Origin of the sequence: Acinetobacter nectaris CIP 110549 (assembly GCF_000488215.1) — a bacterium.
In the GTDB taxonomy this organism is placed as follows: Bacteria; Pseudomonadota; Gammaproteobacteria; order Pseudomonadales; family Moraxellaceae; genus Acinetobacter; species Acinetobacter nectaris.
The window spans coordinates 171,322-228,992 of sequence record NZ_KI530734.1 but is presented as its reverse complement, the minus strand read 5'-3'; the positions used below and the strand labels follow the sequence as shown (position 1 = coordinate 228,992).

At 38.3% G+C, this 57,671-nt stretch carries 48 protein-coding genes, 5 tRNA genes, 1 pseudogene and 1 riboswitch (2 of these 55 only partly in view); of the genes and pseudogenes, 35 read left to right on the top strand and 19 right to left on the bottom strand.

The features are described from left to right. Window positions 1–27, bottom strand: partial view of a leucyl aminopeptidase gene (locus tag P256_RS10035; RefSeq protein ID WP_023273569.1) — the 5' end (the start) only. Its footprint begins 1,395 nt before the window's first position; 27 of the gene's 1,422 nt are visible here — the first part of the coding sequence; the start codon lies at window positions 25–27; the stop codon falls past the left edge of the window. A gap of 268 nt (window positions 28–295) precedes the next feature. Here P256_RS10035 and lptF point away from each other — a divergent pair, with 268 nt between their 5' ends. From lptF to P256_RS10015, 4 genes are all read left to right on the top strand, one after another. After that, complete coding sequence (lptF, locus tag P256_RS10030) at window positions 296–1,387, top strand: LPS export ABC transporter permease LptF (RefSeq protein WP_023273568.1); 1,092 nt, start codon at window positions 296–298, stop codon at window positions 1,385–1,387. Between the two features lie 9 nt (window positions 1,388–1,396). Next, window positions 1,397–2,467: an LPS export ABC transporter permease LptG gene (lptG, locus tag P256_RS10025; protein ID WP_023273567.1), complete on the top strand. Its 1,071-nt coding sequence runs from the start codon at window positions 1,397–1,399 to the stop codon at window positions 2,465–2,467. A gap of 110 nt (window positions 2,468–2,577) precedes the next feature. Continuing rightward, the gene (gene gpmI, locus P256_RS10020; protein WP_023273566.1) at window positions 2,578–4,125 is read left to right on the top strand and encodes a 2,3-bisphosphoglycerate-independent phosphoglycerate mutase; all 1,548 of its coding nucleotides are present in this window, start codon (window positions 2,578–2,580) and stop codon (window positions 4,123–4,125) included. 14 nt (window positions 4,126–4,139) lie between these two features. Beyond that, window positions 4,140–5,318 (top strand): S41 family peptidase, encoded by a 1,179-nt coding sequence (locus P256_RS10015; protein ID WP_023273565.1) that lies wholly within the window; start codon window positions 4,140–4,142, stop codon window positions 5,316–5,318. On the opposite strand, the gene P256_RS10010 is transcribed toward P256_RS10015, so the two are convergent. Genes P256_RS10010 through gacA form a run of 3 tightly spaced genes read right to left on the bottom strand, consistent with a single transcriptional unit; the run spans window position 5,315 to window position 8,963 of the window. After that, a complete protein-coding gene (locus P256_RS10010) occupies window positions 5,315–6,742 on the bottom strand; it encodes a sigma-54-dependent transcriptional regulator (RefSeq protein ID WP_023273564.1) in 1,428 nt (475 codons plus the stop codon). The genes P256_RS10015 and P256_RS10010 overlap by 4 nt on opposite strands. A 6-nt stretch (window positions 6,743–6,748) precedes the next feature. Beyond that, a complete protein-coding gene (locus P256_RS10005) occupies window positions 6,749–8,323 on the bottom strand; it encodes a sensor histidine kinase (RefSeq protein ID WP_023273563.1) in 1,575 nt (524 codons plus the stop codon). Window positions 8,324–8,327: 4 nt separating this feature from the next. Next, window positions 8,328–8,963, bottom strand: a complete 636-nt coding sequence (gene gacA / locus P256_RS10000; protein ID WP_023273562.1) for a response regulator transcription factor GacA — start codon at window positions 8,961–8,963, stop codon at window positions 8,328–8,330. Window positions 8,964–9,176: 213 nt separating this feature from the next. Here gacA and P256_RS09995 point away from each other — a divergent pair, with 213 nt between their 5' ends. Then, entirely contained in the window at window positions 9,177–10,199 is a 1,023-nt protein-coding gene (locus P256_RS09995) for a serine hydrolase (protein ID WP_023273561.1), read from the top strand. Window positions 10,200–10,276: 77 nt separating this feature from the next. Here the strand turns inward: P256_RS09995 and thrC are convergent, their stop codons facing one another. The 4 genes from thrC to xerD all read right to left on the bottom strand — a co-directional run bounded on the left by thrC (window position 10,277) and on the right by xerD (window position 14,738). Beyond that, the gene (thrC, locus tag P256_RS09990) at window positions 10,277–11,422 is read right to left on the bottom strand and encodes a threonine synthase (RefSeq protein ID WP_023273560.1); all 1,146 of its coding nucleotides are present in this window, start codon (window positions 11,420–11,422) and stop codon (window positions 10,277–10,279) included. 65 nt (window positions 11,423–11,487) lie between these two features. After that, window positions 11,488–12,789, bottom strand: coding sequence for a homoserine dehydrogenase (locus P256_RS09985; protein WP_023273559.1), 1,302 nt, complete (start codon window positions 12,787–12,789; stop codon window positions 11,488–11,490). Window positions 12,790–12,889: 100 nt separating this feature from the next. Further along, the gene (locus P256_RS09980; protein WP_023273558.1) at window positions 12,890–13,705 is read right to left on the bottom strand and encodes a DsbC family protein; all 816 of its coding nucleotides are present in this window, start codon (window positions 13,703–13,705) and stop codon (window positions 12,890–12,892) included. Between the two features lie 112 nt (window positions 13,706–13,817). Next, on the bottom strand, window positions 13,818–14,738 hold the full coding sequence (gene xerD / locus P256_RS09975; RefSeq protein ID WP_023273557.1) for a site-specific tyrosine recombinase XerD: 921 nt from the start codon (window positions 14,736–14,738) through the stop codon (window positions 13,818–13,820). A 138-nt stretch (window positions 14,739–14,876) separates the two neighbouring features. On the opposite strand from xerD, the gene P256_RS09970 reads away from it, so the two are divergent. From P256_RS09970 to ftsW, 5 genes are all read left to right on the top strand, one after another. Further along, a complete protein-coding gene (locus P256_RS09970) occupies window positions 14,877–15,137 on the top strand; it encodes a FeoA family protein (RefSeq protein ID WP_023273556.1) in 261 nt (86 codons plus the stop codon). After that, window positions 15,134–16,987: a ferrous iron transport protein B gene (gene feoB, locus P256_RS09965; RefSeq protein ID WP_023273555.1), complete on the top strand. Its 1,854-nt coding sequence runs from the start codon at window positions 15,134–15,136 to the stop codon at window positions 16,985–16,987. The genes P256_RS09970 and feoB overlap by 4 nt, the downstream gene beginning before the upstream one ends. A gap of 12 nt (window positions 16,988–16,999) precedes the next feature. Next, window positions 17,000–17,248, top strand: a complete 249-nt coding sequence (locus P256_RS09960) for a DUF6587 family protein (protein WP_023273554.1) — start codon at window positions 17,000–17,002, stop codon at window positions 17,246–17,248. A 152-nt stretch (window positions 17,249–17,400) separates the two neighbouring features. Then, window positions 17,401–18,753, top strand: a complete 1,353-nt coding sequence (gene murD, locus P256_RS09955) for a UDP-N-acetylmuramoyl-L-alanine--D-glutamate ligase (protein WP_023273553.1) — start codon at window positions 17,401–17,403, stop codon at window positions 18,751–18,753. Beyond that, window positions 18,750–19,967: a putative lipid II flippase FtsW gene (gene ftsW, locus P256_RS09950; protein ID WP_023273552.1), complete on the top strand. Its 1,218-nt coding sequence runs from the start codon at window positions 18,750–18,752 to the stop codon at window positions 19,965–19,967. Before murD ends, ftsW begins: the two co-directional genes overlap by 4 nt. 58 nt (window positions 19,968–20,025) lie before the next feature. Here ftsW and gluQRS read toward each other — a convergent pair whose 3' ends face one another. The 6 genes and pseudogenes from gluQRS to P256_RS09920 form a co-directional block, all read right to left on the bottom strand. Next, window positions 20,026–20,913 (bottom strand): tRNA glutamyl-Q(34) synthetase GluQRS, encoded by an 888-nt coding sequence (gluQRS, locus tag P256_RS09945; protein ID WP_023273551.1) that lies wholly within the window; start codon window positions 20,911–20,913, stop codon window positions 20,026–20,028. 3 nt (window positions 20,914–20,916) lie between these two features. Beyond that, the gene (gene dksA / locus P256_RS09940; RefSeq protein WP_023273550.1) at window positions 20,917–21,441 is read right to left on the bottom strand and encodes an RNA polymerase-binding protein DksA; all 525 of its coding nucleotides are present in this window, start codon (window positions 21,439–21,441) and stop codon (window positions 20,917–20,919) included. Window positions 21,442–21,653: 212 nt separating this feature from the next. After that, window positions 21,654–22,427, bottom strand: coding sequence for a 3',5'-cyclic-AMP phosphodiesterase (gene cpdA / locus P256_RS09935; RefSeq protein ID WP_023273549.1), 774 nt, complete (start codon window positions 22,425–22,427; stop codon window positions 21,654–21,656). Between the two features lie 35 nt (window positions 22,428–22,462). Next, complete coding sequence (locus P256_RS09930; protein ID WP_040332146.1) at window positions 22,463–23,074, bottom strand: NUDIX domain-containing protein; 612 nt, start codon at window positions 23,072–23,074, stop codon at window positions 22,463–22,465. A gap of 241 nt (window positions 23,075–23,315) precedes the next feature. After that, window positions 23,316–25,088: pseudogene (thiC, locus tag P256_RS09925) on the bottom strand (phosphomethylpyrimidine synthase ThiC); the annotation flags it as partial. An 89-nt stretch (window positions 25,089–25,177) separates the two neighbouring features. Further along, window positions 25,178–25,295, bottom strand: a riboswitch (TPP riboswitch). Window positions 25,296–25,332: 37 nt separating this feature from the next. After that, window positions 25,333–26,406: a hypothetical protein gene (locus tag P256_RS09920; RefSeq protein WP_155756759.1), complete on the bottom strand. Its 1,074-nt coding sequence runs from the start codon at window positions 26,404–26,406 to the stop codon at window positions 25,333–25,335. Between the two features lie 350 nt (window positions 26,407–26,756). On the opposite strand from P256_RS09920, the gene phoU reads away from it, so the two are divergent. Continuing rightward, complete coding sequence (gene phoU / locus P256_RS09915) at window positions 26,757–27,494, top strand: phosphate signaling complex protein PhoU (RefSeq protein ID WP_023273545.1); 738 nt, start codon at window positions 26,757–26,759, stop codon at window positions 27,492–27,494. Window positions 27,495–27,729: 235 nt separating this feature from the next. Here the strand turns inward: phoU and P256_RS09910 are convergent, their stop codons facing one another. After that, window positions 27,730–27,999, bottom strand: coding sequence for an oxidative damage protection protein (locus P256_RS09910; RefSeq protein ID WP_023273544.1), 270 nt, complete (start codon window positions 27,997–27,999; stop codon window positions 27,730–27,732). A 13-nt stretch (window positions 28,000–28,012) separates the two neighbouring features. Continuing rightward, window positions 28,013–29,449, bottom strand: coding sequence for an argininosuccinate lyase (gene argH / locus P256_RS09905; protein WP_023273543.1), 1,437 nt, complete (start codon window positions 29,447–29,449; stop codon window positions 28,013–28,015). Window positions 29,450–29,850: 401 nt separating this feature from the next. Between argH and hemC the strand changes: the two genes are divergently transcribed. The 22 genes from hemC to rpoC all read left to right on the top strand — a co-directional run bounded on the left by hemC (window position 29,851) and on the right by rpoC (window position 51,423). Continuing rightward, entirely contained in the window at window positions 29,851–30,771 is a 921-nt protein-coding gene (gene hemC / locus P256_RS09900) for a hydroxymethylbilane synthase (protein WP_023273542.1), read from the top strand. Between the two features lie 6 nt (window positions 30,772–30,777). After that, the gene (locus tag P256_RS09895; RefSeq protein WP_023273541.1) at window positions 30,778–31,530 is read left to right on the top strand and encodes a uroporphyrinogen-III synthase; all 753 of its coding nucleotides are present in this window, start codon (window positions 30,778–30,780) and stop codon (window positions 31,528–31,530) included. 11 nt (window positions 31,531–31,541) lie between these two features. Next, the gene (locus P256_RS09890; protein WP_023273540.1) at window positions 31,542–32,399 is read left to right on the top strand and encodes a hypothetical protein; all 858 of its coding nucleotides are present in this window, start codon (window positions 31,542–31,544) and stop codon (window positions 32,397–32,399) included. A 9-nt stretch (window positions 32,400–32,408) separates the two neighbouring features. After that, window positions 32,409–33,608, top strand: a complete 1,200-nt coding sequence (locus tag P256_RS09885) for a tetratricopeptide repeat protein (RefSeq protein WP_023273539.1) — start codon at window positions 32,409–32,411, stop codon at window positions 33,606–33,608. A 286-nt stretch (window positions 33,609–33,894) separates the two neighbouring features. Continuing rightward, on the top strand, window positions 33,895–34,218 hold the full coding sequence (locus P256_RS09880; protein WP_023273538.1) for an H-NS histone family protein: 324 nt from the start codon (window positions 33,895–33,897) through the stop codon (window positions 34,216–34,218). 198 nt (window positions 34,219–34,416) lie between these two features. Continuing rightward, window positions 34,417–35,022 carry an FHA domain-containing protein gene (locus P256_RS09875; protein WP_023273537.1) on the top strand — a complete coding sequence of 202 codons (606 nt, stop codon included), beginning with the start codon at window positions 34,417–34,419 and terminating at the stop codon, window positions 35,020–35,022. A gap of 54 nt (window positions 35,023–35,076) precedes the next feature. Beyond that, complete coding sequence (locus P256_RS09870) at window positions 35,077–35,745, top strand: phosphoglycolate phosphatase (RefSeq protein WP_023273536.1); 669 nt, start codon at window positions 35,077–35,079, stop codon at window positions 35,743–35,745. Window positions 35,746–35,841: 96 nt separating this feature from the next. After that, complete coding sequence (trpE, locus tag P256_RS09865) at window positions 35,842–37,335, top strand: anthranilate synthase component I (protein ID WP_023273535.1); 1,494 nt, start codon at window positions 35,842–35,844, stop codon at window positions 37,333–37,335. Window positions 37,336–37,433: 98 nt separating this feature from the next. Continuing rightward, window positions 37,434–37,509, top strand: a tRNA-Thr gene (locus P256_RS09860). Between the two features lie 57 nt (window positions 37,510–37,566). Next, window positions 37,567–37,650: transfer RNA gene (locus tag P256_RS09855), tRNA-Tyr, on the top strand. A gap of 34 nt (window positions 37,651–37,684) precedes the next feature. Further along, window positions 37,685–37,760, top strand: a tRNA-Gly gene (locus tag P256_RS09850). Between the two features lie 16 nt (window positions 37,761–37,776). After that, window positions 37,777–37,851, top strand: a tRNA-Thr gene (locus tag P256_RS09845). Window positions 37,852–38,000: 149 nt separating this feature from the next. Further along, entirely contained in the window at window positions 38,001–39,191 is a 1,191-nt protein-coding gene (gene tuf, locus P256_RS09840; protein ID WP_023273534.1) for an elongation factor Tu, read from the top strand. Window positions 39,192–39,237: 46 nt separating this feature from the next. Further along, window positions 39,238–39,313 (top strand) — tRNA-Trp (locus P256_RS09835). Window positions 39,314–39,388: 75 nt separating this feature from the next. Then, window positions 39,389–39,829, top strand: coding sequence for a preprotein translocase subunit SecE (gene secE, locus P256_RS09830; RefSeq protein WP_023273533.1), 441 nt, complete (start codon window positions 39,389–39,391; stop codon window positions 39,827–39,829). A 6-nt stretch (window positions 39,830–39,835) separates the two neighbouring features. Then, window positions 39,836–40,369 carry a transcription termination/antitermination protein NusG gene (gene nusG / locus P256_RS09825; RefSeq protein ID WP_023273532.1) on the top strand — a complete coding sequence of 178 codons (534 nt, stop codon included), beginning with the start codon at window positions 39,836–39,838 and terminating at the stop codon, window positions 40,367–40,369. Window positions 40,370–40,456: 87 nt separating this feature from the next. Next, entirely contained in the window at window positions 40,457–40,885 is a 429-nt protein-coding gene (gene rplK, locus P256_RS09820; RefSeq protein ID WP_023273531.1) for a 50S ribosomal protein L11, read from the top strand. Between the two features lie 4 nt (window positions 40,886–40,889). Then, window positions 40,890–41,582, top strand: coding sequence for a 50S ribosomal protein L1 (rplA, locus tag P256_RS09815; RefSeq protein ID WP_023273530.1), 693 nt, complete (start codon window positions 40,890–40,892; stop codon window positions 41,580–41,582). A 244-nt stretch (window positions 41,583–41,826) separates the two neighbouring features. Continuing rightward, on the top strand, window positions 41,827–42,333 hold the full coding sequence (rplJ, locus tag P256_RS09810) for a 50S ribosomal protein L10 (RefSeq protein ID WP_023273529.1): 507 nt from the start codon (window positions 41,827–41,829) through the stop codon (window positions 42,331–42,333). A gap of 42 nt (window positions 42,334–42,375) precedes the next feature. Further along, entirely contained in the window at window positions 42,376–42,744 is a 369-nt protein-coding gene (rplL, locus tag P256_RS09805) for a 50S ribosomal protein L7/L12 (protein ID WP_023273528.1), read from the top strand. A 309-nt stretch (window positions 42,745–43,053) separates the two neighbouring features. After that, on the top strand, window positions 43,054–47,139 hold the full coding sequence (gene rpoB, locus P256_RS09800; RefSeq protein WP_023273527.1) for a DNA-directed RNA polymerase subunit beta: 4,086 nt from the start codon (window positions 43,054–43,056) through the stop codon (window positions 47,137–47,139). 90 nt (window positions 47,140–47,229) lie between these two features. Continuing rightward, window positions 47,230–51,423 carry a DNA-directed RNA polymerase subunit beta' gene (gene rpoC, locus P256_RS09795; protein WP_040332117.1) on the top strand — a complete coding sequence of 1,398 codons (4,194 nt, stop codon included), beginning with the start codon at window positions 47,230–47,232 and terminating at the stop codon, window positions 51,421–51,423. 33 nt (window positions 51,424–51,456) lie between these two features. Here rpoC and P256_RS09790 read toward each other — a convergent pair whose 3' ends face one another. Beyond that, entirely contained in the window at window positions 51,457–52,641 is a 1,185-nt protein-coding gene (locus P256_RS09790; protein ID WP_040332115.1) for an MFS transporter, read from the bottom strand. A 107-nt stretch (window positions 52,642–52,748) separates the two neighbouring features. Continuing rightward, a complete protein-coding gene (locus P256_RS09785; RefSeq protein ID WP_023273524.1) occupies window positions 52,749–54,116 on the bottom strand; it encodes an amino acid permease in 1,368 nt (455 codons plus the stop codon). A gap of 399 nt (window positions 54,117–54,515) precedes the next feature. On the opposite strand from P256_RS09785, the gene P256_RS09780 reads away from it, so the two are divergent. Both P256_RS09780 and htpG read left to right on the top strand, forming a co-directional pair. Further along, window positions 54,516–55,121, top strand: coding sequence for an OmpW/AlkL family protein (locus tag P256_RS09780; protein WP_023273523.1), 606 nt, complete (start codon window positions 54,516–54,518; stop codon window positions 55,119–55,121). Between the two features lie 299 nt (window positions 55,122–55,420). Then, window positions 55,421–57,343 carry a molecular chaperone HtpG gene (gene htpG, locus P256_RS09775; RefSeq protein ID WP_023273522.1) on the top strand — a complete coding sequence of 641 codons (1,923 nt, stop codon included), beginning with the start codon at window positions 55,421–55,423 and terminating at the stop codon, window positions 57,341–57,343. Window positions 57,344–57,411: 68 nt separating this feature from the next. Here htpG and P256_RS09770 read toward each other — a convergent pair whose 3' ends face one another. After that, a protein-coding gene (locus P256_RS09770; RefSeq protein ID WP_023273521.1) for a hypothetical protein crosses the window boundary here: on the bottom strand, window positions 57,412–57,671 show its 3' portion. The gene runs 682 nt beyond the window's last position; 260 of the gene's 942 nt are visible here — the last part of the coding sequence; the start codon falls outside the window, past its right edge — the gene reads right to left on this strand; its stop codon occupies window positions 57,412–57,414.

The following is a 57,671-nucleotide window of genomic DNA, read 5'->3' as shown; positions in this document are numbered from 1 at the left end:
TTGAGATTGTTTTAAAGTAAGTTTCATACGCTTGCAAAACCTTGTTATAGAGGGTTAATTGTTGGAACGACTTCTATCATCATACTAAGCCAATTCGCCCTATGCGGTATATAGGCTTTTACTAAAAGTCAAAAGATTGATTTAAAACAATGTCAAACAGCACTTATTTCAGAAAATCTTTGTTTTATTATAGATGAAACCAAGGTGAAGACATCTGATGAGAGGTTATTTATTCTGTGTATTCGGTTAAACTAACAACATATTTAATTTTTAATGTAAAAATGGAAGTGTCCTTTTGATTATTCGACGTTATCTTGTGAAGCAAGTCGTGTCGACTTCCGTCGTTGTCGTGGCTTTATTAACCTTAATTATGATGGGTGGTCGACTCATTAAATATTTTGGGGTGGCGGCACAAGGTCGTTTAGATGCCAGTGTATTGTTTAGTATTATTGGTTATCGACTTCCTGAGTTCTTAACACTTATTTTACCGTTAGGCTTTTTTATTGGCTTAATGTTGGTGTTTGGACGTTTATATACAGACAATGAAATGGCTGTACTGAATAGTAGTGGTCTGAGCCGTAATCATTTGGCGCGATTACTTATTCCCATGACAGCAGGTGTTATGGCCATACAAATTGCGCTGATGGTATGGATTGCACCTTGGGGTGTTCATAAATTTGAACAGTTAACCAGTGCTCAAGCGGTAAGAACGGGGTTTGACCTTGTTCGGCCCAAAGAGTTTGTGTCATCGGGGCCATATACCATTTATGCAAGTGATTTATCTGAAGATCGTAAGAATCTGAAAGATGTCATTTTTTATCAGCGTTCAGAGCAAGACAATAAGCCTGATTTAATTATTCTTGCGCGTGAAGCAAAACGTGTTGATATTCCAAATGATACAGCAAATGTTGTGGATTTATTAGATGGTCGCCGTTATGAAATTTATCAGGGGCAACCGCGTTATTCACAAGCTGAATTTAAAAGTTATCGTCTACGTATAGAAAATGATAAAGAATCATCTATTACTAATAGTGCGATTAATGCAGTCACCATTGGTAAACTTTGGGCGAAGCGAGATGATTCAGTTGTACAAAGTGAGTTAGGTTGGCGAGTTTTTGGCCCATGGGTCATTGTTATTGCACTGATGTTAGCAACAGCTTTATCTGAGGTGAATCCACGTCAAGGGCGTTACTATAAATTACTTCCTGCAATTCTTATTTTTGCAAGTTTAATTGTATTGATGATGGCGGTTCGAACACGTGTATCGCGTGGTGATTTAACGGTTTGGTTATATCCTATTGTTCTGATGGTTTATGGCGTGGTTACGTTTATTTTCTTACGTAATCCGAATTTAACACCACGACTTAAACAAAAATTGAGTAAATGAGGTCTATGAATGTTCGCACGTAGTCTAATCGCTAAACATGTGACCTCTACAACAGTGCTTGCCATGCTTGGTGCAACCGCTGTGTTAACACTGTTACAAGGCTTATTTACGTATCTTGCAGAATTGAGTGCATTGAAACATGGCTATAATGCTTTACAAGCGCTGCAATATGTTCTTTGGAACACACCAGCTTTCCTTTATAAAATATTACCTATTTCAGCATTAATCGGTGCAGTTATTGGCTTGGGGACACTTGCATCGAACAGTGAACTCGTAGTCATGCGCTCGATAGGTGTCAGTTTATGGCGTATTGTAGGTTGGGTTGTTCGCTCTGCACTTATCTTAATTATTTTGGCATTTGCTTTGAGTGAATGGGTGATACCGTATACCAATGAAAGAGCAGATAGCCTTAAGAAACATCAGAGTATATCTTCGCTTGGAGAGGTACGTGGTTATTGGACAAGGGAAGAACAGCGTTTTATTTATATAAATTATGCAAACTCAGACGGCGATCTAAAAGGGATACAAATTCTAGATTTTGACGACAACTATCATTTAAGATATACATTGAATGCAGAAAATGGTCATTTTCAAAAAAATGGTCAGTGGCAACTGAATAATGTAACGCAAATGACGGTACAGGAAGATGGGCATGCTATTGAGGAAAAGCTTCCTCAGACAGATATTGCTTTAGCACTACAGCCTAAATATGTACATATGGTGACCATTGATCCTGAAGATTTATCACCAAGTCAGTTGGTTTCCTTTATTCGCTATTTATCTGATTATAGCCAAGTACCAAAGTCTTATCAGCTCGCATTTTGGCAAAAAGCAGGTATGCCTTTTTCTTTGATTGCTTTGGTAATTATTGCATGCTCATTTATTTTTGGCCCATTGCGTCAACAGTCTATGGGCTTTCGTTTGGTTATTGCGTTGTTTACTGGGTTAGGCTTTTATTACATTCAAGATTTCTTTGGCTATGCAAGTTTGGTTTATAACGCATCGCCTGCATGGTTTGTATTTACACCGATTGTCTTAATCTTTATAGCAGGCGGGTACTTGTTGAACCGAGCGAAATAAACTGAAAAAAAGGTTGTATGTGCTTTGTAGCATACAACCTTGGTAACATAGTCTCCTGTTTAAAAAGTATGTAAGATGGAAATTTCAATAAACAACAAAGAGAATATACTATGACGGACGTGAAGGCTGGCAAGATCCCACATATCTTAGTCATTATGGATGGTATAGGTCACCGCGAAGCAAAACAAGACAACGCTTTTCTTGCAGCAAAGACCCCAAATTTGACCGCAATGGAAGCGAACCATCCGCATAGTTTAATTTCTGGCTCGGGTGAAGATGTTGGCTTACCTGATGGTCAAATGGGAAATTCTGAAGTAGGACATATGAACCTTGGTGCAGGGCGTGTGCTATATCAAGATTTTACGCGTATTACTAAAGATATCCGCACAGGTGACTTCTTTAAAAACCAAGTACTGGTCGATGCTGTAGAAAAAGCTAAAGCAAAAGATGGCGCTGTTCATATTATTGGTTTACTTTCAGACGGCGGTGTACATGCACATGAAGACCACATTGTGGCAATGTGTGAGCTTGCATTAAAACGCAATGCAAAAGTGTATTTACATGCTTTTACTGATGGTCGTGATACACCACCAAAAAGCGCAGAATCTGCATTAAAGAAATTAGATGCACTGTTTGCACAGTACCCAAATCAAGGTCGTATTGTTTCCATGATTGGTCGTTATTTTGCAATGGATCGTGATAACCGTTGGGATCGTGTAGAACAGGCTTATCGTTTACTTACTGAAGGTGAAGCTGTACGTGTGGCTGCCACTGCTGAAGAAGGTTTACAACAAGCATATGCAGCTGAAGAAACTGATGAGTTTGTGAAAGCGACGCGTATTGGTGAAAAAACACCAATTCAAGATGGTGACAGTGTTGTATTTATGAACTTCCGTGCAGACCGTGCACGTGAGTTAACGCGTGCATTTGTAGAAACCGATTTTGCAGGTTTTGAGCGTAAAGTGCAGCCTAAACTTGCTGAATTTGTCATGCTTACACGTTATCAAGCAAGTATTCAAGCGCCTGTAGCGTATATGCCAGAAGCACTACATAATACTTTAGGTGAGTACCTTTCTAATTTAGGAAAGACTCAACTTCGTATTGCTGAAACTGAAAAGTATGCACATGTGACATTCTTCTTTAGTGGTGGTCGTGAAGATGAATATGAAGGTGAAAAACGTATTCTGATTCCATCGCCAAGTGTGGCAACTTACGACTTAAAGCCTGAAATGAGTGCTTATGAAGTCACGGATAAAGTGGTTGAGGCAATTAACTCTCAAGCATATGATCTGATTGTAATTAACTATGCCAATGGCGATATGGTTGGGCATACAGGCGTATTCGATGCGGCGGTAAAAGCGGTGGAAGCAGTAGACACCTGTTTAGGTCGTGTCTATGAAGCTGTCATGGCACAGCACGGACATATGCTTGTTACAGCCGACCATGGTAATGTTGAACAAATGCAAGATTATGAAAGTGGTCAGGTGCATACGCAACATACAACGGAGCTTGTTCCATTTATTTATGTTGGCCCAACAAGTGCAACGATTGCAGATGGTGGTGTCTTAGCAGATGTTGCACCAACGCTTTTAAGCTTAATGAAGTTACCAATTCCACAAGAAATGAAAGGGCGTAATTTAATTACGTTAGCTGAATAAATAGAGGTCTGTGAATGATTCATCAACTGAAAAAACTTGGTATTTTACTTGGTCTGTTAGGTTGCATGAATCATTCCATTTTGGCTGCGACATCTGATGATCGCAGTCAAAACTCAGATTATGACCTTGATGAAAAGACCTTACATAGTCAAGAAGTTCCTGTAGATGAGATTCAGCGGTTTGTACAAATTTATGCTTTAATTAAAGATAACTATGTACGTGAAACTTCTGATGATGAGTTGTTTGAGCAAGCCATTAAAGGATTGGTCAGCGGACTCGATCGTTATTCAAGATATTTAACCCCTACTGAGTATCATCAACTGATTCAATATACAGATGGTGATGTTGCGACAGTTGATTTTGATTTGAGTTTAGATCGTGCTCAACGTCAATGGTATATCCGTGGTGTTAGACCCAACTCAGACTCTGCAAAATTAGGCATTCATAATGGTATGCCTGTTTATAAGCTCGATAATACTGAGCTTAAAGATTTAAATCCGAATCAGGTGAAGAATATTTTATTGGGTGCTGTAGGTACTGTTATTAATGTACAAGTTGCTCCTGTTGGTCAGCCTATTACAGTGGTTCGTAATAAAAAAATAGAAGTTGAAATTGCAACAACACTCTTAAAAAATCAGGTTTTAGTGATAAAAGTACCTGTATTTCAGCAAGAAACAGCCAGTGAAATTAAAAGTATTTTAGAGCAGTACGCAAATAGTAAAGTAAAAGCCGTACTTTTCGATTTAAGTAATAACCCTGGTGGATTATTATCGGCTGCTGTAGAAACAGCAGATCTTTTCTTAAATAATGGCATAATTGTAACGACACGAAGTCGTTCTGAAGGTAGTCAAACTTTTCAGGCTTTGCCAAGTAAAGAGTTTGAAGGTTTAAAGCTAGGTATTTTAATTAACAGTCGTTCAGCATCTGCCGCAGAAGTATTTACTGCTGCATTAAAAGAGCATCAGCGTGCTTGGGTTTTGGGTGAGAAAAGTTATGGTAAGGGTGTGGTACAAAAACTCTTTCCACTCCCAAATGGCGCAGCAGTGCAAATGACAGTATCACACTACTTTACTCCAAATGGTAATATGATTGATGGTCGGGGCATACAACCCGATCAAAGTATGCCAAGACTAGCAAATATAAAAGACAATACGTATTTAGAAAATGTAGCAGATGCGCTGCTTAAACATTAGTCTTCATCTAAGCCAAACTTTTTAAGGCGATAACGTAAAGATCTGAAAGACATATTTAGTTTCTTTGCGGCTTGTGTTCTATTCCAGTAGGTTTTATTTAAGGTTTCTACTAATATTTTCTTCTCTATAGATTCTAAATATGTTTCTAGACCATCTTGCCATACTTGCTGCATATCTATACTGTTCTGAGATGCTTGTATTTGAGTCGCATTTGATGATTGTAGAGAGGGTGCTTGATTTAAATTTTCTTGTGAAAAAGACTTTAGATGACCGATGGTTTTTAAGTTGGCATCACTAATAAGATGGCTTTCTGAGAGCGTTACAGCACGCTCAATCATATTACGTAACTCTCGGATATTGCCGACATAATATTGCTTCATGAGCCACTCTTTGGCAGAAAGTGTAAGCTCTTTAGGTTCTATATGCCATTCTGCACAGATTTTTTCTAAGAAGTGTATTGCCAATAAGAGTATATCTGACCCACGATCCCGCAGAGGGGGAAGCTGAATATCAATGACATGTAGCCTGAAAAATAGATCTTGTCTGAACTCACCTTCCTGAATTCTTTTCTCTATATTTTGGTGTGTGGCACTCACGATACGAAAGTCGACAGGGATTTCAACATCTGAGCCAATAGGACGAATTCGTTTTTCTTGAACAGCACGTAAAAGTTTGACCTGCATATTCATTGGAAGTTCTGCTATTTCATCTAGAAATAATGTACCGCCATCAGCAGACTGTATAAGTCCAATCTTATTTTGTGTTGCGCCAGTGAAGCTGCCTTTTACATAGCCAAATAGCTCACTTTCCATGAGGTCTGATGGAATTGCGCCGCAGTTAATTGCAATAAAAGGCGCATCTTTTCGATGACTGAGTAGGTGAATGAGTTTAGCGGCAACCTCTTTACCTGTCCCAGATTCACCCATAATAAAAACGGGCGCTTGTGTTTTCGCAACTTTTTTAAGGGCTTGACGCAATTTATTCATAACGTCAGATTGACCAATAAGTAATTGATCTTCGATATGAGAAAGATTTGCAATTGTGGTATTTTTCTTATCAGCAAATAATTTATCAAATAAATTTTTAAGTGTATCGGTATTGACAGGTTTACTAATAAAATCGAAAGCACCTGCTTTTAAAGCAGAAATCGCAATTTCCATATTTCCATAGGCACTGAGTACAGCAATTGGAAGGTCGGTGTAATTCTCAGTGACATATTTTACAAGTGCTAAGCCTGTTTCATCGGGCAGATTTAAATCGGTTAAACAAGCATCGTAGCTATATTGGGTAAGCTTTTCTTTAGCATCTGTTACATTGTGAGCAATATCACAATGAATACCAACACGTTTGAGCCCCATTTGTATGAGTGTACATAAGTCTATCTCATCATCTACGAGTAGAACAGTTGGATTATTTATTGTCATTTGATCTCAGTTTGCTTCTAATAAGACCTGTGGGCATTCAATACGAAAGCATGTGGCATGGTCTAGTTTTATATAATTTAAAGTCGCTTGGTTCGCATCACATAAACTACGTGATAAATATAAGCCTAGCCCCGTTCCATCAATTTCTGTTGTAAAAAAAGGTGAAAATAAGTTTTTAACATGTTGTGTAGGAATATCCATACCAAAATTAAGTATATCTATGAATACACGTAGATTCTTAGTGTAAATTTTCACTTCTATATGAGTATTATACGCAGAATTATGTCTTAACGCATTGCGTATTAAGTTAATGAGGACTTGCCTCAGATGTGTTTCATCAAATTTAATAAAAATATTTTCTGTAATACTGAGATGAATTTGGTCAGAGGGTATATCTGAAAAGTCATTTTCTAGACAATCATTGATCAATGTATTGAGTGTAATAAACATAGCCGTGGGTGCTTTATGGCGCGCCATTTCTAGTGTAGATTCAATAATATGATTAATTCGTTGGCTTTGTTTAGCAATCATTTTTTGAAGCATTATTTTTTCATCTGAGTTTGCTTCAATGAGTAGATCATTGGCTTGAACAATACTTGCTAAAGGATTGCGGATCTCATGTGCAATACTTGCAGAAAGCTGTCCTAAAGCAGCAAGCTTTAACTGTTGAACATGATTGTTGAGCCTTTGAGCATCTTGCATGATGAACAGTGTTAGAAGCTGTTCAGGAACTTTGAGCATTTGTATACGGATATGAATTTGATTTGAAGATTGCTTTACCTCAAAAATAAAACGCTCCCCTTGGGTAATGGGTTGGGCGTTGATATGGCGGTATAAATCTTTTTGTATATCTTGTAATGGTAAATCTACAATTTTTTGTGTATGAGGAATACCTAGCAATTCGTAAGCTGCTGGATTTGCCAAAATAATATGTTGGTTTTGATTAATGACCAAGTACCCCATATCTACTTGTTCTAAGATGTATTGATTGAGATCTTGTAGTTGTAAAATAGCAATGGACTGCGAGTTATTAACTTTAGAGAGCCGTTCAAAACGATTAGCTGTAAACTGTGCTGTAATATAAATAGCAATAAAAAGAAAGGCTAAGAAAAGTGTACTGCCAATATTATTCAAATGATTGACATAAATCCAAGAGTCAATGAAGGGAATATACACCACAGCGATAATTGAACATAAGGTGAGTGTTAATGCTGTCTTATGGGGTAAAAGTAAGTTGGTAATAAAAATTGTAATGGCAAATAATAGGCTAATATGTAAGTTTGATGTGCCTTGAGCAAAGGTGAGCATGCTAAAACAACAGACATCGACAATGCTAAAAAATTTTATTTTTTTTGAAAGTGGTGCATCACTTTGTGGTAGTAAAAGTAACTGAAATAAGTTGATAATCGTATAAATAATCAGGGTGAAAATATAGATATTCTGATATTTATAATTGAGCAAGTCATGTGGGACATTTAAAAAAAATATTACAAGTAAACCACTTGCAATAATAATACGATACATGCCATACCATAACCCTAAGCGATAGAGGCTTAAACTATCTGGTATGGCGCGCATCATTTAGTTATGGCTGAACAAGGTTATAACGCATGGCAAGGTGCGTTAGTTTGACATCACTGTCAATGTTCAGTTTTTCAAAAATACGATAGCGGTAAGTATTTACTGTTTTAACACTCACAAACAATTTATCTGCGATATCTTGCGCACTATGACAACTTACAACCATCATTGCGACCTGCATTTCTCGCTCAGAAAGTTGATCAAATGGAGAAAGTTGTGTATCTGCTAAATAAGAGCTTGCCAGTTGTTCTGCAATATCAGCACTAAAGTATTTACCACCTTGTGTGACTTTTTTAATAGCACGAATCATTTCTTCAATTGGCGCACCTTTCGTAATATAGCCTTTTGCACCTGCTTTTAAAACCAAAGATGGATAGGGTTCTTCTGCAAGCCCACTGACAGCAATGACTTTAGTTGTTGGTATACTTTGTACGAGTCTACGAGTTGTTTCAATGCCACCAATACCGGGCATGTTTACATCAAGTAAAATAATATCGGGTTGATGTTGGCGCGCAAGTACGAGAGCATCTTCTCCGGATTCAGCTTGTCCAATTACTTTAATATCGACCTGATCGGTAAGCATTCGACAAATGCCTGTTCTCACCAACTCATGGTCATCTACGACTAAAACTGAAATCACGTTTGGTTACCTCATAAATTGATCTTTTTTGTTACATAAAGCAAATTAAACTTGCAATCGCAACACAAAATTAGCAATGCTATCTTAAAATATTACCTGAAATTTACGCATAGTTATTGAAATTAATGCAAGTAACTGCTTTGTGCAAATGTAAGGCATATTTGTGGTAATAAGCAAATTTATCTTATCACCCTTTTAGTCGAGTGAAGTATTGTGAGAAGTTTAAAGAAGTCTTTAGTGCACATGTTAAGTGTGCCTCTTTTATTGAGTTTGAGCTGCCATAGTTTTGCAGATTTGACGATTGATGGTAAACCTGCACCGCATCAAAATTTATCTACACATGATGTAAAAGAATTATTAGCAGATGATGATGAGTTAGAGTTAACCCCGCAAGGGAGTACGACAGCATCAACAACGTTACGCCAAAGCAATGGTGCACCGCCTGCAATGCATTCAGGGGTTGTTGATACAACATTTATGAATAATGCAGGGCCAAATGTTCATGCAGGTTCAGCATTGGTGATGGATGCTCAAACGGGTGAGGTATTATTTAGTAAAAATAGTAACTCCTCACGCCCAATGGCATCTATTACAAAGTTGATGACAGCTGTTGTAACTGCAGATGCTCATTTAGATATGTCGCAAGATATTACTTTAGAGCCGATCGATTTTGATGGGCCTAAGAAAGCAAGTACTAAATTACGTGCTGGCGATAAGATGAATCGTGCAGAAGTATTGCTTGTAGCACTCATGAAATCAGAAAACCCTGCAGCAGCAGCATTGGCACGAACATACCCAGGTGGTAAGCCCGCTTTTATTGCAGCAATGAATGCAAAAGCACGTGAACTAGGAATGAGCTCAACGCATTATTTTGAATCAACAGGCTTAGACCCACGTAATGTTTCATCTGCACGTGATTTAGCAATTTTGGTTACGCAAGCCTATAAATATGGGGTGATTCGTCAGTTCTCATCAACACCACATTATGATTTTAACTTGGGCTATCGTATGTTAAATGCGAGTAATACCAATGCACTTGTACGTAATGGTGGATGGAATATCAATTTATCTAAAACAGGCTTTATTAATGAAGCAGGTCGTTGCGTTGTTATGCATACGACAGTGAACTCGCGTCCTGCTGTTGTTGTGCTTATGGGTGAGCCGACAACGCAAGCACGTAATACAGATGCAACTGACTTATTAAATTGGTTAACTGGTTTACCAAAAGATACCTGAGTTAAATCTTTAGACTTGCTTTTTACAATAAAAAAATCCCTGTTAGATAACAGGGATTTTTTTATGTATGTACTTTTTTATTTATCCATATGAGATAAAATTGAGTTTTTCACATCATTCATTGTTGCATCAATGGTTAGCATTACTGCATCGGCACATTGTTTAATTGCAGTATCTGGGTCTTTAAGTCCATTACCTGTTACGGTACACACAATCACTGAACCTTTAGCAATTTTACCTGCTTTAATATCACGAATAGCACCGCCAATAGATGCAGCAGATGCAGGCTCGACAAATACACCTTCGTACATTGCAAGCATACGTTGGGCATCTAAAATTTCACTGTCTTGTAGCTCATCGAACCAACCGTTTGAGTCGCGTACAACAGCTTTTGCATGATTCCAGCTTTGTGGGTTACCAATACGAATGGCTGTCGCTACTGTTTCAGGTGCTTCTACAGCTGCGCCACGTAAAAATGGTGCTGCGCCTGATGCTTGATAGCCGACCATTTTAGGTAGACCTTCAGGTTTTGGACCTGTAAATTGGTCAGTTGTTGCATCATAAACCACTTGCTCGAATTCACTTGCAGGTTGGTTTGCAACAGCTTCTGTATAACCCATCCAATGAGCAGTAATATTTCCTGCATTACCTACAGGTAGGCAGTGGTAGTCAGGTGCTTTACCAAGTGCTTCTACAATTTCATATGAAATTGTTTTTTGCCCTTGTAAGCGGTAAGGGTTAATCGAGTTTACAATCGTTACAGGTGCTTGGTCTGCCATTTCTTTGACAAGACGCATACCATCATCAAAATTACCACGAATTTGCATGGTAATTGCGCCGTACATCATGGCTTGAGCCATTTTACCCATGGCAATTTTGCCTTCAGGAATAAGTACAAATGCTTTGATGCCTGCACGTGCTGCATAAGCTGCGGCAGCGGCAGAGGTATTACCTGTAGAGGCACAAATGATTGCTTTTGAACCCGCTTCAACAGCTTTTGTTACAGCCATGGTCATACCACGGTCTTTAAAAGAACCTGTTGGGTTTAAGCCTTCATATTTCACATAAATTTCAACATCTTTGCCAATAATACGTGGAATATTTTCAAGTTTGATTAGTGGTGTATTTCCTTCACCTAAAGAGATTGCACGTGTAGTTTCTGATACAGGCAAGCGGTCGCGATAGCGATCTACAAGTCCAGTGTAGCGATTGGCATTAGACATGATGATGTTCCAATAATATGTGTAAAACATGCGAGACTGTAATTTGTCTCGCAAATGAGCTTAAATTAATTTTCAAGAGATTCCAAGCGGATTCGAGTCACTTCACCATGTGTTGCAGGCAGTGCTTGGATTTTAGCAATGGCTTCATCCATTTTTGACTCAACAATCGGGTCTGTCATAATGACGACAGGAACACGGTCTTTCAAACGTGGTTGTTGCATAATGGCATCGATACTAATACCACAATGGCTTAAAATTGTTGTGATATCTGCTAAAACGCCTTTGTTGTCATCAACATTGACACGTAGATAGTATGCTGTGGTCATTTCTTCGCGTTTTAGAATTTTAATATCTTCAAGTGATTCAAACGCAAGTTGTGGAATTGTTCCTGAACCGTCTTCGGTATATGAAATATCACGTACAAGATCGATGACATCTGCAACAACAGCAGAAGCTGTTGGGCCACCACCTGCACCAGGACCATAATACATGGTTTGACCCACAGCACTTGCTTTCACAGACACAGCATTTTGAACGCCATTTACGTTTGCTAGAGGTTGTTCTTCAGGAATTAATGTTGGGTGAACACGGAGTTCAATACCATTTTCAGCACGGCGTGCGATACCTAAGTGTTTAATACGGAAGCCAAGCTCTTCAGCATATTTCACATCTTGTGCTGTAATTTTACTAATACCTTCAGTGTAAACCTTCTCAAATTGTAACGGGATACCAAATGCAATAGAGGCAAGTAATGTCAGTTTATGTGCTGCATCAATGCCTTCCACATCGAAAGTTGGGTCTGCTTCTGCATAGCCGAGAGCTTGTGCTTCAGCAAGTACATCTTTAAACTGACGCGATTTATCGCGCATTTCTGTCAGGATAAAGTTACCTGTACCATTAATAATACCAGCTAACCAGTCAATTCGGTTTGCTGCAAGTCCTTCACGCATGACTTTAATAATAGGAATGCCACCTGCGACCGCAGCTTCATACGCAATTTGTACAGTATTGTTATCGGCAGCTTCAAACAGTGCGTTGCCTTCTTCAGCAAGTAATGCTTTATTTGCGGTAACAACTTGCTTACCGTGTTTAATTGCTTCTAAGATTAGATCATGTGCTGGATGAAGCCCACCAATCAACTCAACGACAATATCAACATCAGGTTGACGAACGATTTCAAATAAGTCGTCACTTTGTTGAATGCCTTCTAAGTTGAGATCTGGACGAGGACGGCGAGTGCCTACGTGAGTAATTTGAATTTCTCGACCTGTACGGCGTTTAATTTCTGTAGCATTTTCTTGTAATAATTGAAGAACTCCACTACCAACGGTACCAAGACCAAGTATAGCCAGACGAACTGGTTTCACGTCACACTCCAAAATAAATATTAGCAAATGATCTTAGATCATAGCTAAAAAAAACGGCAGAGTGTAGGTGAAGATTCACGAATCTTCACCTATTTTAGTATTATTTTTCTAATTTTTTAACAATATCATCGGCTGAAAGGTAACCACCGAGGTAGTGGCCATCTTGACTGTAGATAGCAGGTGTGCCATTTACGCCAATATTTAGACCCAATAAGTATTGTGATTTTACTGGATTCTGACATTGAGCAGGTGCAATTGCTTCACCCTTAACCACAGATTCAAATGCAGCTTTACGGTCTTTACTACACCAAATGCTTTCCATTGCAGGTAAGAATTGTTCACCACGTGGCCATGCAATGTAACGTACTTCAATACCTTTAGCTGTAATTTCTGGTAGAGATTCATGTAGCTTATGGCAGTAGGGGCAGCTTGCATCGGTAAATACATAAACGATATGTTTTGTTTGGCCTTGTGCAGGATAAACAATGAGATCTTTTGTATTGAGAGCTTCAAAAATTTTTTGATTTTCTTGAGCCTGTAGACCTTCGCTTACGTTATGAAGTTTTGTATCGCCTAAACGTAAAATATCGCCTTGAATAATATATTTACCATCTGCTGTTGCATAAACAGAAGGCATACCCTCTAAATTTACCCAGTAAATATTTGGAACTTCGGTTTTTTTGATATCTGTAACTTTAATTTTAATATTTGCTTTTTCCAACTGTTCTTGGAACGTTGTAATTAAGCGTTGTTTCTCGTTACGCTCTAAAATTGGTGACACATCACCTGTTGCAGGGCTTGTTGCTGTAAGTGAGTCTGATTTTGTTGTTGCTGCTTTGTCTTTTGAGCAACCAGAAAGTAATGCAGTCACACTAATGGCACAAGCTAGGAGCGTTTTAGCGTAAGGAAAGGTCATAAAAAACTCTTTAACTAATCAATAAGAATAAAAATAGGTCTTAAGCATATCAAAAAATATGCAAAAATTCGTGAATTTTCATTAACGACTGTAGCAATGATAATGAACAGTTTTACGGGCGTGGATGGTGCTCGGCATGTACTTTTTGCAGTCGGACTTGTGCAACATGCGTATAAATTTGGGTTGTTGATAAATCACTGTGTCCTAATAACATTTGCACAACTCTTAAATCGGCACCGTGGTTGAGTAGATGTGTTGCAAAAGCATGTCTGAGTGTATGCGGAGAAAGCTCTGTTTGAATATTGGCAATAATTGCATATCTTTTTATGGCATACCAAAAGTTCTGCCGACTCATAATACCGCCATGTTGAGTCAAAAATAGATAGTCAGTGCTTGATTTATATAAATGTGGTCGCGATTCATTGAGGTATTTTTCAATCCACTCTGTAGCAACTTGTCCCATAGGTACAAGGCGTTCCTTATTGCCTTTACCCAATATGCGTAAATAACCTTGGCGTAAATTGAGTAAATCAATTCGCAGGTTAATTAATTCACTGACGCGCAAACCACTTGCATATAAAACCTCGAGCATAGCTCGATCGCGAAGTCCTAAGTAGGTGTGAATGTCTGGAGTTTGAATGAGTGCTTCAACATCTTCTTCACTTAAGTCTTTGGGTAAAGCTCGACCTAACTGCGGTGTCTTATGTGTTTCTAAAGGGTCATCTGTTCTTAGTTTTTGCTCACGCATGAACTTAAAGAAAGAGCGCAGAGCTGAAAGAATACGTGCAATTGAACGTGGACTTTTCCCTTGTTTTGTCAGTTCAATGAGTACATCTGAAATATCATCTTTGCACCACTGTGGTAAGGGCAGGCGACACAGTTGTGCGCATTGTGTTAAGTCAGATAAATAAGCATTTCGTGTATGAGGACTGACCGTTTGTGCGACTAAATAGTCTCTGTACCCAATAAGAAAAGGGAGCTCTTTAGGTATCTGAACAGGCGCGGGAACGCGCGGTTTTTTATTGTTTAGCATGCTGACATCATAGTGAAAAATAATTTGCTTGAGAAGTGAAAAATAATAAATGTTGCATTTGGTTAATAACAGTTTATGTGTATGCAAATTGTTCTCATTTATGTTTATAATAATTAAAAATGTTAAGGAAGCTGCGCGGTGCTGTTATCAGAGTTAAAGGTCAAGCAAGCTGCTGTTATACAAAAGATTAATCATTTAGATTCTACAGATGAAAAAGGTGATTTAATTGCTAGCCGATTGGAAACTTTAGGATTCTTACCAGGAACGCTTGTGAAAATCATTGCGCGAGGGATATTTGGTGGTGATCCAATTTTAATTCAGATTGGTTTTACACGTTTTGCATTAAGAAAGTCCGAAGCAGAAAAAATTGAAGTAAATAAAGAAGGAGCTCATTCATGAGTGAGATACTTCGTGTTGCTTTAGTGGGAAATCCCAACTGCGGAAAAACTTCAGTTTTTAACCAGTTGACAGGGACTCGTCAAAAAGTAGGAAACTATGCGGGTGTGACTGTTGAGAAGAAGGTCGGTTTTTTTACGTTACCTTCAGGTAAAGCGGTTCGTGTGCTCGATTTGCCGGGAACATATAGTTTAGATGCAACCAGTCCTGATGAGGCAGTCACACGTGATGTCTGTTTAGGAAAAGTGGAAGCAGAAGCAGAGCAAGATGCATTTTTATGTATTGTTGATGCAACGAACTTGAGTCTACATTTAGGTTTAGTACTTGAAGTGATTGCATTAGGACGACCTGTTATGGTCGTTCTGAATATGATGGATGAAGCACGTCGCCGTGGTATTCAAATTAATGTTCAAAAGCTTTCAGAGCGTTTGGGTGTACCTGTTACAGAAACAGTTGCCAAAAGTGCATCAGGTGTAGCAAATTTAACAAAAGCACTTGAACAACAGCGTTTTACTGTGCCACATACTGAGTTAAGTGGTTTAGTGGGTAACTCTCATCAAAAAGCACAAAAAATTCTTGATGATGTGATTGTCTTTGTAGAAAAAGAAGATAAACGTACTGCATTTTTAGACCGCATATTCTTACATCCTGTGCTAGGTCTAATTAGCCTTGCATTTTTAATGTTTATTGTATTCCAAGCAGTATTTACTTGGGCTGCACCATTTATGGACAGTATTGAAAGCGCATTTAAATGGTTGAGTGAGTCAGTCGGTGGTGTGATTACACAGCCGATGCTACATAGCTTAGTTGCAGATGGTATTATTGCAGGTGCAGGTAGTGTTTTAGTTTTCTTACCCCAAATTCTAATTCTATTTTTCTTTATCTTACTTTTAGAAGAAACAGGTTACTTACCTCGAGCAGCATTCTTACTCGATAAACTGATGTATAAAGCAGGGTTGAGTGGACGGTCATTTATTCCATTGCTCTCAAGTTTTGCATGTGCTGTACCGGGTATTATGGCAACTAGAAGTATTAATGATCCACGTGATCGTTTAACAACAATTTTAGTCGCTCCACTGATGACATGTTCTGCACGTCTTCCTGTTTATGCTTTACTTATCTCGGCATTTATTCCAAATACGCAAATTTGGGGCTTTTTAAGCTTACAAGGTCTCGTTTTATTTGCTTTGTATATGGCGGGCATACTAAGTGCCTTGGTTGTTGCTTTTATTATTAAGCTCTTTCAAAAAGATAAGTCTGAATATGCACTGCTTATGGAGTTACCAAGCTACCGTTTTCCAAATATGAAAAGTATTGCCATTGGTTTATTAGACCGAGGGCGTATTTTCTTAAAACGTGTAGGCGGTATTATCTTTGCTCTTTCAATTTTATTGTGGTTTTTAAGTACATTTCCTCAAGCACCTGACAATGCAACATTACCTGCGATTGATTATAGCTTTGCAGGTCAGCTAGGGCATTTTATTCAACCTTTATTTGCGCCAATTGGCTTTAACTGGCAAATTTGTATTGCTCTAATTCCTGCAATGGCAGCGCGTGAAGTTGTGGTTGCTTCATTGGGAACGGTATATGCTTTATCAGGTGCGAATGATGATGCAGTTGCACAAGGTTTAACGCATTTAATTAGTTCGCCGGGTTCAGGTTGGACCGTAGCAACTGGACTGTCTCTACTTGTTTGGTTTATTTACGCACCACATTGTATCTCAACGCTTGCAACTGTACGCCGTGAGACTGGCTCATGGAAAATGGTTGCCTTTATGACAATTTATTTGTTTGGACTTGCTTATTTTACAGCATTTCTGACTTATCAAATTGCCTCACATTATTTTGGCTAAGAGGAGGCTAAAATGGTTGAAATGATTATTGTCGCAGCATTGGTTATTTGGAGTGCAATTTATACGTTTAAGAAGGTTTTTCCAAAATCTGCTTTTAAAGTATTTAATGGTATTGCAAATGGTTTCCAAAAACAGGGATGGACTAAGCTTGCAGCTTGGGTTAGACCTGCAATGGTTTCAGGCTGTGGTGACTGTGGTTGCAGTAGTTCGCCAAGTAAAACCAAAGTTCCTGAAACTGTAAAAGCAGTAAAATGGAAGTAAGTTTTTAATAAGAGAAATAAAGAGCCATCATAAAGATGGCTTTTTTACGTGAATAACACAAAAAAACAGAGTTGGTGTTTAATCTATAAAAGCAATCTAAAAAGCAAAGTGCTACCATTCATAAAAGTAAAAGAATGACTCTTGGGGCATAAATGTTAATACAGCGTGGTGGTTTAAAGGTTGTTGCTGGCCTTGGTATATCTGGCGTATCTGCCGTAAATTTTTTAGTAGATTCAGGGTATCGAGTCGCTGTAATCGATTCTAGAGAAATTCCTCCCGGGTGTGACAAAATTCCTCAAGATATTCAAAAAGTATTTGGTTGTTTAGACGAAGAACTATTATTACAAGCTGACGAGATTATTTTAAGTCCGGGGTTAGCTGTAGATCTACCTGAAATTCAACATGCAATAGCACAAGGTATTCCTGTTATTAGTGAAATTCAGTTGTTAAGAAGAGCAACAGAAGTGCCAATTGTGGCAATTACAGGATCAAATGCAAAAAGTACAGTGACCACTTTAATTGGCTTAATGGCAGAAGCTGCAGGAAAAAAAGTTGCTGTAGGTGGCAATCTTGGTCGTCCTGCACTCGACTTATTAAAAGATGACCCTGAATTAATTATTTTAGAGCTTTCTAGTTTTCAATTAGAAACGACGTCGAATTTAAATGCAGATGTTGCTGTTGTTTTGAATATGAGTGAAGATCATTTAGATCGTCATGGCACAATGCTCAATTATCATCAGGCAAAGCATCGCATTTTTCAGCAAGTGAAAAAAGTTGTTTATAACAGAGATGATGCACTCACACGACCACTTATTCCCGATGCAATACCAATCCAAAGTTTTGGTTTAAATGCACCTGACATGAATGAATACGGTATTTTAAGAGATACTGACGGTACGATTTGGCTTGCCCGTGGTAGAGAGCGGCTTCTATGTAGTAATCAAATGTATATCCAAGGTATGCACAATATGGCAAATGCTTTGGCATGTTTGGCATTGGGAGAAGCCATTGGCTTACCATTAGAGGAAATGCTCAATACTTTAAGAACGTTTAAAGGCTTAGAGCATCGTTGCCAATACGTTACTACAAAAGGCAATGTTCGCTACTATAATGACTCCAAAGGCACTAATGTTGGTGCAACTGTTGCAGCAGTTGAGGGTCTAGGACAAGCATTGGCTGCTGGTGGTGAGGGTAAGGTGGCTCTTATTTTGGGCGGTGTAGGTAAAGGGCAAGATTTTACAGTTTTACGTTCAGCCATACAGCAGTTTGTAAAAGTGGTTGTTCTGATTGGAGAAGATGCATCTCAAATATCTCAAGCGATTGCAGGAACGACAAAAGTTGTTTTTGCGAAGACATTAGAAGAAGCAGTGCAGATTTGTCATGAAATGACAGTAATGAATGATGTTGTTTTATTATCTCCTGCTTGTGCAAGTTTTGATATGTTTAAAAATTATGGTGACCGAGGACACCAGTTTGTAAAATATGTAGAGGCCTTATCCGAATGATTCAAAAAAAAGAGCGCTTAGGAGTAAGTCCAAGTGTAAGGCTACAGCTACAGGAAGTCTATACACGTATACGTGGTTTAGTACCTGCTGAAATTACAGTAAGAAATATTTTAATCTTTTGTGTTTTTACATTATTGATCATTGGTACAGTTATGGTGGCATCGGCATCTATGCCATATGCTGCAAATGTACAAAATAATCCATTTTACTTTTTAGAGCGCCACATGATTTCAATCATGATTGCTCTATGTGTCGCATTTGTAGTTTCGAGGTTTGCGTTAGAAAGTTGGTTTAAAAGCATTTTTCTTTTATGGCTTATTACGATTGCCTTATTATTTGTAACTTTCCTGATTGGTACAGAAGTAAATGGTGCACGGCGTTGGATTCGTCTCGGCTTCTTTACGTTACAGCCTACAGAAGTCGCTAAAATGATTATGGCTGTATTTACAGCAGATTATGTTGTGCGCCGTGCTAGCGAAGTTAGGGATCGTGGATGGATGGGATTGATGCGTTTGGCATTAGTCATGTTCGTATCTATTGTTCTCATTATTTTAGAGCCTGACTTTGGTTCAACGGCTGTAATTGTTATGATGATGGTAGGAGTCTTTTTCCTTGCAGGAGCACCTATAAAACAGTTCTTGGTGATGGGTGCAGTTATTGTACTTGCTCTTGCATCATTGGTTGTTTTTGAGCCTTATCGTTTGGAACGACTGCTCTCATTCTCTAACCCTTGGGCAGATCCATTGGGGGCAGGTTATCAGTTATCGAATGCTTTAATGGCCTTTGGACGAGGTGAATGGTTTGGTGTGGGGCTTGGACATAGTATGCAAAAAATGTCTTACTTACCTGAGGCACATACAGACTTTATGCTTGCAATCTTAGGTGAGGAGTTTGGCTTCTTTGGTATTTTTACAGTACTTTCTTTAGAGTTTTTGATGCTTGCATGTTGTGTGCGAATTGGCTATCGAGCATTAAAGAATAACTATCTTAGAGCAGGCTACTTGGCTTATGGAATTAGCTTTATCTTTTTAATGCAAATTCTAGTAAATGCAGGAATGAATATGGGAATGTTACCAACGAAGGGTCTAACGTTACCATTTATTAGTTATGGCGGTTCATCACTGATGATGTGTGCAGCAATGATTACACTGATTCTTAAAATTGATGCATCGACTAAAGAGGAAAACCCAACCAAAGAACTTTCTAACTTTTAACTGTATTTTGACTAAAAAAGCACTTTACCTAAGATATGGGTGAGGTGCTTTTTTATATTTAAAGATATATGTCAGGTAGGGTATTTTGTTTTGGAATAAGATCTTTTTGCCATTGAGAAATTGCCTGTTGTAGCATGATTGTAGGTCGGTCTAGTTCTACGAAAGGTTGTTTGAGTGCAATGAGTGCTTGCTGTAAAAGCTGAGATGCATTTGAAGGATCGAGCGCTTGTGCCATATTCTGTTTAGACAACTTTTGACCTTGGTCATTCATTGCTAAAGGTAAATGCATATACTTGAGAGGTGGATAGCCCAAGAGTTGTCCGAGCCAAATTTGTCGTGCTGTATTATCAAGTAAATCTGCGCCACGAACGACATGTGTAATATCTTGGAGGTAATCATCTACAACAACAGCAAGTTGATAGTTGATAATACCATCACGCCGTTTTAAGACAAAATCGCCAAGTTCATGTGCAAGGTTAGCAGTCTGATTCCCTTGTAAAGCATCTATAAATTCAATAGGTTGATCATTTACTTTTACGCGAATTGCTTGATTTTCAAGTGCTAGATCAAGTGTTTTACATGTACCTTGATAAATGGCATTTGAACCCAACATTTTTCGAGTACATTGGCAGGCGTAAATGTAATTTTTCTGCTGTAGTTTATGCAGTACATCATTGTAAATATGCAGTCGATCCTTTTGAAAAAAAATTTGACCATCAATTTCAAACTCAAAAGCATCTAAACATTGAAGAATATGGGTTTCGCTGCCGGGGTATATGCGCGGAATATCGGTATCTTCTATACGAACAAACCATTTTCCATATCTTGATTTTGCTTCACAGTAACTTGCGACTGCTGTAATGAGTGAACCAAAATGCAAAGGGCCGGTTGGCGATGGCGCAAACCGACCCCTATAAGGTGTGTTTTCTGAGTGTGATACACCCATAGTTTAGCCTTTATTTTGTTTTTCTTTAATTTCTGCCAATGTTTTGCAATCAATGCAAAGTGTTGCTGTTGGTCTTGCTTCTAAGCGACGTAAACCAATTTCCACACCACATGTTTCACAAAAGCCGTAATCATCATTTTTAATTGCTTCAATTGATTTCTCAATTTTACGAATAAGGCGACGTTCACGGTCACGAGTACGCAATTCAATTGCAAACTCTTCTTCTTGTGTTGCACGGTCATTAACATCAGGAAGAGCTGTTGACTCATCTTGCATTGTATTTAAGGTACGGTCTACTTCTGACATTAAGTCAGTTTTCCAAGCTAAAAGAATTTTTCTGAAGTGCTCTAATTGCGCATCAGACATATATTCTTCATTTTTCTTTGGTTCATAAGGTGCAATACCAAAAAGGCTTGCTGTAGAACCGCTGCTTGCTGTTTTAGGTTTTACTTTGCGACCACGTTTTGGCGCTTCACCTTCAACAGTTGTTTGCTCATCTAGGACTTGGTTTAGAGTATCATTTGCCATATAGGGCATTCCTCATCATATACGTCAAAGCTACGTACTCGTTAGGGTGAGATGCAAATTTTTATTATTGCCCTCAAAAGTGTAAAACCACAGATTTAAGGGCTCGTTATCATAAAGACTTTTTAATGACTTGGGTAGTCCTTAAAGCATATCTGATGCAAGATAAGCCTTACCGATGAGCTAAGTTAATATAAATTCTAGAAAAATAAAAGTTAATAGCCTGAAATATTTTCATTTATTTGAGGTAAAGGGGCTGCTAGGCGATGAACTTGTGTTTCAAAATGACCATTATCATGCAAGTGAATGGCACGATAGCCAGCTTGAATGGTATCGAGTGCGAAATCTTTACTTTTAGGTTTAAATTGAACAGATGTTGAAGGCACAGATAAAAATTGAATGTTATCTAATTCAATTTTTGCTTCCTGATGCACATGCCCTGAAATGATGGCTTTTACTTGGGGATATTTCTTTAATATTTTAAGTAAGGCATCAGTATTTTTTAAGCAATGTGTGTCAATCCATTCAGATTCCATGAGAAGTGGATGATGATGGCAGCCAATAACTGTATGTAGTGTCTGATTTTGCTCGAGTAAACGGGCTAGCTTTTCTAGCTGATCTTCCGAAATACATCCATCAATGCGCCCTTTTACTGCACTGGTTAGAAGAATAATACACCAATGATCTAAGTGGATAATAGAAATAGGGCTGTTCTGATGGTATGGAAAAATACTTAGATCATCATGATTTCCCGGAACTTGATAAAAAGGTATTTTAAATTTTTCCATATGTTGCAGATAACGTTGATAGGTTTCTGCTTTTGCGACTTGGGCAACATCACCTGTATGAATGATGGTATCAATATTTTTGTACTTCGCAATCATATCATCTGTAATTTGATGAAATGTATGCTCTGGATCAATTTGAATAAATTTATTTTCGGGTGAATCTGTTAAATGTGTGTCACTAATTTGGATAATTGTTTTCATTCAGGGTATATTCCCATCAATAGAAAGGATCACTTTTAAAGCGTCTTAATATGCTGTTGAAGCCATTGTAAAGCGATAATGACTGGTGCATTACGAAGTTGGCAGTTTCTGAAAATTGTATCTAACTCATTATAATTGAATAGGTGCAGTTGAATATTCTCCCCCTCTTGCGCTAAGCCAAAAATACCACCATGACTAGGCAGTTTAGCTTGTGCTGTATATAGGTAGAAAATTTCATCACATGACCCTGCCGAAGGATAAAAGGTAAAAAGATGTTTATGGTCATAAAGCTCGCAGCCTGACTCTTCAAGACTTTCTCTATAAATACAACTTTCAGGTGTTTCATTGCCATCTAAAACCCCTGCAACAACTTCAAGATGCCAAGGGGAGTGTGTATCATCTAATGCGCCAACACGAAACTGTTCAATGAGAGCAAAGCGTTTTTGTTCGTCATTATAGATGAGAACACCAGCTGCTTTTTTACGTCGAATGAGTTCTCTTTCTACAACGCGTGAGTAATTATTTTGATTGAATAGCCGATATTGTAGGCTTACTTTTTCTAGTTTTACAAAACCTTGATATATTGATTCTCGTGAGAGAACGTTTACATCATTTTGTGTATATTGTTCTTTCTTTATCATCAATATGATCAACTTATATAAATTGGCATGCTTAATAACTATGCTAACTGAGAAGTCTCATTGAATAAATGCTTATTTTTGGCCTAAAAGCGATATAAATAATGATAATAATGATAAGTGTGATGAAGTTTGCGCATTCTTGCTATATTTTTTTGAAAAAAACACTGAGTTATTTATTGTAGATAGCTTATATATAGAAATAAGCTATCTACAAGTTTAGAAAAATTTAAATAGGTTCAGCAACTTTAGCTAAGTTTCTAACATTTTGAGAAATTTTCATTGAACAGAATTTAGGGCCACACATTGAGCAAAAGTGAGCTGACTTATGAGCTTCTTTTGGCATGGTTTCATCATGCATTTCACGTGCTGTATCAGGGTCTAGACTGAGATTAAACTGATCTTCCCAGCGGAACTCAAAACGTGCTTTTGAAAGAGCATTATCTCTTACTTGCGCACCCGTATGTCCTTTTGCAAGGTCTGCTGCATGTGCTGCGATTTTATAAGTGATAATGCCATCTTTGACATCTTTTTTGTTTGGTAAGCCTAAATGTTCTTTTGGTGTAACATAACAGAGCATGGCTGTACCATACCAACCGATCATTGCAGCGCCAATAGCAGATGTAATATGGTCATAGCCGGGAGCAATGTCCGTTGTAAGTGGGCCAAGCGTATAAAAAGGTGCTTCTTTACATACTTCAAGTTGTAGATCCATATTTTCTTTAATCATATGCATAGGCACATGACCCGGACCTTCAATCATGACTTGTACATCATGTTCCCATGCTTTATGGGTGAGCTCACCAAGTGTGCGTAGCTCATTAAATTGTGCTTCATCATTTGCATCTTGCAAGCATCCGGGACGTAGTCCATCTCCTAAGCTAAAGCAAACATCATATGCCTTCATAATTTCACAGATATCATCAAAATGCGTATATAAGAAGTTCTCTGTTTGATGTGCCAGACACCACTGTGCCATGATTGAACCACCACGAGAAACAATACCTGTGAGACGGTTTGCAGTGAGAGGAACATAGTCACGTAATACACCTGCATGTATTGTAAAGTAATCAACGCCTTGTTCTGCTTGTTCAATCAGTGTATCTCTAAATATTTCCCAATTAAGGTCTTCCGCAACGCCATTTACTTTCTCTAAAGCTTGGTAGATTGGCACTGTACCAATAGGTACAGGTGAGTTGCGAATAATCCATTCTCGTGTTTCATGAATGTTTTGACCTGTAGATAAATCCATAATGGTATCTGCACCCCAGCGTGTTGCCCAAGTCATTTTGGCAACTTCCTCATCAATAGAAGAACCTAGAGCAGAGTTACCAATATTGGCATTAATCTTGACCAAAAAGTTTCGACCAATAATCATTGGTTCAGATTCGGGGTGATTAATATTTGAAGGAATAATAGCGCGCCCTTCAGCAATTTCTTGGCGTACAAATTCTGGTGTAATTTCAGTAAGATTTTTTGCACCAAAGTTTTGTCCTGCATGTTGTCTTGAGTCAACGGCAGCATGCTGTTTTTGGTTTTCACGAATGGCCACAAATTCCATTTCAGGTGTAATAATACCTTGCTTGGCATAGTGCATTTGTGTGACATTTTTAGATTGCTTTGCACGGCGTGGTTTTTGGATATGTGCAAAGCGGATGTTAGCAGTACGAATATCTTTTGCACGCTGTTGACCAAATGCTGAGCTTAAATTCGGCAGTTCTTCAGAATCTTGGCGTTCTTCAATCCATGATTGGCGTAAATGAGGTAATCCTTGATTTAAGTCTATCTCTACACTTGGGTCGGTATATACGCCTGAAGTATCGTAAACTAAAATACCATGATTTTCTTCACCACCTAATCCTTCTGGTGTATCAGATAGGGCAATTTTTCGCATAGGTACGCGAATACTTGGGTGAGAGCCTGAAATGTAAACTTTGCTGGATGCAGGTAAGATTCGAGTTAAATCTTTTGCATCTTGCTCATGTTGCTTTGAAGTGTTAGATAGATTCGTTAATTGGTTCATTGACATGATCCTTATGAAAAAAATCAACGAATCAAGCTCAACCAAAAACGGTGGCGGATTTATCCTAATAAAAGAATAGATAGGGCATAAGTTTGAGGTGGCTTGATTCCTACGCAGGTCTTAACCTGATCAGGTTCAACGGTACTCACCATCAAGTAGAACTTAGGTGATCTCAGCGAGTTTTTACTCGCGCTCCGTCAAGCGGTTATCCAAGACTAGCATGTTTTGAGCAAAATGGGTAAATCTAAAAATCTTGTTTTGTAGTGAAGCTAGTTGAGATACTGCCTAAATGTGTGACGCAAATAGAATCGCTAAAACAGTCTCTATTAATGTGTGTACTGTCAAAGCTTAAAGGGTCGTATAAGCCGATATACTGATCAAGTTGCTTCATATCTTTAATGGTTTCTGCACGTTTAGAGCGTTGTTCCACTGGACTAAGCTCTATTGGAAGCTTTAAATCACGTGTTGTTACAGGTATTTCAATAAACTTTAAGAACTTCATTGCTTTTTCAGAAAGCTGAGAGTGACCATTGTTTGCAAGCGCCTGTATTTCTTTGAGCGCTTCAGGATGGATATTTTCTTCACCTTCATAGTTTGTTGAGATAGGCATATTCGGCAAACCATGAAACAGAAAACGTGTATAAGCAAATTTCAGGCGTTGAGCATCTTCAAAGAAAATACTATTTGGGTAAGAAATTGTATAACTTTCCCAAAACTGTGCACGATCTGCAATTTCTTGCCATGTGAGATTAAAGGTATTGTCAGATATAACAGGTTGCTCATTTTGCCGAGCGAGATTAACAATAAACATTTGCTCTGCTGCCGGTAGAAATGGTGCAAAAATGTCGCGTAAGTAACTTGGCTGTCTGCGATATTTGGTTCTGTTATTTCCTGAATCATATAGCTCATAGTAAGCAGCATTGCTTTGGTGTTCTATAAGATATTGATCGCGCTTGGAAAAGTGAGACTCGTAATTCTGCTGTAAAGTTGGGTATGCACTGGTATTAATTGCATATTGTTCAAAGTATTGCTGTTGTTCAGGTGTACGATCTGCAAATAAAAAACGTTGGTACATTGCTGTTGTTGCATAAATAAGTAAGGTACGATCATTTAAGCTAAACTGAGGTAGGCACTGCTTTAAACGAAAATTTACTTGTTCAAGTGCTTCGACTGTACTTCGATTATCAATATGCTGAATATCTTGTCTTAAATATGTACAAGGGTTTTCTGGTGTAATAGATGATTTAGATTGATTGTCTTGCTGTGTAGAGGGGAGACTCTCTTGATGGCAACCATTAAGCAGTGAGCAAACTATCATGAATATGAAGACAACTCTTTTGCTCATATCGTTGAAACCTGCATATTAATCCTTGTACCGATAGGAGTCTTTAATTGTAAACACTTCATTGGAATTTAATAAATATGATGTGTTTTTGATGTGCATAAAACTGTAATTTCATACAGTATTTTAGTAAAAATAATCAATATTCAATTGAACGGGTTAGAACATTTGTAAAGTAAGTTTGATATGAAATAAATTCTTTCACAGTAAATGATTTGTAATTTTTATCAGGTTATCAATAATAAATCGTATTTTTAATATTTGTCATGAAATGTTCAACTTAATTTGCTCTAATAGTTAAGTTTTTGATTTTTTGGAGATCCCCCTTGAGCGTAAAAAATCCGATGTTATCACATCATATTTCCTCGCAGTTTAATGAAGACCTACAAGAAGTAAATGCCAAGTTTATGGCAATGGGTGGTCTTGTCGAGCAGCAAGTAACTGATGCAATTCATTCACTGTTGGATAATGACATTGCACTTTCTGTGGATGTTCAATATACAGAGAATACAGTGAACCGCTTAGAACGCGAGATTGATGAGTTGCTTACAATTATTCTTGCACGTCGTCATCCTGCTGCCATTGATTTAAGAATGGTTATTGCAATGAGTAAAGCCAATACAGACTTAGAAAGAATTGGTGATGAAGCAAATAAAATTGCACGTATTTCTCAAAGTCTTAGTGAGGAAAGAAGTACTTCTTATGGGTTCATGGAAGCTCGACATATTGGTAATCAAGTCAGAGTAATGATTCATGAAGCTTTAGATGCTTTTGCACGTTTAGATACAGATCAAGCATTGAAAGTATTGCGTGCTGATGCAGATACAGATCGTGAGTATCAATCAGCGACACGAATGCTGATGACATATATGATTGAAGATGCACGTCAGATATCACGCGTTCTTAATGTACTTTGGGTCTTACGTTCATTAGAGCGTATTGGTGATCATGCACGTAATATTGCTGAACAAGTAATCTATATTGTAAAAGGTCTAGATGTACGTCATGCGAGTATGGATGAGATTGAGAAGAAAGTGCATAGTGACTCAAATAAGTCAGAGTAATTAATACATACATAAAAAAGGCCCCAAACCTTGGGGGAGATTTGGGGCTAATAAGCTTTATAAACTTTGTATTATAAAAAGAAGGTTTATTCCTCTCTATGTGATAAATCATATGAAAAATCGTGGTATTTGTCTGCGATCTTCTTGTAAGTAGATGTTTTATTGTAATAGCTATTTGTAATTGTATGTAATCTAAAAAATAAGGTCTATATAAGACCTTATTTTTTAATAATAATTATTCAGGCTTCCAACCTTCGGCAATTTCTATACTTTCATCATTTGAGAAAAACTTTTCTCTTTGCTCTTCCAAAAACTGTTTTGCTTCTGGTTCAAAAACATTGAGGCGTTTCTCATTGATTAGCGTAGTTTGATGTTGTAACCACGCTTGCCATGCTTGTTTTGAAACATTGTTAAAGTAGAACTCGCCTTTAGGGCCTGGAAATGGTGCAAAATCTAAGCCTTCCATTTCCTTTTGGTATTTTTTACAAAAAACTTGATGTGACATATTTTCTCTCGTTTTAAGCTGTTGCGTAGAGTTTTTCTAGACGTGTATGTGCTCTAGCAATAGCAGCTTCCACTTGTTTTGGTGCAGTACCACCAATGTGATCACGAGCACTTACAGAAGCTTCCAATGTGAGTGCTTTATCGTATACATCAGCCTCGATCAGTGTAGAAAATTGTTGTAGCTGTTCAAGAGAGAGTTCAGATAAGTCTTTATCTTCTTCAACAGCAAGTGCAACGGTTTTACCTACAATTTCATGTGAATCACGAAATGGAACACCTTTCTTAACAAGGTAATCTGCAAGGTCTGTAGCAGTTGAAAAACCACGTAAAGCAGCTTCACGCATAGATTCAATATTTGGTACTAATGCAGGAATCATATCTGCGAATGACATTAAGCACCCACGAACTGTATCGATTGCATCAAATAAAGGTTCTTTATCTTCTTGGTTATCTTTGTTATATGCCAAAGGTTGCCCTTTCATTAGTGTAAGTAGACTAATGAGGTCACCAAAAACACGACCAGATTTACCACGAACAAGTTCCGGTACATCAGGATTTTTCTTCTGAGGCATAATTGATGAACCAGTACAGAAGCGATCAGGAATTTGAATAAACTTAAACTGAGCAGAAGTCCATAGAATAAGCTCTTCTGACATGCGTGAGAGGTGCATCATAATTAAAGAAGCTGCTGCATTAAACTCAATGGCAAAGTCACGATCAGAAACTGCATCTAATGAGTTTTCAGAAACCTCATCAAATCCTAAAAGTTCGGCAGTATAGGTACGATCAATTGGATAAGTTGTACCTGCAAGTGCTGCAGAACCTAAAGGCATGCGGTTTACGCGTTTACGGCAGTCTTGTAGGCGTTCAGTATCACGTACAAGCATTTCAAACCAAGCCATGAGGTGGTGGCTGAACGTTACAGGTTGAGCTGTTTGTAAGTGAGTAAAGCCAGGCATTATTGTAGCGGTATGTTTTGTTGCAAGACTTAAAATACCCAGTTGTAAGCGTTTTAATGTTTGTAATACTTCATCAATTTCATCACGTAGATAAAGACGAATATCTGTAGCGACTTGGTCATTACGACTACGACCAGTATGTAGTTTTTTACCTGTAATACCAATGAGCTGAGTTAAACGTGATTCAATATTCATATGAACATCTTCAAGGTCGATGCGCCATTCAAATTTTCCTGATTCAATTTCAGTTTGAATGTCTGTAAGGCCATGAATGATGTCATCACGTTCTTGTGCTGTAAGTACCCCAATTTTTGCAAGCATTTTCGCATGTGCAACTGAGCCTGCGATGTCTTGTTTATAAAAACGTTGGTCGAATTGTACGGATGCTGTGAATTCAGCAACAAAAGCATCTGTCGCTTCTGAAAAGCGTCCGCCCCACATACCAGAGGTTTGAGATAAAGGGGTCGTTGAATGATTTGAAGATGTGCTCATGATCGCTCTATTACAATAATGGATAGGTTTATTTTAAGGGGCTTCGCTATATAAATATACGGTTTGTAGCGATTTATCTTAAATAGGTACTATTGTCACTTTTCATTAGAGTTATAACTTTTATTTAAAAGTATTAACTTCAGTTGTTGTCAGTGAACGCAAGCTATATTGTTTATAATTAACAAAGCTGAAAGGTTATTGCAAATTTAGGCTTTATTCATCGAATTATAAAACTACTCAGATAGCTATTATATGTGTATCTCTTGGGTATAAGTGAGAAAGTTTCTTCAATGATTTGTTGAGTCGATGTTTGTTATAGAGAAAAGCACAGCAATATGACTTGCAATTTCTAGAGATCAAGTTAAGTTTAGGCTTAACTGAAAAGTATTTATTGGGCACATATGAAAACGCTGAGAATAGCAACACGCCAAAGTCCATTGGCTCTTTGGCAAGCAGAGCATATTAAGGCTCGATTAGAAAAATTACATCATGGTTTAACTGTAGAGTTAGTGACTTTTGTAACGCAAGGGGACAAAATTTTAGATACCCCATTGGCAAAAATTGGCGGTAAAGGGCTATTTGTAAAAGAGCTTGAACAAGCATTGTTTGACGGTCGTGCAGATTTGGCTGTGCATTCTATAAAAGATGTACCGATGCAGCTTCCTGAAGGGTTAGATTTACCTGTAATTTGTGAAAGAGAAGATCCCTTCGATGCTTTTGTCTCAAATAACTACTCACATTTTAATGATTTACCTCAGGGTGCGGTCGTTGGCACATCAAGCTTACGTCGTAAATGCCAAATTTTAAATTACAGACCAGACTTAGTCATTAAAGACTTACGCGGCAATGTTGGTACAAGACTATCTAAGTTAGATAGTGGCTTATATGATGGAATTATCTTGGCAAGTGCAGGGCTCAAACGATTAGAGCTTCATGATCGTATTCGCCATACGCTTGACCCAGTAACGAGTTTACCTGCTGTAGGTCAAGGTGCTTTAGGCTTAGAGTGTCGTGCAAATGACCAAGAAGTACTTTCTCTGATTGAACCATTAAAGCATTTTGAAACGGAAGTATGCGTTCGTGCTGAGCGTGCTTTTAATGCCTACTTGGAGGGGGGGTGCCAAATTCCTATAGCAGGATATGCTATTTTGGAAAATCATCAGCTAGTGATGCAAGGAAGAGTCGGTAGTGTTGATGGTAAAACGTTATTGAAGGCAGAAATACAAGGTCAGTTAGACCATGCTGTCGCAATAGGTGAGCAGCTTGCCAAGAATTTATTGGAGATGGGTGCAGGGCCTTTATTAAAAGATCTACACCTGTAATTTGCCATGCTATTTATAAATACGAGACCTCGTGATAGAGCTGATGCTTTAACACGGGAAATCTGTAAACAGGGTATAGATGTATTGGATGTGCCTTTATTGCACTTAGAGTCAGTTGCTTTATCGGAGCAATTGACTCAGCAATTTCATGCTTTACCACAAGCCAATATAATTATTGTTGTTAGTCCAACGGCTGCGAAAATAGGATTATCTTATTTAGCTCAAGTATTTCAAGAAACCCCTCAATTAGAGAGTATCCATTGGATTGCAGTTGGTGCAAAGACGGCTGAGGTATTAAAGGCGGCAGGTATTAATGCGCATATTCCGAAGGTTGAAACATCTGAAGGAATGCTAGAATTACCTATTTTAAAGCAGGCAAGTATACAAAGTATTGCTTTTTGGCGGGGAGAAGGTGGGCGTCAGTTCATGATGAGTCATCTTGCCCAGAAAAATATTAATATTATAAATATGATACTCTACAAACGCAGCTTACCAAGAGAAACAGTTACGAGTTTTCAACATGTTGCTGAAATATTAAAACAGTATCATCAAAAAATTTATGTTTGTATAAGCAGTGAAGCAAGTTGGTTAAACTGGCTTAATCTTCTTAAGCATGATTTGGATGTGGTAAGTAAGTGCCACTATATTGTTTTGGGTGCACGATTGCACAGTATTGTTGCGAAAAATATCCCTTTAGAGAAAATACTTCTAGCTTCTAATTTAAAAGCCAATGAATTAGGTAGTTTGATGCAGCAGTGACAGGAAAAGTTATGAATAAACGGTGTGTGGGTCTATTTATTGTCAGTTTTTTATGGATGTCTAAATTGACTTATGATCAACAGCAGTATATTCAGTCTATCGATGATTTAAAATCTCAGGTTACACGTACGGAACAATCAATTAATCATATTAATGACCAAATGGTTGCAATGCAAAGGCAAGGGCAGTCTGCTCCTGCTCAGAAAATAACTAAAGAAAAACTAAAGCAATCAGATGTTCAATCAGGGGTGACGATACAATCACCAATAGTGATTAATCCTGTTTTACCAGTACAACAATCTTTAGAGTTGATTCAGTTTGCGGTAGACCAACATGAAAATGTATATGCACTTGAGCATTTACAACAACTTTTACAAAGCTTAGATAAATATAATATTTCTTCTGCATTAAAACAAAGTCTATATGCTTCCCTAGAGGGAGATCAAAAGCTTATCGAAGCATCTAATCAGCAACAACTATCACAACAAGCTTATGCAAATAAATTATTGGCTCAAATAGATCAGCAGTTTTTTAAAATACTAGATACCAATGTAGAAAACTATCAACCTGTTCAAGCACAGAGTTTTTGGGAAAAGATTATTTCTATACAGCCTTTAAAACAGAATCCAACAGATCTTATTAGTCAAAGACTTGTTGTGAAAGAGGCGCAATTAAGACTTGTACTTGCGCGACAGATGTTAAATTTGGGGCAATATGATCAATATGTTGCGAGTTTAGATGATATTCTTATTTTATTAAATCAAGCTCCTCGTTTTAATCAGCCAATGGTTCGTCAGGCATTAGAACAAGCAAAAAGCATTTCTTTTAATGGAACACCTAAATTACATACTCCAATTTTATTAGACTAGGCTAAGGCTATGAAAAAAATTCTACTTTCTTATTTAGTCATTGCCGTAGTTTTAATTGGGTTTTGTACATTACTTAGCCATGGGCAGGGTGCAGGCTATGTATATTTACTATTTCATGGTTGGCAAATTCAGGGCTCATTTTTAGGTTTTCTTCTTTTTACGCTACTTGTTAGCTTATGTATTCAGCTAATAGGTTATATGGCTCGACGATATGCAAATCGAAAAAAGCGTATACACCATCAGGTGGAAAGTTTTTCAAACCTACATCCATATGAAAAATTGGGTATTTTATGGTTGCTAGGTGCAGAAAGACAAAAACAAACTGTTGTTGAAAATATTTTTACTGCATCAACTTTATTAAATCATCTCATTCAGGCCGCTTTTTTACGCCAACAAGGGCAGTATGATGCTGCTTTAAAGCAATTAGAACAAAGTCCACCAGTTGCTTTTGAGTTGGTCACATTACAGCGTATAGAGGTATATTTACTTGATGGGCAAGGCGAAGATGCATTTGCACACTTAGAATTATTGTCATCACATCTTTTACAACCTGTATGGTTAAAAGAGTTAGAAGAGGGGTATCAGCAACGCTTAGGTGAACTATGGAGTAAGTTTGCAATACAATTTCCTTGGTTATATTTATATGCTACTCAATGTGGAACGCTAACTGCAGATGCAAATACGATATGGCTAACACAAATTTTAGAAACCTTTGACCAAGCTGTACCTGAGCAGCTTGAAAAACTACAGCAAAGATATTTAGATTTAAAAACAAATCATATTGATATAAGTATTCGTACAAATAAAATTTTATGGTTAAAGGTTTTAATGCGTTTGCCTGATATGCAGGTAGAATATGAAGAGCTTGCAACATCACTGCTCAATGATATGTTTGATCAAGATGTATTCTTTATGTGGTTTGAACAGAGAATGCTGGGCGATGATGTAAATTATAATGATATAGAAAAACAAGTAATGATTTGGGAGAAGAAATATTCAGATATGCCTATTTTTTATTTTGTGAAATGGCATATTTTCCAAAAAAATGGCAAATATAAGGAAGCTGAAGAGTTATTAAGTAAATATCCAGATCATGTTCTACTAAGCTACTTACGAATAAAAGTACATATTCAAGATAATCCTGTTTTGGTGCAACAGCTTAAAAATATATTTGAAGCAAACCCACAATTTCTCAAAATTAATATTTAAAAATATTAAGTATAGAAAGAGCGATCTGTATAACTATTGTTCTTTTTTACAGGATTAATTTTATTTACAGTTCTGTATATTAAATTGACGTGTAGGATAATATTTATAGATGGAGAGTGGTTTCTATATATCCATCTGATTTATAGTTAATAAGTATTAATCTTAATATATAAACTATGTTGGTATATATTTATACAGTAAATATATACTTATTTATTATAATTGATTATTATATTTAACATTCAATGTTGTTAAATGTTGGATTTTATTTTTGGGAGAAATTTACGTGCAAGATATTAGTACATTAAGTGTTGAAGAGCTTAAGCATTTACAGCAAGAAGCAGAAGCATTAATTGCGACAAAAAAAGACCAAGCAATACAAAATGCTTATCAACAAATTATTGATATTGCAGCAGGGTTAGACCTTACTGTAGAGCAAGTGCTTGAATACGGATCACAAAAAAGAAAGGTAACAACACGTAAAACGGTTGAGCCTCGTTATCGTAACCATAATAACCCTGAACAAACATGGACAGGGCGTGGTAAACAGCCAAGATGGATTGTTGCTGAACTTGCAAAAGGTGCAAAACTAGAAGATTTTATTATTTAATCTTTGGTCTATTTTTAGGGAGTTTAATACTCCCTTTTTTTATTTTTAAATTTTATTATATTATTTAAATAGTAAAAATATACAGAATGGTATGTTTAATATAGTGGTATTTTTTAATATATAAACCTCATAGCCTCAAACTTTATAATATATTGAAACATGCTATGCTAAGAGTAACTTTGAAAAGAGAATATGAATATGAAGTGGACATTAAAGGCTATTTCAGAAGAGCTAAAGGACAGTAGTTTTAGTATTCATGAGGATACACTTGTTGGTCGACATCAGAGCTGCCATTTAGTTTTACAATCATCAGAAATATCGCGTAGACATGCCGCATTTTATATAAAAGACCAAGCCTTATGGTTAGAAGATCTACAATCTTCAAATGGTACATATATCAATGGAAATAAAATTACTGAACCAGCGTTATTAAAAGACCAAGATCTTATTCAGTTTGCAAGTTTAAAATTTATTCTTAATGAAAGTAAATCTGAAGAGAATACAGTTGTAGAGGATCAGCCTTTAAAAGCTAATGCTGAAGAAGGAATGCCACATATTGCAGATCGTGTAAAAGATATGCCTGTTGCAAATGATGGTACACCTGAAAGTATTCAAATTCCTAAGCCTGCGCCAATGCCTGAACAGGAACATGAGATAGCATCTAAGCATGAGTCGGTAGCACAAAATGATAATCATCATGCAACTGATTCAGAGCAAGAGGTGAAAAAGAATGCATCACTTGGGCTAATTACAATTATCGCTATTCTTATTATTGCGTTAATTATTTGGTTCTTTTTTAAATAATGGTAAGTAAATAACTAAAAGCATGCAGAAGCATGCTTTTTTTTGGAGTGAATAATGACAATAGCAAAACTAGAAAAGCGTGAACTTATCATCTTTGATTTAGATGGCACGCTGGTCGATACGGTATTCGATATGGCAGCTGCAATAAATGCAGCATTACATCAAATGGGGTTGCCGACTGTAAATGTAGAGCAAATTCGATTGTGGGTGGGTCAGGGCAGTGAAAAGTTATGTAGGAAAGTATTGACTGAATTAAATTATAATGATGAAGCCTTAACCGATGAGTTATGCAAAGTCTATCTTGCTAATTACCACTTAAAAACCTGTGTTGATAGTACTCTATTTGAGGGTGTTCATGAGTTTCTAGAGGATTGCAAAACTAAAAAAATATCTATGGCTTGTGTGACAAATAAGCCTCGGGTATTGGCTATGAAGCTACTAGAAAAATTAAATTTACTTGACTACTTTTCACTTGTTATTGGTGGTGATACTGTGGCTGAAAAGAAACCATCACCGTTACCTTTAATTTATACAATGCGGTATTTTAATTTAAAGCATGACCAAGTTCTTATGATTGGTGATTCACGCAATGATATTGAAGCTGCTCGTGGTGCAGAAATTGACTGTATTGCGATGAGTTATGGGTATAATCATGGTGAAAGTATTTATGATAGTCATCCTCAGGAAGTGATAGATGACCTTCGTCGTTTATTAAAGAGATAGATATAGGAAAGGTTTATGAACTTAAAGCCATATTTGCGATGGCGTTGCTCACATTAAATTTATATTTTTAAAATAATCAATTAAGTGAGCAGTCCAATGAATAAAGATATTTTTGAGCAATTAACACAGCAAGGCTTTAACACTATTCCTGTATATAGGCAGCGATTTGCAGATGCAGATACGCCACTATCAGTTTTTGCACGGTTAGATAAGAAAACACCTTCATATTTATTTGAGTCTGTTGAGGGCGGTGAAAAGTGGGCGAGATATTCAATTATTGGTTTGGGTGAATCTACAATCTTTTCATGCAATGAAGGGGTGTTGGATATACAAGACCAACATGGAAATATTACGACGGAAAATAATGTAGACCCTTATGCCTTTATTCGTGAGTTTCAAAGTCAGTTTAAGGTTCCCTCACAAGAAATTTTACCTGAGTTACCAAACTTTACAGGTGGTCTAGTTGGCTACTTTGGCTATGATGCCGTGCGATACATAGAGCCACATCTAAAGGGTGGTGCTCCCCAAGATGATCCAGTTGAGTTGCCTGATATTTGGATGATGCTTTCAAAAACGGTCATTGTATTTGATAACTTGAAAGATACGCTGTTTTTAATCGTTCATGCCGATGTTAATGCAGGTGAAACTTATGAGCATGCACAGGATAAACTAGATCAGTTAGAGCAATTATTAGATACACCTATTCGTTTACAGGCAAAGCCGCATACATTTCCTAAGTTTCACTCTTTAACAGGTGAAGAGGCGTATAAAGCTTCTGTAGAAAAAGTAAAAGAATATATTCGTGCTGGAGATGTAATGCAGGTCGTCCCTGGACATCGAATGGTTTCAGATTTTGATGGAGAGCCATTACAAGTTTATCGCGCGTTACGTCACTTAAATCCATCCCCTTATCTATTTCTTGTACAGGGCTATACTTTAAAGGGTCAAAAACCATTTCATATTGTTGGTTCGTCCCCTGAAATCTTATCTCGACTTGAAAATGGGGTTGCAACAGTACGACCACTAGCAGGGACAAGACCAAGAGGAAAAACAGCAGCAGAAGACTTGGCATTAGAACAAGAACTACTGGCTGATGAAAAAGAAATTGCAGAACACCTCATGCTTATTGATCTAGGGCGTAATGACATTGGGCGTGTGTCCAAGGTTGGTAAGGTAACTGTAACAGATAAAATGGTTGTTGAGCGTTACTCACATGTGATGCACATTGTTTCCAATGTTCAAGGTGAAGTGCAAGATGATGTGGATGCACTTGATGTATTCAAAGCTACTTTTCCGGCAGGAACACTTTCAGGTGCACCTAAAGTGAGGGCAATGCAAATTATTGATGAAGTTGAACCTGTGAAGCGTGGGATTTTTGGTGGAGCTGTTGGCTATTTAGGCTGGCATGGTGAAATGGATATGTCTATTGCAATAAGAACATGTGTTATTCGAGAGAATAAGGTGTATGTTCAAGCTGGAGCAGGGTTAGTAGCAGACTCAAATCCTGATTCAGAATGGAATGAAACACAAATAAAAGCTCGTGCAGTGATCAAAGCGGTTGAATTATCATCAACTGGATTGATTTTATAAGTTTTTTCGCACTTTTTTTAAAAAAGTGCTTGCATCATTTTGAAGTTTTGCTAAACTGCACACCGTTCCGATACGAAATGTGCGAAACAACTTAAAACGCCGACATAGCTCAGTTGGTAGAGCAACTGACTTGTAATCAGTAGGTCCTCAGTTCGAATCCGAGTGTCGGCACCATTTTAAAGTTGTTAAATACAGAAGTAAAGGACTGCACTACCAAGTAAGTGTGATTAAGGTGGGATTCCCGAGCGGTCAAAGGGGGCGGACTGTAACTCCGCTACGAAAGTTTCGAAGGTTCGAATCCTTCTCCCACCACCATTAACTTCGAATGAAGTGGTAAATATACCAACATGCGGGAGTAGCTCAGTTGGTAGAGCGGCAGCCTTCCAAGCTGCATGTCGCGAGTTCGACCCTCGTCTCCCGCTCCATCGAAGTAATTATATCGCTCTTATAGCTCAGTGGTAGAGCACTCCCTTGGTAAGGGAGAGGTCTCGAGTTCAAATCTCGATAAGAGCTCCAGATTATACAGTTTAGTAGATTTATCTACACTTCTAAAGAAAGCAGGCTTATTAGTCTGCTTTTAAAGTATTGGGTGTCTGTTTTTTAGGCGATATGTCGATTGTACTGAAATTCTCGGTACTTGTTCGATGTAAACGAGGAAGATTATCATGGCTAAAGCCAAGTTTGAACGTAATAAGCCACATGTAAACGTGGGAACAATTGGTCACGTTGACCATGGTAAAACAACTTTAACAGCTGCTATCGCAACTATCTGTGCGAAAACTTATGGCGGTGAAGCTAAAGATTACGCAGCGATCGACTCTGCGCCTGAAGAAAAAGCTCGTGGTATTACAATTAATACATCTCACGTAGAATATGACTCTCCAACTCGTCACTACGCTCACGTAGATTGCCCAGGACACGCCGATTATGTTAAAAACATGATCACTGGTGCTGCTCAAATGGACGGTGCGATCCTTGTATGTGCTGCGACTGATGGTCCTATGCCACAAACTCGTGAACACATCCTTCTTTCTCGTCAGGTAGGTGTACCTTTCATTATTGTATTCTTAAACAAGTGTGACCTTGTTGATGATGAAGAATTACTTGAATTGGTAGAAATGGAAGTTCGTGAACTTCTTAGCGCTTATGACTTCCCTGGTGATGATACTCCTGTAATCCGTGGTTCAGCTTTAGCTGCACTTAACGGTGATGCTGGTCAGTATGGTGAATCTGCAGTAATTTCTCTTGTAGAAGCTTTAGATTCTTACATTCCTGAGCCAGAGCGTGCTATCGATAAAGCATTCCTAATGCCAATCGAAGATGTATTCTCAATTTCTGGTCGTGGTACTGTAGTAACAGGCCGTGTAGAATCAGGTATTGTTAAAGTTGGTGAAGAAGTTGAAATCGTTGGTATTAAAGACACGGTTAAAACAACTGTAACTGGCGTTGAAATGTTCCGTAAACTGCTTGACGAAGGTCGTGCAGGTGAGAACTGTGGTATTCTTCTACGTGGTACTAAGCGTGAAGACGTACAACGTGGTCAAGTATTGACTAAGCCAGGTGCAATCAAGCCACATACTAAATTCGACGCAGAAGTATATGTACTAGCGAAAGAAGAAGGTGGTCGTCATACTCCATTCTTAAATGGTTACCGTCCACAGTTCTATTTCCGTACAACTGACGTAACTGGTGCAATCCAGTTGAAAGAAGGCGTTGAAATGGTTATGCCAGGTGACAACGTTGAAATGGCAGTAGAATTGATCCACCCAATCGCAATGGACGCTGGCTTACGCTTTGCGATCCGTGAAGGTGGTCGTACCGTAGGTGCTGGTGTTGTTTCTAAAGTAAATCAGTAATATAATAAATATTAAACCGAGAGCTAAGGTTCTCGGTTTACTTTATAGGCTAGTAGTTCAATTGGTAGAGCGTCGGTCTCCAAAACCGAATGTTGGGGGTTCGAGTCCCTCCTGGCCTGCCACTATTTCAAAGTTAAAGCTTGATGCTGGCTATTTTGTCCTTATAATGATTCGCGAATTCTACGACGAGTAAAAACATGTCGAATGATAAATCGCGTGACGCATTGAGCGACGCGCCAATCCCTCAGAAAAATACAGCAGCAGAAGTTGTGCGCTCTGGCTCACCTATAGATATTATTTTATGGGTATTAGCAATTATTTTGTTAATTGGAGCTTCTCTTGTAAATCAATATCTTCCTGCATATTGGGCACCAGCGAGTAATATTTGGGTGCAAATTGGGGCGATTTTAGCTTGTATCATTGTAGCTTTAGGTTTATTATACGCCACCCACCAAGGCAAAGGTTTTATTCGCTTGCTAAAAGACTCGCGATTAGAGCTGCGTCGAGTAACTTGGCCAACCAAACAGGAAACAGTAACAACATCTTGGCAAGTAGTACTTGTAATTATTGTTGCTGCTATCGTGCTATGGTGCTTTGATTATGCGCTGGGTTGGTTAGTAAAGTTAATGATCGGGTAGAGAGCTATGAAACGTTGGTACATTATTCATGCCTATTCAGGTTATGAAAAACAAGTGATGCGTTCACTTAAAGAGCGAATCCAGCGTAGTGCTGTTGCCGATAGCTTTGGTGAAGTCCTTGTTCCGACTGAAGAAGTCGTTGAAATGAAGGATGGTAAGAAGCGTAAATCAGAACGTAAATTCTTTCCAGGCTATGTATTGGTCGAAATGGAAATGGATGATGACTCTTGGCATATTGTTAAAGAGTGTCCAAAAGTTCTAGGTTTTATTGGCGGTACGCCAGAAAAACCTGCGCCAATTACTCAAAAAGAAGCAGATGCGATTCTTGCTCGTGTGCGTAATACTGGTGAAGCACCTCGTCCTAAGACAATGTTTGAACCAGGTGAAGAATTATTGGTTATCGATGGCCCATTCACAGACTTTAAAGGTGTTGTGGAAGAGGTTATCTATGATAAATCTCGCTTGACGTTAACGATTAATGTATTTAATCGCCCAACACAAGTTGAGCTTGAATTCCGTCAGGTTGAGAAGACAATCTAATCAACTGATTGAATGCCTATAATTTAGGCAATTTTATATGTAATAAATTGGGGAGCCTTACGGCGTTATTACCCAGAGGTATTTGAAATGGCTAAAAAGATTGACGGCTATATCAAGCTGCAAGTCCCAGCTGGTAAAGCAAATCCATCTCCTCCTATTGGTCCTGCACTGGGTCAACGTGGTGTTAACATCATGGCATTCTGTAAAGAATTCAATGCTGCTACACAAAAAGTTGAACAAGGCCTACCAATCCCTGTTGTGATTACAGTTTATAATGATAAATCATTTACATTTATCATGAAAACTCCACCTGCTTCTATTCTTTTGAAGAAAGCTGCTGGTGTTCAAAAAGGTTCTTCTGAGCCACACAAAACTAAGGTTGGTAAATTAACTCGTGCGCAATTAGAAGAAATTGCTACGACTAAAGAGCCTGATTTAACTGGTGCTGACTTAGATGCACGTGTTCGTACCATCGCTGGTTCTGCACGTTCTATGGGCTTGGAAGTGGAGCTGTAATAAGATGGCAAAGTTAACTAAACGTCAAAAAGCGATTTCTGCTATTGATTCAAACAAAGTTTACTCTTTGGAAGAAGCGGTAGAAGTAATTAATGGCTTCCCTGCAGCTAAATTTAAAGAATCATTAGATGTTTCTGTGAATCTAGGTGTTGACCCACGTAAATCAGATCAAGTTGTACGTGGTGCGACAACTTTACCTGCAGGTACAGGTAAAACTGTACGTGTAGCTGTATTTGCTCAAGGCGCTGCTGCTGAAGCTGCTAAAGCTGAAGGCGCTGACATCGTTGGTTTTGATGACCTTGCTGAAAGCATTCAAAAAGGTAATCTTGACTTTGATGTTGTAATCGCTGCTCCTGATGCAATGCGCGTTGTTGGTAAGTTAGGTACAATTTTAGGGCCACGTGGTTTAATGCCAAACCCTAAAGTAGGTACAGTAACTCCTGACGTTGCTAGTGCAGTTAAAAATGCTAAATCTGGTCAAGCACGCTACCGTGTAGACAAAGCTGGTATTATTCATGCTGGTATTGGCCAAGTTGGCTTTACTATTGAAGCTGTACGTCAAAACTTAGAAGCATTGGTTGCTGACTTGAAAAAAGCAAAACCTGCAACTTCTAAAGGTATTTACATCAAAAAAATCACTTTGAGCTCAACAATGGGTCCTGGTGTTACTGTTGATGTAAACAGCATCTCTAACTAATTGTTAGACAAAATTCTTAAATCTCCAAAGATAAAGATTGAAATCTTTATCTTTGGAGTGGACTTTGAATTGATAGGTTAAAGCCTATTAGCGTCAAAGACCTCAGGCGAGAAGAAATTCTCTTAATAACTCAGCCTGCGTAGACGCGGTGGTGTGATTATTCCTCCTCCGCGTGTAAGCCTTATAGGCTTACGAATTGGGAGTGTATTCTTTGAATACATAAATCACCTTAGGAGATTTTACAGTGGCTCTACTACTAGAGAACAAAAAAGAAATCGTTGCTCAAGTTAATGAAACTGCAAGCATCGCGTTTTCTGCTGTTGTTGCTGACTACCAAGGTTTAAGCGTTGAGAAACTAACACAGTTACGTGTTGAAGCTCGTAAGTTAGGTGTTACAACACGTGTTGTTCGTAATACATTAGCAAAACGTGCACTTCAAGGTACTCAATTTGATATCTTAAATGACAATCTTGTTGGCCCAACAATTCTCGGTTTTTCAACTTCTGAAGACGACATGGGTGCAGCTGCACGCCTGTTCGAAGAGTTTGCTAAAGCAAATAAAGCGTTTGAACTTAAAGCTGCCGCATTTGACGGTAAAGTTTATCAAGGCGAAGAAGTTAGCGTTATCGCGAATCTTCCAAACCAAGAAAAAGCACTTACTATGCTTGCAAACGTTCTTCAAGCTCCAATTTCGAAATTGGGTCGCTTACTTACAGCGCTCAAAGAGAAAGACGAACAAGAAGCTGCATAATCCATTACCTACACCATTTAATTTCCATTTGGAGTTATTCTCATGGCTTTAACTAACGAAGAAATTTTAAACGCAGTTGCTGAAAAAACTGTTCTTGAACTTGTTGACTTAATCTCTGCTTTCGAAGAGAAATTCAACGTATCTGCTGCTGCTGTTGCAGTTGCTGCTGGTGGCGATGCTGCTGCTGCTGCTGAAGAGCAAACTGAATTCAATCTTGAATTAACAAGCTTTGGCGCAAACAAAGTTGCTGTAATTAAAGCAGTACGTGCAGTAACTGGTCTTGGTCTTAAAGAAGCAAAAGACCTAGTTGAAGGTGCTCCACAAGTTCTTAAAGAAGGCGTGAGTAAAGAAGACGGCGAAGCACTTAAGAAAACTCTTGAAGAAGCTGGTGCTACAGTTACACTTAAGTAATTTACGTCGGGAGTCAATTATAAAAAAATTGGCTCCAGATATGGCTGATGGCTCTTGGGTCATCAGCCTTTTTGCGTTACAATAATCGGCTCGGTTTTTTATTGAACTGTGATAAAAGTCTAAATTTTAGTAAAAAACGATCCAATTCAAACGCTTACCAATATTTTTCGCTCTAAAAATATTGTTAAGCGTTTTATTACCACTCTCATTTGCAGCATTTGTAAGCAGTGGTGGCCATATCGGCCTGCGTAATTCCTTCTAAACCCGAACTGCAGGCGGGTTTAGTTTTGTACTTTCCGAGGACTCCAGATGGCATACTCATATACCGAAAAAAAACGGATCCGTAAGAATTTTGGTAAATTGCCCCAAGTGATGGATGTTCCGTACTTGCTTTCGATTCAAGTCGACTCGTACAGAACGTTTCTACAAGATGGTAAATTAGCAAAAACCCGAGAAGATATAGGCCTCCAAGCTGCGTTTCGTTCAGTTTTTCCAATTGAAAGTTATTCAGGCAATGCTGCTTTAGAATTTGTTGAGTATAGCCTTGGTAAGCCTGAGTTTGATGTGCGCGAGTGTATTCTTCGTGGCTCAACTTATGCGGCACCAATGCGCGTTAAAATTCGCTTGATCATTAAAGATCGCGATACCAAAGCAATTAAAGATGTTCGTGAACAAGAAGTCTACATGGGTGAAATCCCATTAATGACTGAGAACGGTACATTTGTAATTAATGGAACTGAGCGTGTAATCGTGTCTCAGTTACATCGTTCTCCAGGTGTGTTCTTCGACAGCGATAAAGGTAAAACACACTCTAACAAAACACTTTATTCTGCGCGTATTATTCCTTACCGTGGTTCATGGTTAGATTTTGAATTTGATGCAAAAGATTTAGTATATGTACGTATTGACCGTCGTCGTAAACTTTTAGCGACTGTTATCTTACGTGCTTTAAACTACACAGATGAACAAATTCTAGACTTATTCTATGAAAAAGTTCCTGTTTACCTAGATATGGGTAGTTATCAAATTGAATTGGTTCCAGAACGCCTGCGCGGTGAAATGGCTCAGTTTGATATTATTGACAACAGTGGAAAAGTCATTGTTGAGCAAGGCAAACGTATTAATGCACGTCATGTACGTCAAATGGAATCTGCTGGTTTAACTAAACTTTCTGTTCCAGATGAATACTTGTACGAACATATTACTGCACAAAATATCACATTACGTGATGGTGAAGTGATTCCTGCAAATACTGTACTTAGTCATGAAGTGATGGTTAAGCTTGCAGAAGGTGGCGTGAAAGAATTCAATATCTTGTTTACTAACGATATTGACCGCGGCTCTTATATTGCAGATTCATTACGTGCTGATATTACACGTGATCGTGACGAAGCACTTGTAGAAATCTACAAAGTAATGCGTCCAGGTGAGCCACCAACAAAAGAAGCAGCAGAAAACTTATTTAATAACTTGTTCTTCTCTACAGAGCGTTATGATTTGTCTGCTGTTGGTCGTATGAAGTTTAATCGTCGTTTAGGACGTCCATACGAAGTTGGTACAGACCAAAAAACACGCGAAATCGAAGGAATTTTATCTAACGAAGATATTACTGATGTAATGCGTACATTGGTAGATATTCGTAATGGTAAAGGTGAAGTCGACGATATTGACCACTTAGGTAACCGTCGTGTACGTTCTGTTGGTGAAATGACAGAAAACCAATTCCGTGTAGGTTTAGTTCGTGTTGAACGTGCTGTTAAAGAGCGTTTAAGCCAAGCTGAAACAGATAATCTATCACCACAAGATTTAATTAATGCGAAGCCTGTTGCTGCTGCAATTAAAGAATTTTTTGGTTCTAGCCAATTATCTCAGTTCATGGATCAAAACAACCCATTGTCTGAGATTACACATAAACGTCGTGTATCTGCGCTTGGACCAGGTGGTTTAACACGTGAGCGTGCAGGCTTTGAGGTACGTGACGTACATCATACTCACTATGGTCGTGTATGTCCGATTGAAACGCCTGAGGGTCCAAACATTGGTTTGATCAACTCGCTTTCAGTTTATTCTAAAGCAAACCATTTTGGTTTCTTAGAAACACCTTACCGTAAAGTTGTTGATGGTCGTGTGACTGAAGATACAGAATACCTTTCTGCAATTGAAGAAGTAGGTACTGTTATTGCACAAGCCGATGCAGTGGTTGATCCAGCGGGTCACTTACTAGAAGAAATGGTAACTGTGCGTCACCAAGGTGAAACACTGCGTATGCCTCCTGAGCGTGTAACGCATATGGATGTATCTGCACAACAGGTTGTATCTGTAGCAGCATCATTAATTCCGTTCCTTGAACACGATGATGCGAACCGTGCATTGATGGGTTCAAACATGCAACGTCAGGCAGTGCCGACACTTCTTGCTGATAAGCCACTTGTTGGTACAGGTATGGAAGCAAATGTTGCACGTGACTCAGGTGTATGTGTAATCGCACAGCGTGGTGGTGTCATTGAATTTGTTGATGCTTCTCGTGTTGTTATTCGTGTCAATGAAAGTGAAATGGTTGCGGGTGAAGCAGGTGTAGATATCTATAACCTGATTAAATACACACGTTCAAACCAAAATACATGTATTAACCAAAAAGTACTTGTTAGCCTTGGCGATAAAGTTGGTCGTGGTGATGTACTTGCTGATGGCCCATCTACAGATGGTGGTGAATTAGCACTTGGTCAAAACATGCGTGTTGCGTTCATGACATGGAATGGTTACAACTATGAGGATTCGATTCTATTATCAGAACGTGTTCTTCAAGAAGATCGTTTAACATCAATCCATATTCAAGAACTATCATGTGTTGCACGTGATACGAAACTTGGTGCAGAAGAAATTACTGGCGATATTCCAAACGTTGGTGAAGCTGCATTATCTAAGTTAGATGAATCAGGTATTGTTTACATCGGTGCTGAAGTAACAGCGGGTGATATTCTTGTAGGTAAAGTGACACCTAAAGGTGAAACACAATTAACACCTGAAGAAAAATTACTTCGTGCAATCTTTGGTGAAAAAGCGGCAGATGTAAAAGATTCTTCGTTACGTGTTCCATCGGGTACGAAAGGTACTGTGATCGATGTTCAAGTGTTCACACGTGATGGTCTTGAAAAAGATGAACGTGCGCTTGCAATTGAAAAAGCACAGTTAGACTCTTACCGTAAAGATTTGAAAGAAGAATACAAAATCTTTGAAGAAGCGGCACGTGAACGTATCGTACGTCTACTGAATGACCAAATGTCTAACGGTGGTGGTACAACGAAACGTGGTGATCAGCTGACTGAAGATAAATTATCTCAATTAGAAATGGTAGATTTACTTGAAATCCAACCATCTGATGAAGGTATCGCTGAACGTCTTACACAAATTCAGACTTACTTGAAAGAGAAGAGTGCTGAAATTGATGAGAAATTCGCTGAGAAGAAACGTAAGCTTTCAACAGGTGATGAGTTAACAACAGGTGTATTGAAAGTTGTTAAAGTTTACCTTGCGGTGAAACGTCGTATTCAACCTGGTGATAAGATGGCGGGTCGTCATGGTAACAAAGGTGTTGTATCAAACATCTTGCCTGTTGAAGACATGCCGCATGATGCCAATGGTGTACCTGTAGATGTGGTGCTTAACCCGCTTGGTGTACCTTCACGTATGAATGTGGGTCAGATTCTTGAGACACATTTAGGTTTAGCTGCAAAAGGCTTGGGTGAGCAAATTGATAAAATGCTCAAACAGCAACGTACAATTGCAGAGCTACGTGAATTCTTAGACAAAATCTATAACAAAGTTGGTGGAGAGCAAGAAGAGCTTGAAACATTAACTGATGATGAAGTCTTAATTCTTGCTGGTAACCTGAAAAAAGGTGTTCCTTTAGCAACGCCAGTATTTGATGGTGCTGAAGAAGAGCAAATCAAAGAGTTGTTAGAGCTAGCTGAGCTACCACGTACAGGTCAACAAACATTGTTTGATGGACGTACAGGTGAGCAGTTTGACCGTCCAGTAACTGTGGGTTACATGTACATGCTTAAGTTGAACCACTTGGTTGATGACAAGATGCATGCACGTTCTACGGGTTCTTACTCGTTAGTAACGCAACAGCCATTAGGTGGTAAAGCACAGTTTGGTGGTCAGCGTTTTGGTGAGATGGAAGTCTGGGCATTAGAAGCATATGGTGCAGCGTATACGCTACAAGAAATGCTTACTGTGAAGTCAGATGATGTTGAAGGTCGTACACGTATCTATAAAAATATTGTAGATGGAAACCATTATATGGATCCGGGAATGCCTGAGTCATTCAACGTACTGACCAAAGAGATCCGTTCTTTAGGTATCAACATTGAACTGAAAAATGGTGACTAAGCTGTAAAGCTCATCAAATTTCAGTAACAAACAATATTTGTGACCCTGCCGAGTGAATACATGAATTCCCTCGGCACACGGAGAGAAGAATTGAAAGACTTGCTCGATATCATGCGTAAAAAAACGGACTCTGACGGTCATACTCCAGTTGAGTTTGATCGCATCCGTATTGGTCTTGCATCACCAGAAATGATTAAATCATGGTCTCATGGCGAAGTGAAAAAGCCTGAAACCATTAACTATCGTACGTTTAAACCAGAACGTGATGGTTTATTCTGTGCCAAAATCTTTGGTCCAGTAAAAGATTACGAATGCTTGTGTGGTAAATACAAGCGTATGAAGTACAAAGGCGTCATTTGTGAAAAATGTGGCGTTGAAGTAACAACTGCAAAAGTTCGTCGTGAACGTATGGGTCACATTGACCTTGCAACACCAACTGCACATATTTGGTTCTTAAAATCATTACCAAGCCGTATTGGTTTGTTATTAGATATGACACTACGTGATATTGAACGCGTATTGTATTTCGAATCTTATGTTGTAACAGATCCAGGTCTAACAGAGCTTGAAAAGTATCAACTTTTAAATGATGAAGAATACTTCACAGCTTTAGAAGAGCATGGCGATGAATTTTCAGCAAAAATGGGTGCTGAAGCTGTTCAAGATCTATTAAAAGATATCGATCTTGAAGCAGAGATTTCTCGTTTACGTGAAGAAATCCCTCAAACAACTTCAGAAACAAAACTGAAAAAAGCATCTAAGCGTTTGAAATTGATGGAAGCATTCTATCAATCAAACAATAAGCCAGAATGGATGGTGTTAAATGTACTTCCAGTACTTCCACCAGATCTACGTCCATTAGTACCACTTGAAGGTGGTCGTTTTGCGACATCTGACTTAAACGATTTATATCGTCGTGTGATTAACCGTAACAACCGTTTAAAACGTCTTTTAGACTTAGCTGCACCAGACATTATCGTACGTAACGAAAAACGTATGTTACAAGAGTCTGTAGATGCATTGCTTGATAACGGTCGTCGTGGTCGTGCAATTACGGGTTCTAATAAACGTCCATTAAAATCTTTGGCAGACATGATCAAAGGTAAGCAAGGTCGTTTCCGTCAGAACTTGTTAGGTAAGCGTGTAGACTATTCTGGTCGTTCTGTAATCACAGTGGGTCCAACGCTACGTCTTCATCAATGTGGTTTACCGAAAAAAATGGCACTTGAATTATTCAAACCATTTATTTTTGCGAAGCTACAAGCATCAGGTCAAGCAACAACCATTAAAGCTGCGAAGAAAATGGTTGAGCGTGAAACACCTGAAGTATGGGATGTACTTGCAAACGTAATTCGTCAACATCCAGTGATGTTGAACCGTGCACCAACACTTCACCGTCTTGGTCTACAAGCATTCGAACCTGTACTTATCGAAGGTAAAGCGATTCGTCTACACCCACTCGTATGTGCGGCATTTAACGCCGACTTCGATGGTGACCAAATGGCGGTTCACGTACCATTGACACTTGAAGCACAGCTTGAAGCGCGTGCGTTAATGATGTCTACAAATAACATCTTGTCACCTGCAAATGGTGAACCAATCATCGTACCTTCTCAGGACGTTGTATTGGGTCTTTACTACATCACGCGTGATGCGGTAAATGCACAAGGTGAAGGTATGGTGTTTGCAGATACTCACGAAGTAAACCGTGCGCTTGCAACACGTCAAGTAAACATGCATGCGCGTGTGAAAGTACGTGTACACCAAACGATTATTGATGAAAATGGTAACCGTGAAAAGCAAACCATTATCGTTGATACAACACCAGGTCGTTGCTTACTTTGGGAAGTTGTTCCTGAAGGTTTAAGCTTTGACATGATCAACCTTGAAATGACGAAGAAAAACATTTCTAAGTTGATTAACACTTGTTACCGTAAACTTGGTCTAAAAGACTCGGTTATTTTTGCTGACCAATTGATGTACCTTGGTTTCCGTCAAGCAACACGCTCAGGTGTGTCTGTTGGTATGGAAGATATGGTGATTCCACCAACAAAACAAGTGATCATTGATAAAGCAGAAGCTGAAGTTCGTGAAATTGAAGATCAATTCGAGCAAGGTTTCGTAACTGCTGGTGAACGTTATAACAAAGTTGTCGATATTTGGGCGCGCACAAACGACCAAGTTGCTAAAGCGATGATGGATAACTTGTCTTCTACTCTTGTTAAAAACAAGAAAGGTGAAGATGAGAAACAAAAATCATTCAACAGTATCTATATGATGTCGGACTCTGGAGCGCGTGGTAGTGCTGCACAGATTCGTCAGCTTGCAGGTATGCGTGGTCTGATGGCAAAACCAGATGGCTCGATTATTGAAACACCGATTAAAGCAAACTTCCGCGAAGGTCTAACAGTACTTCAGTACTTTATTTCAACACACGGTGCGCGTAAAGGTTTGGCCGATACAGCATTGAAGACAGCGAACTCGGGTTACCTAACACGTCGTCTAGTAGACGTTGCACAAGATTTAGTAATCACAGAACCAGATTGTGGTACTGCTGGTGGCTTAGTCATGACACCATTAATTCAAGGTGGTGATGTAATTGAAGCATTACGTGATCGTGTACTTGGTCGTGTAACTGCTGAGGATGTACGTCGTGCTTCTGATGATGAGATCGTTTTACCGAAAGGTACACTCATTGACGAAAAAATCGCTGCTTACCTTGAAGAGGCAGGTGTCGATGAAGTTAAAGTTCGTTCAGTTGTAAGCTGTGAATCTACATTCGGTGTGTGTGCGAACTGTTACGGTCGTGACCTTGCTCGCGGTCACTTGGTAAATCCAGGTGAGTCTGTGGGTGTAATGGCTGCTCAATCTATTGGTGAGCCAGGTACACAGTTAACAATGCGTACGTTCCACGTTGGTGGTGCAGCAAGCAGAACATCTGCTGCAAACAGTGTTCAAGTACGTAATAAAGGTACTGTACGCTTCCATAATGTGAAAACTGTACAACACTCGAAAGGACACCAAGTTTCTGTGTCACGTTCTGGTGAAGTAGGTATTGCAGATGAGTTAGGTCGTGAGCGCGAGCGTTATAAACTACCTTACGGTGCAAGCATCTTACTTAAAGATGGTCAAGCTGTAGAAGCTGGCGGTATCGTTGCAACATGGGATCCGCATACACATCCACTTGTAACAGAAGTTGCTGGTAAAGCACGCTTCTCACAAATTGTTGATGGTTCGACTGCAACATCGAAAACTGATGACACAACAGGTATGACAACTGTTGAAATCTTACCTGTAACAGCACGTCCTGCTTCTGGTAAAGATTTACGTCCAGCGATCGTACTTGATACAGCTGATGGTGGTGAGCAGTTCTACTTCCTACCACAAAACACAATTGTGACTGTTCGTGATGGCGAAACAATTGGTGTCGGTGACGTTATCGGTCGTGTACCACAAGAATCATCTCGTACACGTGATATTACCGGTGGTCTGCCGCGTGTTGCCGACTTGTTCGAAGCACGTAAGCCAAAAGAACATGCAATCCTTGCTGAAATTTCAGGTGTTGTAAGCTTTGGTAAAGAGACTAAAGGTAAATATCGTCTTGTAATTACGCCTGATGATGGTGCTGAAATCTACGAAGAGCTGATTCCAAAATGGCGTCAAATCAACGTGTTTGAAGGCGAACATGTAAACCGTGGTGAAGTGATCTCTGATGGTCCACAGAACCCACATGACATCTTACGTCTAAAAGGCGAAGTTGCATTAACAAACTATATCGTTAATGAAGTACAAGATGTTTACCGTTTACAAGGTGTAAAAATCAACGATAAGCACATCGAAGTTGTTGTTCGTCAAATGCTTCGTAAAGTAGATATTGTTGATGGTGGTGATACAAGCTTCATCAAAGGTGAGCAAGTAGATTACATCCGTGTAATGCAAGAAAACCTAGCAGTATTGGCACAAAACAAGTTCCCTGCGAAGTTTGACCGTCAATTGATGGGTATTACAAAAGCATCATTGTCTACAGATTCATTTATCTCTGCTGCATCGTTCCAAGAGACAACACGTGTCTTAACAGAAGCTGCTGTAACAGGTAAAGAAGATGATTTACGTGGTCTTAAAGAGAACGTGGTTGTTGGTCGTCTAATTCCAGCAGGTACGGGCTTGGCATACCACTTAGAGCGTCGTCGTCAAGAGTCTGAAGCTGCTGAGTATGAACTTCAAAATGACTTTAGCGATGTTGATCAAGCATTTAGCCAAGCATTGAATGAAGAACAGTTCTAAAATTTGCTGTTAAAGTAATATTGAAAAGGCACCTTAGGGTGCCTTTTTTATGGATTGGTAATATCTGCGCAGAAGTATAATTGCTGTGGTAAGAATAATAAAAACAGTACCCAAATATGTCAGAGTTGCAGTTTTTAGTGTTACAAACTGATTGAGTATTCCCATACCAATGACAGGAATAGACATACCCAAATAAATAATGACAAAAAAACTAGATGTAATGGCAGCTTTATATTCTTTAGGGCTATGCTGTGCCAAGTTTGCTAAGCAGGCTCTAAAGCTAAGTCCTTGCCCCCAACCGCATAAAGCTGTTGCAATATAAAGCAGCATAAAATTTTTAAAGTAAATACATAATGTAAAAGGAAGTAATCCTAAGAGTAGTGCATAACATCCTACAAATTCACGTTTTTCTTTTGTAATAAAAGGCTCGCTCATTTGCCCTAAAACAGATGCAATAAACAAAATGAAGATAGTCAGTCCAATTTGAACAGCATGATGAACTTCAAAAATATGGTTTAAAATAGATGGGATAATAGAAGAGTAAAACCCCATAACCATGAAGCCTGAGAACCCTGCAATAGCAACAGGGACAAAGATGTTTTTAACCTCATTTGGTAATGCTAAACGTTGTATTTTTAAGTGAATTTGAGATGCTTTTGGCTGACTTTCTGGAATAAAACAAAGTAGGCAGATGGTAAATATAGAAAGTAAGATGTGAATGATATAAGGCATTATTTCAGGATTTGGTAAACTTTCTACAATGACTCCACCAATGAGGGGGCCAAGACCTAAACCTAGAATATTGGCACCACTTGCGATAAGCGTTGCAACTTTACTCCAGTTTTTTGGAGCAAGTTCTAAAATCATCACTGTTGCTGTTGAGGCATATAACCCTGCTGAAAAGCCAGAGAATAGGCGTGCGATAAGCCATAGTCCTACCGAGTGACCAAATGTAAAGAATAGGGCAGAGATTATTGAAAAAATGAGCCCTAAGAATAATATAGGCTTACGACCTAACTGATCAGACCAGCTTCCCATGGTAAGTAGAGCAATGATGACACCAAGAGCATAAGTTGCGAAAATGAGAGTGATTGTAAAACTTGTAATATGTTGTTCAGCTTGATAGATGGGGTAAATGGCTGTTGGTAATGTTGTACCAAGCATATTAATGAGAAAGATGAATGCAACACTTATACAGGCAAAAGAGGGGTTTTTCATTGATTTATCATTTTGATGTATTTTTGATCTAACATTCTATGTGATAAATTTATTTAAGCCAAATAAAGTAAAGAATAAAAAGCCCACAAAATATGTGGGCAAAGTATCTAAACTAATTTTTTGGGTTTGATCCAAATGGCGTAGATTGCAATGAGAATAACTAACCAAACACCGCCAACATAGAGCGCAGGGCGTAAGTCTGGGAAGTACCCTATAAGACCAATAACAAAAGCCATAAACAGGGTAGCTAGTACAGGTGCAATTGGCCAACCAACAACAGGAAAGTCTAATTTCTTAATTTCTTCAGCAGAAAGTTTCTTACGCATACCGAAGTGTGCAAGTAAAATCATGAGCCATACATATACAGTCGCAAAAGTACCAATAGAAGCAATGATTTCAAATACATTTTCAGGAATAAGGTAATTTAAGACAACACCAACGAGTAGAACGCCTGCCATCACAACAATCGTCATCCATGGCACACCATGTTTTGAAGTCTTTCCAAAGCTTTCAGGTGCTTGTCCTTTTTTTGCCATGCCATACATCATACGGCCAGCGCCAAAAACATCACTATTAATTGCTGAAATTGCAGCGGTAATCACAACGATATTTAAGACTGCAGCAGCAGATTTAATGCCAAGACCTTCAAAGATTTGTACAAATGGACTGCCATTTCCTCCAATTTGATTCCAAGGGAAAATTGAAAGCAGTACAAAAATAGTGAGTACATAGAATAAAAGAATACGGAAAGGTACCGCATTAATCGCATGTGGAATTGCTTTTTTAGGGTCTTTAGACTCGCCGGCTGTAATACCAATAACCTCTACACCACCAAATGCAAAGACAACTACAGAGAAGCAAGCAATAAAGCCCCCAATTCCATTAGGCATGAAACCACCATGCTGCCAAAGATTGGTAATGCTTGGTGTGACTGTTGTTTGTGGTAAATGGAAGCCATAAAGTAAGATGCCTAATCCACCAAGAATCATAGCAACGATTGCGCTGACTTTAATAATAGATAGCCAGAACTCAAGTTCACCATATACTTTAACGTGAATAAGGTTTATTCCACCTAAGAAAAATATAAGAGATAGAATCCAAGTCCAACGAGGGACATCAGGAAACCAAAAACCCATGTAAATACCAAAGGCAGTAACATCGGCAATGGCAACGATGACCATTTCAAAGACATATGTCCAGCCTGCGGTAAACCCCCAAAGTGGACCAATATATTCGGTTGCATAACGACTAAAAGAGTCTGAAACAGGGTTATGTACAGCCATTTCCCCAAGTGCTCGCATGACGACATAAATTGCAAGCCCAGCTAAAATATAAGCCAGAATAACTGATGGTCCTGCGAGCTGAATTGCTGAAGCTGAACCATAAAAGAGCCCTGTTCCAATGGCAGAACCGAGCCCCAAAAAACGTATGTGGCGCGTACTTAATCCACGCTTTAAAGATGATGTCTGTGACATTATTTACTCCAATCCGTGTCACATATTGTATAGAAGCGAGTCAGTGAGTCCACATAATATTTATTCATCCTAAACAACCGCTTAAAAACTGTCTATTTTTTACTCTTATTTATTAGGTGATTGAAAAGTTAATAAAAGAATATATGTGCTAAATAATAATATTATTTAATTTTTAATCTGATTAATTAAAATACTTTACTAATATAGTATGATTTATTTTAATTCCAACCTTTAGAGTTGGTTATAATAAAATTAATCCCGACTAAAATAATATGAATTTAATAAATATTTATAAATAACAGTATCTTAATAATATTATTTTAATTTTTATTAAAATAGAGTTGCATATTAATAATAATATAAATATTATTAATTTAGTGGTTATTTAGAAGATTTAAAATGTTGAAAAAATTAGTTGTTTTATCTTTGGTTGCTTTATCTTCTGCAAGTTTTGCAGGTAACTTTCAAGTAAAGTTGGGGGTGAGTGCATTAGTTCCAACAGAGGATAATAATACGCTTGCACAAGGTGCATTAACGCATGTAAAAGCGGATCATTCGTATAGTTTTACACCATCTATTGAGTATTTTTTTGATAATACAGGTGTATCGGCTGAATTATTGTTGGCAACACCATTTAAACAGCATGTGACAAGTAATGGCACAAAAATCGCTTCATTCAGACATTTACCACCAACATTAACGGTAAAATATAACTTTAATAACACTACAGGTTTTACACCATATGTTGGTGTGGGCATGACAGCAGTTATCCCTTTTGATGAAAAATTAAATGGTGAAAAACATCAGCTAGATGCAAAAGTTGGCTATGGTGTGGCAGGACAAGTTGGTCTGAACTTTAAGCCACAAGCAGAAGATAATTGGGGGCTATTTGCTGATGTACGCTATGCAAATGTAAAATCTAAACTTAAATTAAATGGTACATATATTGGTGATTTAAAAGTAAATCCTTGGGTATATACTGTTGGTTATAGTTACCGTTTCTAATTTTCAAAATATGTATACAGTTTAGTTGAGTAATCATTTGTGAATATAAGCAAGTTGCTATGTCTTGGGGTAAAACAGAGCAATCTAAACTGTATGCATTTAAAATAATAATAAAGCGTGCAATAACAAATTAAATGGGGAATCTTTACTGTTTTTGATAAGCGCACCTCACTCAAAAGAGTGGGGTTTTTTTATGCAGACATTTAAAAAAATTAAGTAATTGTCTTGAAAAACTCGATGTCTTCCTCCATTCATAAAGCATTCAACACAATAATGTCATTATACAAAGAGGTAAGTTTATGAGTACCGAAAGTAATCCAAAAAACTATAGTTTCCAAGCTGAAGTTGCACAGCTTTTGCATTTAGTGACGCATTCTTTATATTCAAACCCAGAAATATTTCTAAGAGAGTTGGTTTCAAATGCTTCAGATGCGTGTGACAAATTGCGCTTTGAAGGGATTAATCATCCAGATTTCTATGAAAATGATCCTGACTTACATGTTCGTGTCATTTTAGACAAAGATGCAAAAACGATTACAATTTCAGACAATGGGATTGGTTTAAGTCAGCAAGAGGCGATTGATAACTTAGGTACGATTGCAAAGTCGGGCACAAAAGATTTTATGTCTAAGCTAACTGGGGATCAGAAGTCTGATGCACAGTTAATTGGACAGTTCGGTGTTGGTTTTTACTCAGGTTTTATTGTTGCAGATAAAATTGTGGTGGAATCGCGTCGTGCAGGTCTTGAAGCAAGTGAGGGTGTACGTTGGATTAGCGGCGGTACGGGCGATTTTGAAGTTCAAGACATTGATAAAGCTTCACGCGGTACAGATATTATTTTGCATTTACGTGATGATGCCGTTGAATACTTAGAAAGTTATAAAGTTAAGCAAATTATTAATAAGTATTCTGATCACATTAGTCTTCCAATTGAAATGCAAAAAGAAGTGTGGCAAGAGGAAGAGGCTGCTGAGGGTGAAGAACCTAAAGGTGGTCAAATGGTTAAAACAGGTGAGTGGGAAGCGATTAACTCTGCAAGTGCATTATGGACGCGTAGTAAAAATGATGTAACAGAAGAGCAGTATGTCGAGTTCTACAAAAACCTAACCCACGACTATGAAGCACCTTTAGCTTGGTCTCATAACCGCGTAGAAGGAAATACTGAATATACACAGTTGCTTTATATTCCAAGTAAAGCATCACAAGATATTTTCACACGTGATGCAAAGGCAGGCATTAAGCTGTATGTAAAACGTGTGTTTATTATGGATGATGCGGATAATCTGATTCCAAATTACTTACGTTTTGTTCAAGGTGTGGTAGATAGTGCAGACTTACCATTGAATGTAAGCCGTGAGTTATTGCAAGAAAGCCGTGATGTAAAACTGATTCGTGAAGGGAATGCGCGTCGTGTACTTACATTGCTTGATGGCTTAGCGAAGTCAGAAGATGAGCAAGACCAAGAGAAGTTTAAAAAGTTTTATGCTGAGTTTGGCTCAGTCATTAAAGAAGGTTTAGGTGAAGATACTGCAAACCGCGATCGTATTTTAAAAATTCTACGTTTTGCAACGTCGACAAATGATGAAATTTCAACATCATTGGCTGACTATAAAGCACGTATGAAGGAAGGCCAAAAGTCTATTTATTATGTGACGGCAGACAGCTTAACAGCGGCAAAAAATTCACCACAGCTTGAGCTTTTCAAGAAAAAAGGTATTGAAGTTTTACTGATGGCTGACCGTGTAGATGAATGGGCAATGAACTTTGTGCATGAGTTTGATGGTATGCCAATGCAAAGTATTGCTAAAGGTGCGGTAGATCTTGGTGACTTACAAGATGCGGAAGAGAAAAAAGCACTAGAACAAGCACAAGAACAGTTTAAGCCAATTGTAGAAAAACTGGGTGATGCATTAAAAGCTAAAACGAAGGAAGTACGTGTAACAACACGTTTAGTCGATTCTCCTGCATGTCTTGTGACGAGTGAAGGTGAGTTGTCTCCTCAGCTTGTGCGTATGTTAAAGCAAGCAGGACAGGCTGTACCTGATGTGAAGCCAACATTAGAAATTAACCCTGAACATCCATTGGTTAAAAAGCTAGAGCAGACAGGTCAGTTTGACGATTTGGCAAATGTAATTTTTGACCAAGCTGTGATTGCTGAAGGTGGTTTACCTGAAGACCCTGCTGAATATGTAAAACGTATTAATAGCTTATTGATGAAATAATGATATTGAGTTAAAGATTTTTTAGGTTATATTTAAAAGCTGAATCCAATTGGGTTCAGCTTTTTTTATTAGAATGTTGCTTCGAGTTGAATGTTTGAACTAAAAGAATAACCATCTGTTGCTGTGCTATCTCTGTAATATGAAACATCATTTTCTAAGAATACCCAGTTTCTCCAAATAGGAATACGCCAACCAAAATATGGCCCCCAGCTTTGCAGTTCGACATCTTTCTTTTCTTTACTATAAATACCACTGGTATAGATGCCATAGGTAATACTTTTATTATCTAAAAACTTCTTTTGCATAAAAAGTTTATCACTCCATGTGA

Coding starts and splice junctions, on each gene's coding strand:
- lptG (WP_023273567.1), top strand. CDS start 1,397: ATGTTCGCACGTAGTCTAATCGCTAAACATGTGACCTCTACAACAGTG.
- gpmI (WP_023273566.1), top strand. CDS start 2,578: ATGACGGACGTGAAGGCTGGCAAGATCCCACATATCTTAGTCATTATG.
- P256_RS10015 (WP_023273565.1), top strand. CDS start 4,140: ATGATTCATCAACTGAAAAAACTTGGTATTTTACTTGGTCTGTTAGGT.
- P256_RS10010 (WP_023273564.1), bottom strand. CDS start 6,742: ATGACAATAAATAATCCAACTGTTCTACTCGTAGATGATGAGATAGAC.
- P256_RS10005 (WP_023273563.1), bottom strand. CDS start 8,323: ATGATGCGCGCCATACCAGATAGTTTAAGCCTCTATCGCTTAGGGTTA.
- thrC (WP_023273560.1), bottom strand. CDS start 11,422: ATGTCTAATGCCAATCGCTACACTGGACTTGTAGATCGCTATCGCGAC.
- P256_RS09980 (WP_023273558.1), bottom strand. CDS start 13,705: ATGACCTTTCCTTACGCTAAAACGCTCCTAGCTTGTGCCATTAGTGTG.
- xerD (WP_023273557.1), bottom strand. CDS start 14,738: ATGCTAAACAATAAAAAACCGCGCGTTCCCGCGCCTGTTCAGATACCT.
- feoB (WP_023273555.1), top strand. CDS start 15,134: ATGAGTGAGATACTTCGTGTTGCTTTAGTGGGAAATCCCAACTGCGGA.
- P256_RS09960 (WP_023273554.1), top strand. CDS start 17,000: ATGGTTGAAATGATTATTGTCGCAGCATTGGTTATTTGGAGTGCAATT.
- murD (WP_023273553.1), top strand. CDS start 17,401: ATGTTAATACAGCGTGGTGGTTTAAAGGTTGTTGCTGGCCTTGGTATA.
- ftsW (WP_023273552.1), top strand. CDS start 18,750: ATGATTCAAAAAAAAGAGCGCTTAGGAGTAAGTCCAAGTGTAAGGCTA.
- gluQRS (WP_023273551.1), bottom strand. CDS start 20,913: ATGGGTGTATCACACTCAGAAAACACACCTTATAGGGGTCGGTTTGCG.
- dksA (WP_023273550.1), bottom strand. CDS start 21,441: ATGGCAAATGATACTCTAAACCAAGTCCTAGATGAGCAAACAACTGTT.
- cpdA (WP_023273549.1), bottom strand. CDS start 22,427: ATGAAAACAATTATCCAAATTAGTGACACACATTTAACAGATTCACCC.
- P256_RS09920 (WP_155756759.1), bottom strand. CDS start 26,406: ATGATAGTTTGCTCACTGCTTAATGGTTGCCATCAAGAGAGTCTCCCC.
- P256_RS09910 (WP_023273544.1), bottom strand. CDS start 27,999: ATGTCACATCAAGTTTTTTGTAAAAAATACCAAAAGGAAATGGAAGGC.
- argH (WP_023273543.1), bottom strand. CDS start 29,449: ATGAGCACATCTTCAAATCATTCAACGACCCCTTTATCTCAAACCTCT.
- hemC (WP_023273542.1), top strand. CDS start 29,851: ATGAAAACGCTGAGAATAGCAACACGCCAAAGTCCATTGGCTCTTTGG.
- P256_RS09895 (WP_023273541.1), top strand. CDS start 30,778: ATGCTATTTATAAATACGAGACCTCGTGATAGAGCTGATGCTTTAACA.
- P256_RS09890 (WP_023273540.1), top strand. CDS start 31,542: ATGAATAAACGGTGTGTGGGTCTATTTATTGTCAGTTTTTTATGGATG.
- P256_RS09885 (WP_023273539.1), top strand. CDS start 32,409: ATGAAAAAAATTCTACTTTCTTATTTAGTCATTGCCGTAGTTTTAATT.
- P256_RS09875 (WP_023273537.1), top strand. CDS start 34,417: ATGAAGTGGACATTAAAGGCTATTTCAGAAGAGCTAAAGGACAGTAGT.
- P256_RS09870 (WP_023273536.1), top strand. CDS start 35,077: ATGACAATAGCAAAACTAGAAAAGCGTGAACTTATCATCTTTGATTTA.
- trpE (WP_023273535.1), top strand. CDS start 35,842: ATGAATAAAGATATTTTTGAGCAATTAACACAGCAAGGCTTTAACACT.
- tuf (WP_023273534.1), top strand. CDS start 38,001: ATGGCTAAAGCCAAGTTTGAACGTAATAAGCCACATGTAAACGTGGGA.
- secE (WP_023273533.1), top strand. CDS start 39,389: ATGTCGAATGATAAATCGCGTGACGCATTGAGCGACGCGCCAATCCCT.
- nusG (WP_023273532.1), top strand. CDS start 39,836: ATGAAACGTTGGTACATTATTCATGCCTATTCAGGTTATGAAAAACAA.
- rplK (WP_023273531.1), top strand. CDS start 40,457: ATGGCTAAAAAGATTGACGGCTATATCAAGCTGCAAGTCCCAGCTGGT.
- rplA (WP_023273530.1), top strand. CDS start 40,890: ATGGCAAAGTTAACTAAACGTCAAAAAGCGATTTCTGCTATTGATTCA.
- rplL (WP_023273528.1), top strand. CDS start 42,376: ATGGCTTTAACTAACGAAGAAATTTTAAACGCAGTTGCTGAAAAAACT.
- rpoB (WP_023273527.1), top strand. CDS start 43,054: ATGGCATACTCATATACCGAAAAAAAACGGATCCGTAAGAATTTTGGT.
- P256_RS09790 (WP_040332115.1), bottom strand. CDS start 52,641: ATGAAAAACCCCTCTTTTGCCTGTATAAGTGTTGCATTCATCTTTCTC.
- P256_RS09785 (WP_023273524.1), bottom strand. CDS start 54,116: ATGTCACAGACATCATCTTTAAAGCGTGGATTAAGTACGCGCCACATA.
- P256_RS09780 (WP_023273523.1), top strand. CDS start 54,516: ATGTTGAAAAAATTAGTTGTTTTATCTTTGGTTGCTTTATCTTCTGCA.
- htpG (WP_023273522.1), top strand. CDS start 55,421: ATGAGTACCGAAAGTAATCCAAAAAACTATAGTTTCCAAGCTGAAGTT.